The organism is Enterobacter sp. IF2SW-B1, assembly GCF_001743375.1.
GTDB lineage: Bacteria > Pseudomonadota > Gammaproteobacteria > Enterobacterales > Enterobacteriaceae > Enterobacter > Enterobacter bugandensis.
The window spans coordinates 57200-113856 of record NZ_MJAA01000002.1 but is presented as its reverse complement, the minus strand read 5'-3'; the positions used below and the strand labels follow the sequence as shown (position 1 = coordinate 113856).

Here is a 56657-nt window from a genome sequence, read left to right as displayed (position 1 = left end):
GCACCTTTGCCACCGCCGCCCTGCATCTGGCGCATAAAGAAGATCCAGACGCCGATAAGAAGTAGCATCGGGAACCAGGAAATGAAGATAGAAGCCAGCAGGCTTGGTTCTTCTGGCGGCTCGCCTACCACTTTGACGTTTTTGGTCAGAAGGTTATCAAGCAGCTTAGGATCGTTCACCGGGATGTAAGTCGTGTAACGGTTACTATCTTTCTTGGTAACGTTGATCTCACGTCCGTTGATACGCGCTTCGCGAACCTGGTCCTGATTGACCTCTTGCAGGAAGGTAGAATAATCCACCTTGCGGCCATTCGACTCGCTGGGCCCAAAGCTCTGGAATACTGACATCAGCACAACGGCAATGACCAGCCAGAGTATTAGGTTTTTCGCCATGTCACTCAAGGGATTAACCTCATATTACAACTGTGTTAAAAACAGCGTCAGGATACTCTATATCCAGTTTCATTCAAACTTTCGTCTGAAATCTCCCGGTTATCATTTTCGCCCGGTCGCTACAATATACACTTCACGGGAACGGGCCCGGGAAGAGTCCGGCTTACGAACTTTGACCTTCGCAAACAGGGAGCGAATTTCCTTAAGATACTCCTCGAAACCTTCGCCCTGAAACACCTTCACAACAAAACTACCACCAGGCGCTAGTACATCACGACACATTTCTAACGCTAGCTCCACCAGATACATGGCGCGGGGGATATCCACCGCCGGTGTTCCGCACATATTTGGTGCCATATCCGACATGACAACCTGGACCTTACTGTCACCAACACGATCAAGTAACGCTTTCAGCACTAATTCATCACGAAAGTCGCCCTGAAGGAAGTCGACACCAACGATGGGATCCATTGGTAAAAGATCGCACGCGATGATTCGGCCCGTTCCGCCGATCTGCGTTACCGCATACTGGGACCATCCGCCAGGTGCCGCACCGAGGTCGACAACCGTCATCCCCGGCTTAAAAAGTTTGTCACTTTGCTGTATTTCATCAAGTTTAAACCAGGCACGGGAACGTAACCCCTTTTTCTGTGCCTGTTGAACATATTTATCGCTAAAGTGTTCCTGAAGCCAGCGGCTGGAACTGGCAGAACGCTTTTTACCTGTCATTTAACATTTCCGTCCTGGTTCATCGTTGCTTGCCTGTGACGTAAATTTCTACGCAGCTATTTGGCGATATAAGGGAGATGGCGGTAGAATGAACCGTTTTCAATCCCAACGTAAGCAAAAATATACGATGAATCTGAGTACTAAACAAAAACAGCACCTTAAAGGTCTGGCACATCCGCTCAAGCCTGTAGTCATGCTTGGCAACAATGGTTTGACCGAAGGGGTGCTTGCCGAGATTGAACAAGCGCTGGAACACCACGAGCTGATCAAGGTGAAAATCGCCTCTGAAGACAGAGACACTAAAAACCTGATCGTGGAAGCCATCGTGCGCGAAACCGGCGCCTGTAATGTACAGGTCATCGGTAAAACGCTGGTGCTCTATCGCCCATCTAAAGAGCGTAAAATCTCGCTGCCACGCTAAGGATATCCTGAATCAATCACATTTTCTGTGTGAAACGAGGGATTTCTTTCAGCAGGCTCAGCAAAATGCCATGCTCCTTGAGTTGATAAAAGGCCGCTATGCGGCCTTTTTCTTTTCTTTACAATGTATCAACATCTTAGTAGAGAAGCGAATTACAGGTATTCAACCTTGATAATTTCGTATTCCACTTCACCGCCAGGGGTGCGGATGGTGACAACATCGTCCTGCTCTTTGCCAATCAGGCCGCGAGCAATGGGTGAGTTCACCGAAATCAGGTTCTGTTTGAAGTCTGCTTCATCATCGCCCACGATGCGATAGGTTTGCTCTTCATCGTTGTCGAGGTTCAGAACGCTGACGGTAGAACCAAAGATCACGCGACCGTTGTTAGGCATTTTGGTGATATCGATAACCTGCGCATTAGACAGTTTCGCTTCGATATCTTTAATGCGCCCTTCACAGAAACCCTGCTGCTCGCGCGCCGCATGGTATTCAGCATTCTCTTTCAGGTCGCCATGCTCACGGGCTTCCGCGATAGCGGCGATGATTTCAGGGCGACGCACGGATTTCAGGAAATCCAGCTCTTCGCGCAGTTTTTCGGCACCACGTAAGGTCATCGGAATAGCTTGCATTTGTTATACCTCTTAAACATTCCTGTTGGGAGCAGTGTTCCCTGCTCCTGCCCCCCGAAGCGGGCAAGAAGCAAAAAGAAAACCGACCCGGGAGCGACGCCCCAGGTCAGCAGCAATTTTTCAATTTGATACGCATTTTACCGCGAAGTTCACTATGGGTCATCGTTTACTTTGCAGTGCCATGCACCGTAGTATGACGGTTTGTTTTCGGGTTGTTAGCGCGAGATTATGCGATTTTCCAGTTTTATCATCGGATTGACTACCAGTATAACGTTCACCGCCCAGGCCGCGAATGTTGATGAGTACATTAATCAGCTCCCCGCAGGCGCGAACCTCGCCCTGATGGTGCAGAAGGTTGGCGCACAGGCTCCCGAGATTGACTATCACAGTCAACAGATGGCGCTGCCTGCCAGTACCCAGAAGGTGATCACTGCCCTCGCCGCCCTGCTCCAACTCGGGCCTGACTTCCGTTTTACCACCACGCTTGAAACCAAAGGTAACGTCGACGGTGGCGAACTGAAAGGCGATCTTATCGCCCGTTTCGGTGGCGATCCCACCTTTAAGCGCCAGGATATCCGCAACATGGTAGCGGTGTTGAAAAAATCCGGCGTGACAAAAATCGATGGCAACGTGCTGATCGATACCTCCATTTTTGCCAGCCACGATAAAGCACCAGGCTGGCCGTGGAACGACATGACGCAGTGCTTTAGCGCCCCGCCAGCCGCCGCGATTGTTGACCGCAACTGCTTCTCGATCTCCCTTTACAGCGCGCCCAAGCCAGATGATTTAGCGTTCATTCGCGTGGCATCTTACTATCCGGTGACCATGTTTAGCCAGGTGCGAACGTTGGCTAAAGGCTCCCCGGATGCCCAGTACTGCGAACTGGACGTGGTGCCTGGCGATCTTAACCGCTACACCCTCACCGGCTGCCTGACGCAGCGCGCCGATCCCCTGCCGCTGGCCTTCGCGATTCAGGATGGCGCAAGCTATGCGGGTGCGATTCTCAAGGATGAGCTGAAGCAGGCGGGAATAACCTACTCCGGCACGCTGCTACGCCAGACGCAGGTCAACCAGCCCGGAACGGTCATTGCCAGCAAACAGTCGCCACCGCTGCACGATTTGCTGCGAATTATGCTGAAAAAGTCTGACAACATGATTGCCGACACCGTGTTCCGCATGATTGGCCACGCGCGTTTCGGCGTGCCGGGAACCTGGCGCGCGGGCTCAGACGCTGTTCGTCAGATCCTGCGCCAGCAGGCGGGAATCGATCTGGGTAACACTATCGCCGTTGATGGTTCAGGATTATCGCGTCATAACCTGATTGCCCCGGCCACCATGATGCAGGTGCTTCAGTACATTGCACAACATGACACTGAGCTAAACTTTATCTCAATGCTGCCGCTTGCCGGACACGACGGTTCGCTGCAGTACCGCGCCGGGCTTCATGCAGCGGGTGTGGATGGCAAAGTCTCCGCGAAAACAGGTTCACTGCAGGGGGTGTATAACCTGGCAGGGTTCATCACGACCGCCAGCGGACAGCGCATGGCATTCGTGCAGTATCTTTCCGGCTATGCCGTCGAACCGACCGACCAGCGCAACCGCCGTATTCCACTGGTTCGCTTCGAAAGCAGGCTTTATAAAGACATCTACCAGAATAACTAGCGATGAAACTACTTATAGTTGAAGACGATCTGTTATTACAGGAAGGACTGGCTCTGGGACTCGCCAATGAAGGCTATGCCCTGGACTGTGCCGGCACCGCGGCAGAAGCAGATGCCCTGATCCAGAGCGGCGAATACAGCCTGGTAATCCTTGACCTGGGCTTGCCAGACAAAGACGGCGCGACGCTGCTTACCCAGTGGCGTCGCCGGGGCATCGCCAATCCGGTGTTAATCCTGACGGCACGCGACGCCATTGAAGATCGTATTACCGGCCTTGATGCTGGCGCCGATGATTACCTGGTGAAGCCCTTTGCGCTTGCAGAACTTCAGGCTCGGGTGCGAGCGTTAATACGCCGTTATCAGGGCCATAGTGATAACTTACTAACCGACGGGGACATTACCCTGAATCTGCAAACCCAGCAGGTATTGCGCCAGTCCCAGCCCGTTGAAGTTACACCAAAAGAGTTCGCCTTGCTGACGCGTCTGATCATGCGAAGCGGACAAACGGTACACAGAGAAACCCTTCAGCAGGATATCTATTCCTGGCAGGACGATCCGGGGTCAAATACCCTGGAAGTCCACATCCACAACCTGCGTCGTAAGCTCGGCAAAGACCGGATTAAAACCGTCCGCGGCGTTGGCTACCGCCTGGAGAGCCAGAAATGAACAGCATGCGTCGGCGATTAATGGTGTTGCTGGCGGTCATTCTGTTATTTTTCCAGCTGATAAGCGTCATTTGGTTGTGGCACGAAAGCCGCGAGCAGATTGGCTTTCTGGTGAACGAAACGCTGTCGGCAAAATCGCGTAACAACCACGTCGAGAAAGAGATCCGCGAAGCGATTGCCTCGCTGCTGGTTCCTTCTCTGGTGATGGTTGGGTTTACGTTGTTTTTCTCGTTCTGGGCGGTTACCTGGATAACCCGACCGCTGAACAAACTGCGCGTGAGCCTGGCTAACCGTTCGGCGGATAACCTAACCCCACTTCCTATGTATTCCGACATGGAAGAAATCGGCGCCGTTACCACCTCGCTCAATCAGCTACTCGCCAGGCTGGACAGTACCATTCAGCAGGAGCGTCTCTTCACGGCTGACGCCGCCCATGAACTGCGAACGCCTCTTGCCGGAATCAGGCTCCATCTGGAGCTCATGGCCCAGTCAGGCTCTACGCAGGCCACGACGCTCATCAACCGTATTGACCAGCTAATGCACACCGTTGAGCAACTGCTGATGCTGGCCCGTGCAGGACAGGCAATGGCGAGCGGCCACTATGAAACCATCAACTGGACGGACACCATTATCACGCCTCTTGGTCTTGAGCATGAAGCCAAAGAGCATACGGTGATTTGGCCTGCTAAAAGCGCGCTCACGGTTCAGGGAGACGCGGTACTGCTGCGGCTGATGCTGCGCAACCTGCTGGAGAATGCCGGGCGCTACAGCCCGACAGGCACCACGATTACCGTGACGCTTACCGAGGTCGAAGGCGGTACGCAGCTCAGCGTTATCGATCAGGGGCCTGGTATTGACGAAGCGAATCGACAGTCGATCACGGAGCCGTTCCGTCGCCTCGATCAGCGTTACGGCGGCAGCGGCCTTGGCCTGAGTATCGTACAGCGCATCCTGCAGCTTCATCACGGTAAGCTGATGCTGGAGAATGGTGCTGAAGGCGGCCTGATAGCAAGCTGCTGGCTGCCCTCAACGCTGGAATGAAAAAAGCCCCCTGATGGGGGCTTTGGACAGACATTAGTGCTTGTAGATGAACTCGACGCCTTCTTCGTCGTCTTCATCCCAGTCATCGTCCCAGTCGTCTTCCTCTTCCGCTTCCAGCTCTTCGAGCTGCTGGCGGTGGTAGTCATCCCACATGAATTCGACTTTTTCTGGCTGTTTCGCTTCTTCAGCCTGAACGACAGGGTTCTCGATGATGAAGGTCATCACATCCCAGCAGAGATCTTTCACGCCAACCTGACTTGCCGCGGAGATAAGGTAGTATTTATCTTCCCAGCCCATTGCTTCGGCAATCGCTTTGGCTTTCGCTTCGGCTTCCGCTTTATCCATCAGGTCGATCTTGTTGAAGACCAGCCAGCGTGGCTTACTCGCCAGTTTTTCGCTGTATTTTTCCAGCTCACCGATAATGATACGGGCGTTTTCAACCGGATCGGAACCGTCGATCGGATCGATGTCGATGAGGTGCAGCAGTACGCGGCAACGCTCAAGGTGCTTCAGGAAGCGAATACCCAGACCAGCGCCTTCCGCAGCGCCTTCAATCAGGCCCGGAATATCGGCGACCACAAAGCTCTTCTCGTTATCCATACGGACAACGCCGAGGCTTGGTACCAACGTGGTAAACGGATAGTCCGCTACTTTTGGCTTGGCCGCAGAGACGGCGCGAATAAAGGTCGATTTACCTGCGTTTGGCATACCCAGCATGCCCACGTCTGCCAGCAGCATCAGTTCAAGTTGCAGGTCGCGCTTATCACCCGGGGTACCCATCGTTTTCTGACGCGGGGTACGGTTAACGGAAGATTTGAAACGGCTGTTACCCAGACCGTGCCAGCCGCCTTTCGCCACCATCAGGCGCTGACCGTGTTTAGTCATATCGCCCATGGTTTCACCGGTGCCCTGATCGATAACGCGCGTACCGACCGGAACCTTAATGGTCACGTCTTTACCGCGTTTACCGGTACAGTCTCGGCTCTGGCCGTTCTGTCCGCGTTCTGCGCGGAAGGATTTTTCAAAGCGGTAGTCGATCAGCGTGTTGAGGTTTTCATCCGCCTCCAGCCACACGTCACCACCATCGCCACCGTCACCGCCGTCAGGGCCGCCACGAGGAATATATTTTTCACGGCGGAAGCTTACACAACCGTTACCGCCATCACCTGCCACGACCAGAATCGTCGCTTCATCAACAAACTTCATTTTACTCTCCGTAACTCATTCGCCTGAGCGGGGGACTACTACGACCGCTTCATTTTTGCGCCAACGTCCCCAAAGACGATGACCAATGGCGGAATACATCGCGCCCGCAACCACGACAAACGCACCGAGATAGCCCAACAGGTTGAGCATCGGTCTGACGAAGACATCGGGCCAGGCCATTGATAACAAATCTGAAAATAACAGCGTAAACAGCGGGGTAAGCGTGATCAATGCGCTCACCTGTGCTGCCTGCCAGCGCGCCATCGCTTCCGCCAGCGCGCCATAACCGACCAGCGTGTTAAGCCCACAAAAAATGAGGCACGCCAGTTGCCAGTCGCTCAGCTGGGTAATGACGCCCGGCTTCGCTAACGGCAATAATGCCACTGTACACAAAGTGTACAGCAAAAAAAGGATCTGCTGTGAGGCCAGGCGACGCAATAACACCTTTTGCGCGACGCCATAGCTCACCCAGACCGTTGCTGCACCCACGCCGAAGATCACGCCCCAGGTGTAGTCCGTAAGCCGGGTAAAAATCTCGATCAGGCTGGTGTTGAAGAACATCACCAGGCCGCATAGCAGCATGCTTGCCCCGATAATCTGCGTCCCGCGCATCTTCTCTTTGAGGATGAACACGCTCGCGACCATCATGCCCACAGGCGAAAGCTGACCAATCACCTGAGACGCCGTAGGGCTCAAATACTGCAGGGAAGAGCTGAACAGGATAAAGTTACCGAACAGACCGCCCGTCGCAATGGCCAGTAACACCAGCCATCGAGGTTTGCGGAAGAGCCGTAGCGGTGGAAGCTTGCCTTTAACTGCAAGGATGGTCCCGAGACCAATGCTTGCCATCAGGAAGCGATAAAAGACCACCGTAGGCGGCTCCATCACTTCCAGTACCTGCTTCATTGCAATTGGCAGCGCACCCCAGCACATTGCGGTCGTGAGCGCCAAAAGAATACCAATGCCGGCCTGCTGCTTCATGCCCGTTTTCCCTACAGAAAATTTTCCGGGTTTCCAATGTAAAAAGCCCCGCAACACGTTGCGGGGCTTTAATCCGTTACCGGACCGAGAAAACCTTACTCAGCAACGATGCTGATGTATTTACGGTTGTTCGGGCCTTTAACTTCAAATTTCACTTTACCGTCTGCTTTAGCAAACAGAGTGTGGTCACGACCGCAACCTACGTTGTTGCCAGCGTGGAATTTGGTACCACGTTGACGAACGATGATGCTACCCGCCAGAACGGATTCGCCACCGAAACGCTTAACGCCCAGGCGTTTAGCTTCTGAATCGCGACCGTTACGTGTGGAGCCGCCAGCCTTTTTATGTGCCATTTAAATCTCTCCTCAGGTCTTAGGCGCTGATGCCAGTAATTTTCACATCAGTGAACCACTGACGGTGGCCCTGCTGCTTACGGTAGTGTTTACGACGACGAAACTTAACGATTTTAACTTTCTCGCCACGACCGTGTGCAACAACTTCAGCTTTGATAACGCCGCCATCAACGAAAGGAACGCCGATTTTGACTTCTTCACCGTTTGCGATCATCAGAACTTCTGCGAACTCAACAGATTCGCCAGTTGCGATGTCCAGCTTTTCCAGGCGAACGGTCTGACCTTCGCTTACTCGGTGTTGTTTACCACCACTTTGGAAAACCGCGTACATATAAACTCCGCTTCCGCGCACGTCCTCGTATGAATCAGAGTGCGCTATAAATATTCACAATAGGGCGCGAATATTACGCAAAACGCGAGCCTTTGACAAGTGCTACCGTCAATACATGAAGAAAAAAAACACAACACGTACGGTAACGTTTATCTGAGCCGTTTTTTCAGTACAATCAGCACTACTATTGATAAACCGAAACCCTTCGTTACCCCATTGAAGATGGGATCAACAGGATAAAAAGCCCGGCTTTTGCGATGAATTTAGAAAAAATCAACGAGTTAACCGCGCAAGATATGGCGGGTGTAAATGCAGCAATCCTGGAGCAACTCAACTCTGACGTTCAGCTGATCAATCAGTTGGGCTATTACATTGTCAGCGGCGGCGGTAAACGCATTCGCCCGATGATTGCCATTCTGGCTGCCAGAGCCGTTGGCTATCAGGGAAATGCCCACGTGACGATCGCCGCGCTGATCGAATTTATTCACACCGCGACGCTTCTGCATGACGATGTTGTGGATGAATCCGATATGCGTCGTGGCAAAGCCACGGCAAACGCTGCCTTCGGGAACGCCGCCAGCGTTCTGGTCGGGGACTTTATCTATACCCGCGCCTTCCAGATGATGACCAGCCTGGGCTCTCTGAAAGTGCTCGAGGTGATGTCCGAAGCCGTCAACGTCATCGCTGAAGGCGAAGTGCTGCAGCTGATGAACGTCAATGACCCTGATATCACCGAAGAAAACTACATGCGCGTTATCTACAGCAAAACAGCGCGCCTGTTTGAAGCGGCCGCCCAGTGTTCCGGCATCCTGGCTGGCTGTTCCGAGGCGCAGGAAAAAGGACTGCAGGATTATGGACGCTACCTGGGTACTGCCTTCCAGCTGATTGATGATTTGCTGGACTACAGCGCGGACGGCGAAACGCTCGGCAAAAACGTTGGCGATGACCTGAACGAAGGCAAACCGACCCTGCCGCTGCTTCACGCGATGCGTAACGGAACGGCCGACCAGGCGAAAATGATCCGTGAGGCGATCGAACAGGGAAATGGTCGCCATCTTCTGGAACCTGTACTGGAAACGATGGCCATCTGCGGCTCGCTGGAATGGACCCGCCAGCGTGCTGAAGAAGAGGCTGACAAAGCCATCGAAGCTCTCCAGGTTATTCCAGACAGCCCATGGCGCGATGCTCTGATTGGTCTTGCCCATATCGCTGTTCAACGCGACCGTTAATCTTGCCCCCACCTCCCCGTATCCATCGCGGGGAGGTTCAAAAACGCACCAGTAAATTCCGCATTCATGTAAATGAATCGGGTTAGAGCCCGCATGAATAAAGCCATGTCTTATTCTGAATATCCCTTCAAGTAACGCGAACTTTTTAGAACAAGAAGTCGAAATGAGTATAGTAAGCCAGTCGTTTCAGAAGAAACGGCGTAGGTGAATCCGAACTTAAGGACAGCGTTATGGATACGAAATTTATCGACTGGCATACGGCAGATATCATTGCGGCACTGCGCAAAAGAGGTACGTCACTTGCAGCAGAGTCCCGCCGCCATGGTCTGAGTTCTTCCACCCTGGCCAACGCCCTGACCCGCCCCTGGCCAAAGGGAGAATTGATTATCGCGACGGCGCTGGAAACGCACCCGTGGGTGATCTGGCCTTCACGTTATCACGATCCTGTTACTCATGAATTTATCGACAGAACGCGCATGATGCGCCAGAGAAAAGCAAAAACAGAACCGCAGGGATAACGGTTTTTTTGACAGGAATAGCAACCCCCCGGTCATTTCTGGCAGGGGGCTGCCGGAACGATTACTCGCCCTTCACACGCTCGATATTGGCACCCAGCGCGCGCAGTTTGTCTTCAATACGTTCATAGCCACGATCGATGTGATAAATACGATCCACCACCGTTGTGCCTTCCGCGATACAGCCCGCCAGCACCAGGCTTGCAGACGCACGCAAATCCGTTGCCATTACCTGAGCACCGGACAGTTTCTCAACGCCATGGCAAATTACGGTGTTACTTTCGATCTCAGCATGTGCACCCATACGGATCAGTTCCGGTACGTGCATAAAACGGTTCTCGAAAATCGTCTCGGTAATCACACCGGTTCCTTCGGCAACCAGGTTCAGCAGCGTGAACTGTGCCTGCATATCGGTCGGGAATGCCGGATGCGGAGCCGTACGCACTGTCACCGCTTTAGGACGCTTGCCGTGCATGTCGAGGCTGATCCAGTCTTCACCGGTTTCAACATCGGCACCCGCTTCACGCAGCTTCGCCAGAACGGCATCCAGAGTGTCTGGCTGTGCATTACGGCAGACAATCTTACCGCCAGAGATCGCCGCAGCCACCAGGAAGGTGCCTGTTTCGATACGGTCCGGCAGAACGCGATACACACCACCGCCCAGACGCTCAACGCCTTCAATGGTGATGCGGTCAGTACCCTGGCCGGAAATCTTCGCGCCCAGCGCCACGAGGAAATTGGCGGTATCCACGATCTCCGGTTCGCGCGCGGCGTTTTCGATGATGGTGGTACCTTCTGCCAGCGTTGCCGCAGACATGATGGTGACGGTAGCGCCTACGCTCACTTTGTCCATGACAATGTGCGCGCCTTTCAGACGACCGTTGACGGAGGCCTTAACGTAACCCTCTTCCAGCTTGATCTCTGCGCCCAGTTTCTCCAGGCCAAAGATATGCAGGTCAACCGGACGCGCGCCGATGGCGCAACCACCCGGCAGCGAAACCTGACCCTGACCGAAACGTGCCACCAGCGGGCCAAGCGCCCAGATAGATGCACGCATGGTTTTCACCAGATCGTAAGGCGCAGAGAAGTTGTTCACGTTGCTGGCATCGATCCAGACGGAACCGTTGCGCTCAACTTTAGTGCCCAACTGGGTGAGCAACTTCATGGTCGTGTCGATATCTTTCAGCTTCGGTACGTTCTGAATTTCTACCGGCTCTTCCGCGAGCAGCGCAGCAAAGAGGATTGGCAGCGCGGCGTTCTTCGCGCCAGAAATTGTGACTTCGCCCTGGAGACGCGTTGGCCCCTGTACACGAAATTTATCCATTGTGTGCTCTCTTATAAATTCAACCGTGCTGCGGGCCTGTCGCCCTCAGCTCAAAAACCGTTTAGTTTGCGATCGCGTGCCCACTCTTGCGGGGTGAACGCTTTAATCGACAGGGCGTGGATGCGGTTATCCGCAATATATTCCATCAGCGGCGCGTACACAGCCTGCTGCTTCTTCACACGGCTCATACCGTCGAACATCTCACCCACAGCAATAACCTGGAAGTGACTGCCATCGCCAGTGACGTGGGCTTCCTGAAGGGAGAGTGCATTCATCAGCACTGTCTGGATTTCATGATTTTCCATGGGCTCTTAATCATCTGATAGTGAAAACAAGCCCAACATCTTAGAGCAAAGTGGCGTCGTCTTAAACAAGCAAAAAGCCCCGACGATGAAACTGTCAGGGCTTTCGGAAGTAACGCACTGAAAATATTAACGAGGCAGTACGTCCTGAGGCAGATTGTAGAGTTGCGCAAGGGTAACGACATTGTCACTCGCGCCATGAAGCATGACGCTTGTTCCCTGCTTTTTGCCCACGGCAACCAGATGGGCGAGCAGCGCAACGCCTGCCGTATCCACCCGCGTGACGTCGGTTAAGTCGATAAGCGTCACGCCCTGCATCGCCTCATGCCGTTTATCCCACAGTGGGTTCAGCAGATCCTGGTCCAGCTCACCGGACAGCCTTAACGTCTCACCTTCACGCGACCAGCGGAGTTGCTGCGACATTACTTCTTCTCGTCCAGGGTAATTTTCTGACGAGCAATGGACTGCAGCTGTGCGGTCAGGCCATCAATGCCCTTGGTGCGCAGCAGGTCGCTCCACTCGTTCTGCTTGGTGGTGATCATGCTTACGCCTTCGGCGATCATGTCATACGCCTGCCAGTGGCCGGTCTGGCTGTTTTTACGCCACTGGAAATCCAGGCGCACCGGCGGACGGCCGTTAGGATCGATGATCGTTACGCGAATAGGCACGATGGTCGCATCACCCAGCGGCTGCTCCGGGGCGATCTGATAGGTCTGACCGTGGTACATCGCCAGCGCCTGACCATACGCCTGCTTCAGGTATTCACGAAATGCGGCAAAATAGGCCTCACGCTGCGCAGGCGTTGCGTCTTTGTAATAGCGGCCCAGCACCAACGCTCCCGCATATTTGATCTGCACATACGGCAGCAGTTCCTGGTCAACCACGTCACGCAGATAGTCAGGATTCGCGCGAATTTTTGGCTGTTCGTTTTTGAGACGGTCGAAGGTTTTCTTCGCAGCTTCGTCCATCAGTTTGTACGGGTTGCTCTGATCCGCAGCATGTGCCGCAGTGAGAGGGGCAATGACCAGCATGGCAACCATTAACAGTCGTTTAAACATGAATGACTTCTCCTGAATTAATTCGCAGCACCAGGGGTCGGCGCAACGTTGGTATGGTCTTCACTCTGCGCAGGGGCATCGTCAGACTTTTTATCATCCCCTTTACTGTTGTAAAGGAACTGACCAATCATGTCCTCCAGCACCATCGCGGACTTCGTATCCTGGATAACGCTACCGTCTTTAAGGATAGTCGTTCCCAGCTCGGGGTCTTCAAAGCCGACGTTAAGTGCCAGATATTGTTCACCCAGCAGGCCGGAAGTACGGATAGAAAGGGAGCTGGTGTCCGGAATGTGGTTGTAACGTTCTTCGATATCCATCGCGACGCGCGGCAGATACGTTTTCTCATCGAGCGTAATGTCAGATACGCGGCCGATCACCACACCGCCAATGCGGACCGGTGAACGCGCCTTCAGCCCGCCGATGTTATCGAACGTGGCATAGATGCGATACGTCGGCTCGGTGCGTACTGAGGTGATATCTGCCGCTCTCAGGCAGATAAACAGCGCCGCCAGCAGCGCCAGCAGCAGGAAAACGCCGACCCAAATTTCATTTTTTCTCGTTTGCATGAACTCAATTCCCAAACATCAGTGCGGTGAGCACAAAATCCAGGCCCAGTACGGCCAGCGACGAATGTACGACAGTACGTGTAGTTGCACGGCTAATGCCCGCCGAGGTCGGGATGGCATCGTAACCATTGAACAATGCAATCCAGGTGACCGTAATGGCAAACACCACGCTTTTAATCAGGCAGTTAACCAGATCCATTCGCAGGTCGATGGCGTCCTGCATCGCAGACCAGAAGAAGCCGGCATCGATGCCTTTCCAGTGGACCCCAACCAGCGAACCGCCCCAGATCCCCACGGCGACAAACAGAATAGTCAGTAGCGGGAGCGAGATCACCCCCGCCCAGAAACGCGGCGAGATCACGCGACGCAGCGGATCGACCGCCATCATCTCCATGCTGGAGAGCTGCTCGGTCGCACGCATCAGGCCAATCTCAGCCGTTAATGCCGACCCAGCGCGTCCGGCAAATAGCAGTGCCGCCACAACCGGACCCAATTCGCGCAGCAGCGAAAGCGCCACCAGCATTCCGAGGCTGGTTTCCGCACTGTAGGTTGTCAGAACAAGGTAGCCCTGCAGCCCCAGCACCATGCCGATAAACAGACCGGAAACAATAATGATGAGCATCGACAGCACGCCGACATTATAAAGCTGACGCACCAGCAGAGGGGCGTGCTTGCTAAACTCCGGCTTGCCGACCAGCGCGTTGAATAACATCAATCCGGCACGCCCGAACGTCCTGATGGTTTTTATGCCACGGTGTCCGAGAGCGGCCAACGCATTTAACAGCATGAGTGGCTTAACTCCCTATTCCCAGTAAATCGTCACGATAATCGCCCGCCGGGTAGCGGAACGGTACGGGTCCGTCAGCAATACCGTCGAGGAACTGCCGCACGCGTGGATCGCAATTTTCCTGCAGCGCCTGGGCGCTGCCGTGTGCAACGATCTTTTTGTCCGCCACGATATAGGCGTAATCGGCAATGCTCAACACTTCCGGTACATCGTGAGACACCACGATACAGGTGACGCCGAGCGCGCTGTTCAGTTCAGAGATGAGCTTTACCAGCACGCCCATCGTGATGGGATCCTGCCCGACGAACGGTTCGTCGAACATGATTAAATCGGGCTCTAATGCAATGGCTCGCGCCAGCGCGGCGCGGCGCGCCATCCCGCCGGACAGCTCCGAAGGCATTAGCTTCGCGGCTCCCCGCAACCCCACAGCTTCAAGCTTCATCATCACCGTGCTTTTCAGCAGCTCAGGCGGCAGGCTGGTATGCTCGCGCAGCGGATAGGCCACGTTATCAAAGACGTTCATGTCGGTGAACAACGCCCCCGACTGAAAGAGCATACTCATACGTTTGCGGACAGTATACAGGCGCGAGCGCGACATCTCCGGGACGTTTTCGCCATCGAAGAGGATTTCACCGCTATCCGGTGGGATCTGACCACCAATAAGGCGCAGGAGGGTCGTTTTACCGATCCCGGACGGCCCCATGATGGCGGTGATTTTGCCACGCGGTACGGTCAACGAAATATCATCGAATATCAGTCGATTGCCGCGAGAAAAACTCACACCGCGGACATCGACGATATTCGCCATCGTTTGGCTCATTTATAGTTCCTTTCTTACCCTGCTCACGTTAAGACGTGCAGCCTGAATCAGCCCTTAACCCCGCATTTTTACAGAATATTAGCCGTTGAGGTTAGCGAAAGCTGGCATTTGTTTTACTTTTCCGGCGCATAAAGTCAAAATTAGGAATTCGTTACGCCTCAGACCGTATGCAGTCCAGCCATTCCCGCGCGATGGACCGACAAGTATACCTGAAGAAAGGACTTTTGATGCTTTTAGCAACAGCACTGTTAATCATTGGTTTACTGTTAGTGGTCTACAGTGCTGACCGTTTAGTCTTTGCTGCATCTATCCTGTGTCGCCTGACGGGTGTACCGCCTGTAGTCATCGGGATGACCGTGGTCAGCGTTGGCACGTCACTTCCTGAAATCATCGTCTCCGTCTCGGCGTCGCTGCATGGTCAGTTAGACCTGGCAATTGGCACCGCGATTGGCTCTAACATCGTCAATATATTACTGATTTTGGGCCTTGCGGCACTGCTCCATCCATTTCGCGTGCATTCTGATGTTCTGCGCCGTGAATTGCCGCTAATGTTAGTCGTAAGCCTGCTGGCAGGGTGCGTATTTTATGATGGCGTACTGAGCTATAGCGACGGCATTTTCCTGCTGGCGCTGGCCGTCATCTGGTTACTGTATAGTGTTAAAATTGCCCGCCAGGCGGAAAAACAGGGTCAGGATAGCCTGACGCGTGAACAGGTTGCCGAACTCCCGCGGGAAGGCACGCTGCCGGTCGCCCTCCTCTGGCTTGGCGTTGCGCTGATCATCATGCCGATGGCAACGCGCATGGTCGTGGATAACGCGACGGTACTGGCGAACTATTTCGCCATGAGCGAACTGACGATTGGCCTGACGGTTATTGCTATCGGCACCAGCCTGCCGGAGCTGGCCACCGCCATTGCGGGGGCGCGTAAAGGGGAAGATGACATCGCCATTGGTAATATCATCGGCTCCAACATATTTAATATCGCGATTGTCATGGGCCTGCCGGCTCTGATTACGCCGGGGCCGTTTAATCCTCTGGCGTTTTCACGCGATTACGGGGTGATGTTGCTGGTCAGCGTGATATTTGCCCTGCTCTGCTGGCGGCGGCAACGCCAGATCGGCAAAGGCGCAGGCGCGCTGCTGACGGGTGGATTTATCGTATGGATGGCGATGCTGTACTGGCTCTCGCCTCTTCTCTCTGGGTAAACGGAAACGCATTATGTCGCAAATAGAATTGCAGCCGGGTTTTGACTTTCAGAAAGCAGGCAAAGAGGTTCTGGAGATTGAACGTGAAGGTCTGGCGCAGTTAGATCAGTACATTAATCAGGATTTTAGTCTGGCATGTGAGAAGATATTCTACTGTGCCGGGAAAGTCGTGGTGATGGGGATGGGCAAGTCCGGCCACATTGGGCGCAAAATGGCGGCAACGTTTGCCAGCACCGGAACCTCGTCCTTCTTTGTACACCCGGGGGAAGCCGCGCACGGCGACCTGGGGATGGTCACGCCGCAGGATGTCGTTATCGCGCTGTCCAACTCCGGTGAGTCCAATGAAATTCTGGCATTGATCCCCGTACTGAAGCGTCTGCAGGTGCCGCTGATTTGCATGACCAGCCGTCCGGAAAGTAGCATGGCGCGTGCAGCCGATATTCATCTGTGCGTTAAAGTACCGAAAGAGGCCTGCCCGCTCGGCCTGGCACCAACGTCCAGCACCACCGCCGCGCTGGTCATGGGCGATGCGCTTGCCGTCGCGCTGCTTGAAGCTCGCGGTTTTACGCCGGAAGATTTCGCGCTCTCCCATCCGGGCGGCGCGCTGGGGCGCAAGCTGCTGCTGCGGGTAAACGATATTATGCACACCGGGGATGAGATCCCTCACGTCAGCAAAGAAGCCTCCCTGCGTGATGCGCTGCTGGAAATCACCCGTAAGAATCTGGGTATGACGGTCGTGTGCGACGATCTGATGAAAATTCAGGGGATCTTCACCGATGGCGACTTGCGTCGCGTGTTCGACATGGGTGTAGATGTCCGCACGCTCGGCATTGCCGATGTGATGACGCCCGGCGGCATTCGCGTGCGTCCGGGAACGCTGGCCGTGGATGTGCTGAACCTGATGCAGTCCCGCCATATCACCTCCGTTATGGTTGCCGATGGCGACCAGTTGCTGGGTGTGGTACATATGCATGATCTGCTGCGCGCTGGCGTAGTGTAATAAAGGATAAGACAATGAGTAATGCGGGTGCATCCCTTGCAACCTGTTATGGTCCGGTCAGTACCCAGATGATGGCAAAGGCGGAAAATATTCGTCTGCTCATTCTGGATGTGGATGGCGTACTTTCCGATGGCCTGATTTACATGGGCAATAATGGTGAAGAGCTGAAAGCGTTTAACGTTCGCGACGGCTACGGTATCCGCTGTGCGCTCACCTCGGGTATTGAGGTTGCTATCATCACCGGACGAAAAGCTAAACTGGTAGAAGACCGCTGTGAAACCTTAGGCATTACCCATCTTTACCAGGGTCAATCCGATAAGATGGCAGCGTTCAATGATTTACTGGGTAAACTGGCTATCGCACCGGAAAACGTGGCCTACGTCGGGGACGACCTGATTGACTGGCCGGTGATGGCTGAAGTCGGTCTCAGCATCGCGGTTGCTGATGCTCATCCGCTGTTGATCCCGCGCGCTGACTACGTTACCCACATCAACGGTGGCCGGGGTGCCGTCCGTGAAGTCTGCGATCTGCTTCTGCTGGCGCAGGGCAAGCTTGATGAAGCCAAAGGGCAATCGATATGAGTAAAACCAGACGTTGGGTTATCATTCTGCTTTCGCTTGTCGCACTGGTATTGATTGGCGTGAACCTTGCCGATCGCGACGATACGCAAACGGAAGTCGTCAACAATAACGATCCAACCTATAAAAGCGATCACAGTGACACCGTGGTCTATAGCCCGGAAGGTGCGCTGAATTATCGCCTGATTGCCCAGCACGTTGAATACTTTTCCGATGACGGCGTTTCGTGGTTTACCCAACCTGTCATGACCACTTTCGATAAAGACAAAGTGCCGACGTGGTCAATTAAGTCAGATCGGGCCAAACTGACAAATGACCGTATGCTTTATCTGTATGGCCACGTTGAAGTCAACGCCCTGACCGCTGACTCGCAACTGCGAAAAATTACGACGGATAATGCCCAGATCAACCTGGTAACCCAGGACGTGACGTCGCAGGATCTGGTCACACTGTATGGCACAACATTTAATTCCAGCGGTTTAAGAATGCGCGGGAACTTACGCAGCAAGAACGCCGAGCTGATTGAAAAGGTTAGAACCTCCTATGAAATTCAAAACAAACAAACTCAGCCTTAAAGTAATTATCGCCAGCGCGATGCTGGCGGCCAGTCTCCCCGCGCTTGCTGTAACGGGCGATACCGACCAGCCGATCCATATCGAGTCCGACACTCAGTCTCTCGATATGCAGGGTAACGTCGTCACCTTCACGGGTAACGTCGTCATGACTCAGGGGACTATCAAAATTAACGCCGATAAAGTGGTCGTTACCCGTCCGGGCGGCGAGCAGGGCAAAGAGATCATTGATGGTTACGGCAACCCGGCCACCTTCTACCAGATGCAGGACAACGGCAAGCCGGTGAAGGGCCACGCCTCGCATATGCACTATGAGTTGGCGAAGGACCTGGTCATCCTGACCGGAAACGCGTATCTGGAACAGCTGGACAGCAATATTACCGGTGACCAGATTACCTATCTGGTGAAAGAGCAAAAAATGCAGGCCTCCAGCGAGAAAGGCAAACGCGTAACCACCGTGCTGGTTCCGTCGCAGCTGCAGGACAAAGGCAAGGGCCAGGCCCCGGCACAGAAGAAGAGTAACTAATTCGCTATGGCAACATTAACTGCAAAAAATCTCGCGAAGGCCTATAAGGGCCGCCGTGTCGTAGAAGATGTCAGTCTGACCGTCAACTCCGGCGAAATTGTGGGCCTGCTTGGCCCGAACGGTGCGGGTAAAACCACCACCTTCTACATGGTGGTGGGTATTGTCCCGCGCGATGCCGGCAACATTATTATTGACGATGAAGATATCAGCCTGCTGCCGCTGCACGCGCGCGCGCGCCGTGGCATTGGCTATCTGCCGCAGGAAGCCTCTATTTTCCGTCGTCTGAGCGTCTTTGATAACCTGATGGCAGTCCTGCAAATTCGCGACGACCTGACCAACGAACAGCGTCAGGATCGCGCCAACGAGCTGATGGAAGAGTTTCATATCGAACACCTGCGCGACAGCCTGGGCCAGGCCTTGTCCGGGGGGGAACGCCGTCGTGTTGAGATTGCGCGCGCGCTGGCCGCCAATCCGAAGTTTATCCTTCTGGATGAACCATTTGCGGGCGTTGACCCGATCTCCGTTATCGACATTAAACGCATTATCGAGCATCTGCGTGACAGCGGACTTGGCGTGCTGATCACCGACCACAACGTTCGTGAAACGCTGGCGGTATGTGAACGCGCGTATATCGTAAGCCAGGGCAATCTGATCGCTCACGGTACGCCGCAGCAGATCCTCGAAGACGATCATGTTAAGCGCGTCTATCTTGGGGAAGACTTCAGACTCTGATAGGGTAGAGGTAACGTAACGCCGAACCGGAGAAAAATGCTCTGAACATGAAGCAAGGTTTGCAATTAAGGCTCAGCCAACAGCTGGCGATGACGCCGCAGTTACAGCAGGCAATTCGTCTGTTGCAACTGTCCACCTTAGAACTCCAGCAGGAGCTCCAGCAGGCGCTGGACAGCAATCCCCTGCTGGAGCAAGCCGATCTTCATGACGAGGTAGATACCCAGCAGTCACAGGACACAGAAGCGCTCGACACCGCGGATGCACTCGAACAAAAAGAGATGCCGGACGAGCTTCCGCTGGATGCCAGCTGGGATGAAATCTATACCGCCGGGACCCCTTCCGGCACGCGTGCAGACTACCAGGACGACGAGCTACCGGTCTACCAGGGCGAAACCACCCAGTCGCTGCAGGATTACCTGATGTGGCAGGTAGAGCTTACCCCCTTCTCCGATACCGACCGCGCCATTGCCACCTCGATTGTCGACGCCGTTGATGACACCGGTTATTTGACCGTCACGCTGGACGACATTCTGGAAAGCATGGGCGATGAAGAGATTGAGATTGAGGAGATTGAAGCGGTACTGAAACGCATTCAGCGCTTCGATCCGGTCGGGGTGGCCGCTAAAGACCTGCGCGACTGTCTGCTGATCCAGCTTTCTCAGTTCAGCAAAGAGACGCCGTGGCTCGACGAGGCACGCTTAATCATCAGCGATCATCTGGATCTTCTGGCTAACCACGATTTCCGCACCCTGATGCGCGTGACGCGCCTGAAGGAAGAGGTGCTGAAAGAGGCGGTAAATCTGATCCAGTCCCTCGATCCGCGTCCCGGTCAGTCGATCCAGACCAGCGAACCCGAGTACGTTATCCCGGACGTGCTGGTCAGAAAACACAATGACCGCTGGGTCGTTGAACTGAACTCTGACAGCATCCCTCGCCTGCAAATCAACCAGCAGTACGCCTCCATGTGTACTAGCGCGCGCAACGACTCTGACAATCAATATATTCGCAGCAATCTTCAGGAAGCGCGATGGCTGATCAAGAGCCTGGAGAGCCGGAATGATACCCTGCTTCGCGTGAGCCGCTGCATCGTCGAACAGCAGCAGGCCTTCTTTGAGCAGGGCGAAGAGTATATGAAACCGATGGTGCTGGCGGATATCGCCCAGGCCGTCGAGATGCATGAATCCACTATTTCCCGCGTTACTACGCAGAAGTATCTGCACAGTCCGCGCGGTATTTTTGAGCTTAAGTATTTCTTCTCCAGCCACGTGAACACCGAGGGTGGCGGCGAAGCCTCCTCAACGGCGATTCGCGCCCTGGTGAAGAAGTTGATCGCCGCGGAGAATCCCGCGAAGCCACTAAGTGACAGTAAGTTGACCACCATGCTGTCCGATCAGGGTATTATGGTGGCACGTCGTACTGTTGCGAAGTATCGAGAGTCTTTATCCATTCCGCCGTCTAACCAGCGTAAACAGCTGGTCTGACACAACCGATAAGGAAGACACTATGCAGCTCAATATCACAGGACATAACGTCGAGATTACTGAGGCTTTACGTGACTTCGTGAACGCTAAGTTCGCGAAACTCGAGCAGTATTTCGAAAGGATCAATCAGGTCTACGTTGTGTTAAAAGTGGAGAAAGTGACTCATATCTCGGATGCAACCCTGCATGTTAACGGGGGTGAACTCCATGCCAGTGCGGAAGGGCAAGACATGTACGCGGCTATCGACGGCTTGATTGACAAGCTTGCGCGACAGCTCAATAAACATAAAGATAAACTGAAACAACACTAATTGTCCGGGCAGTTAACGGGTGCAGGACGGCCTGTTGTGAAACACAACGGGCCATTTGTACAGTTAGCGCTTAGGTGAAATTATGATGAACAACGATTCCGCTCTTCAACTGAGCAATGTCCTTAACCAGGAATGTACCCGCAGTGCCGTTCACTGCCAGAGCAAAAAACGTGCGCTGGAGATCATCAGTGAATTAGCTGCAAAACAGCTGGGCCTGCCGCCGCAGGTGGTGTTCGAAGCCATTCTGACCCGTGAAAAGATGGGCAGTACCGGTATCGGCAACGGCATCGCGATCCCGCACGGCAAGCTGGAAGAGGACACCCTGCGTGCCGTCGGTGTGTTTGTGCAGCTGGAAACACCAATCGCTTTTGACGCCATTGATAACCAGCCTGTCGATCTCCTCTTCGCGCTGTTGGTGCCTGCCGACCAGACCAAGACCCACCTGCATACGCTTTCGCTGGTTGCTAAACGTCTGGCGGATAAAACCATCTGCCGTCGACTGCGCTCAGCCCAAAGTGATGAAGAGCTTTATCAAATTATCACTGAAGCAGAAGGCAATCAGGATGACGCATAACCAGGTGATGGCCTTCACATCTGTTGTCCTGAGGAGAAACGGAACATGGTGCTGATGATTGTCAGCGGTCGTTCAGGGTCGGGGAAATCCGTTGCCCTGCGCGCGCTGGAAGACATGGGTTTTTACTGCGTCGATAACCTGCCGGTCGTGTTATTGCCCGATCTGGCACGCACGTTAGCGGAGAGACAAACCTCCGCCGCCGTCAGTATCGACGTTCGTAACATGCCGGAATCGCCAGAGATCTTCGAACAGGCAATGAGTAACCTGCCTGACGCGTTCTCGCCTCAGCTGCTGTTCCTTGATGCCGACCGCAATACCCTGATCCGCCGCTACAGCGACACCCGTCGTCTGCACCCGCTTTCCAGCAAGAATCTCTCGCTGGAGAGCGCCATCGACGAAGAGAGCGATCTGCTTGAGCCGCTGCGCTCTCGTGCCGATCTGATTGTCGACACCTCAGAGATGTCCGTTCACGAGCTGGCGGAAATGCTGCGAACCCGGCTGCTGGGTAAACGCGAGCGCGAGCTGACGATGGTGTTCGAATCCTTCGGCTTTAAGCACGGTATTCCGATTGATGCGGACTATGTTTTCGACGTGCGCTTCCTGCCGAACCCGCACTGGGATCCCAAACTGCGTCCAATGACCGGTCTGGATAAGCCCGTGGCGGCGTTCCTCGACCGACACACAGAAGTTCACAATTTTATCTACCAGACGCGAAGCTACCTTGAGCTATGGTTACCTATGCTGGAGACAAACAATCGTAGCTACCTGACGGTGGCGATTGGCTGTACCGGCGGTAAACATCGTTCGGTCTACATCGCCGAACAGCTGGCCGACTATTTCCGCTCGCGCGGTAAGAACGTTCAGTCCCGTCATCGCACGCTGGAAAAACGTAAAACATGACCGTAAAACAAACCGTTGAGATCACCAATAAGCTGGGCATGCATGCACGCCCGGCGATGAAGCTGTTTGAGCTGATGCAGGGTTTCGATGCAGAAGTGCTGCTGCGTAATGACGAAGGCACCGAAGCGGAAGCCAACAGCGTAATTGCGCTGCTGATGCTGGACTCCGCCAAAGGGCGTCAGATTGAGGTTGAAGCCACCGGTCCTCAGGAAGAGGAGGCTCTGGCAGCGGTAGTTGCGCTGTTTAACGCCGGGTTCGACGAAGATTAGGCCTGCTATTCTGGCGGGTGGCGCTGCGCTTACCCGCCCTACATTAACGCATTTCTCTCCATAAACCCTTCCCCACCCAGCTGGCGCATCTGGCGCATAATCCACGCCTGACGGCTTCGCACATACCCTGACGGGGCGCTGGCCTTGAAGCGGACAGGATTAGGCAGAACAGCCGCGAGCAGCGCCGCCTCCGACATGCTCAGCCTGCTGGCAGGTTTATTAAAATAGCGTTGTGATGCAGCTTCGACACCAAATACCCCGTCGCCGAACTCGGCGATATTAAGGTAAACGGTCAGAATACGCTTTTTGCTCCAGACCGTTTCCATTCCCAGGGTCAGGCCCGCTTCCAGCCCTTTTCGCACCCAGCTTCGCCCATCCCACAGGAACAGGTTTTTAGCCGTCTGCTGCGACAGCGTTGACGCACCGCGCACGCGGTTTTCGTGACGTTCGTTATGGGCCAGCGCCTTTTCAATCGCAGCCACATCGAACCCCCAGTGCTCCGGGAATTTCTGGTCTTCCGCCGCGATAACCGCCAGCCCCATGAACGGAGAAATTTCATCCATGCTCACCCAGTCAGAATGGGCAACATAGCCGAAATCACCGGAGAACCACGCGCTAAGCTGGCGCTCAACCATGACCGCTGAAAACGGTACCGGCAAAATGCTGAACACGGCCAGGCCGCCTCCCCAGAACACCGCCAGGACGAGAACGATGCGGAAAAGAAGGCGTTTCACCCATGCGCCTGCGGAAAACTGACGCCTCATTCCGTCAGCACCAGCACCCGGGCGACCAGCTTTTCAATGCCCACGGCGGCTTCCGCAATATTCTTCGCCAGCATATACGCGGGCGTGGTGACAACTTTGTTGTCCTCATCCACCACAATGTCATCGACCGGGCACGGAACGTGTTCGCCCCCCATATCCTCGACGACCTCTGCGGTATCAATATCGGTTCCGATCGTCAGCCGTAACGGAAAATCGAAAATATTTGGCAGCATGGCCGGTGCAATACAGATAAAGCCCAGCGGCTTGCCCGCGGCATGCATCGCCAGCGTCAGCGCTTTTAGATCAGGGTCCACCGTGCATGCGGCACCTTCGGCAGCAAAGGTGCTGAGATTTTTCGCGGCGCCGAAGCCGCCCGGCACAATGAGCGCATCCAGTTCAGCGGCATCTGCCTGCGCCAGCGGATGAATCTCTCCCCGGGCAATACGCGCGGCTTCAATCAGCACGTTACGCGTTTCGGCCATCGGCTCGCCGGTCAGATGGTTAATCACATCCGACTGATTTTTGTCGGGCGCAAAACAGATAACCTCTGCTCCCTGTTTTGTCAGGGCCAGCAGCGTGATTACGGCTTCATGTATTTCTGAACCATCAAAAACACCGCATCCGCTCAGGACAACACCAATTTTTTTCATCTTGACGATCCTTCTTTGCAACTCGCTGAAGCACATTAATAATTTTGATTAAAACGCTATGCTTCACACATTTCACTGATTCATGTAACAAACCATTTAAGATTTGCTATCTTATCTGCGTGCGGCCTAAATTTTTACGGCGGCGCCCATTAGAAAATTACTTTAAAAAACAGGCGCAGCCACGATTTCCCTGGTGTTGGCGCAGTATTCGCGCACCCCGGTCTAGCCGGGGTCATTTTTTTCTGGCATCCACCCAGGCTTTAAGCACCGCAACATCGTTCTGCCACTCTTGTTTCATCTCTTCAACCCAATCACCAACGTTATCTTCCCAGGCTGGTAAATCAGGCGACTGAATCTGTTGACCCAGCTGCTGCAGGTGGCGTAACCCGACCGAGCCGGCTGCGCCTTTGATTTTATGCCCTTCTTCCACGATGCCCTTCTGGTCACGCGCCGTCAGGTTTGACTCCAGCACGCTCAGATAACCCGGCATCATTTTTTCAAACACCGCCAGGCCGTCGGTAATCAGTTTCGGGCCGACCAGATCGATATACTGCTCCAGCATCGCGGTATCGAGTATCGTTTGGGCTTTTGCGCTATCAACAGACGTCATGGTGCTCTCCTCTTCATCGTGGGTATCCCAGAACTTCTTGATCATGGCGGTCAGAGCAGGCACCGCCAGAGGCTTGCTGAGTACATCGTCCATACCGGCGTCGAGGTACTCTTTTTTATCTTTCAGCACGTTCGCCGTCAGCGCCACCAGCGGCGGCAGTTCATCAGCCGCGTACTGACGCGTCAGTTCACGCGAGATATCCAGCCCGGTCATATCCGGCAACTGGATATCCAGCAGAACGAGGTCATATTCACCCGGTGTAAACATCTCCAGCGCGGCTTTACCGGTCATCGCGACATCCACGCTGTTGCCCAGTTTTTCCAGCACCGAGCGCGCTACAATCACGTTAAGCTCAATATCCTCCACCAGCAGGACGTGCAGCGCAGGCAGCGGCATATCGTCGTTTTCAAAGGTATCCTCTACCTCTTCCGCCACCGCCGGCGCATGCACCGTCAGCGTGAAGGTTGACCCTTTGCCCGCCTGGCTGGCAACGGTGATGTCACCGCCCATGCTCTTCGCCAGCCGCTTAGACACCGCCAGGCCGATTCCGGTACCAGTGGCCGGTTTTCCACCGTTGCTGTCCTTCACCTGGTAGTACATCGCGAAAATCTTGTCCTGCTCCTCCTGCGGAATACCAATCCCGGAGTCCTCCACCTCGAAGTGCAGCATGTCGCCGTCGTCATAGCGAATACGCACCGCCACCTGCCCCTTCTGGGTAAATTTCACCGCGTTGCTGATGAGGTTCCATAGGATCTGACGCAGGCGCGTGCCGTCGGTAATCACTTTGTGCGGCAGCGGCAGGGTGGGATCCATGACAAAATTAAGCCCCTTCTGCTGCGCCTGCAGACCAGACAAGTTTTCCAGATCGGCAAGGAAGCTGGTGAAATCAACCGGCTGGTTATCAAGCTGAACCTTTCGGCGCTCCATCTTATCCATGTCAATAATATCGTTGAAGATATTACCCAGCGTGACCGCCGAGACATGAATCGTTTTGAGGTATTTTTCCTGCTCTGCGGTCAGGTCGGTATCCAGCAGAATGCGGCTCAGCCCCACAATGCCGTTAAGCGGCGTACGAAGCTCATGGCTGATGGTGGAGATGAAGGTGGTCTTGTCGCGGCTGGCGCGCTCCAGCGCATCCTGATAGCGCTTACGCTCGGTAATATCACGGCCGAAGCCCATCAGGCCGTGGCGCTTCCCGACGCGGTCATAGTACGGCACCTTACGGATCTCAAAGCAGGCTTTACGCCCGTCCGGGTAATCCAGCCACTGTTCGTAGGTCAGCGAGACGTTATGGCGGAACACTTTTTCGTCCGTCTCCATGACCTTGGCGGCCGCCTCTTCGGAGTAAACGTCCTGCGGCTTGAGGTGAATCAGCTGCTTCTCGCTTTTCCCGGTCAGGAGCTCCATCGCCCGGTTACAGCCTGAAAATTCTTTATCTTCGTTACGGTAGAATACCAGATCCGGCGAAGCGTCCAGGAACGAACGCAGGAAGGAGGATTGCTGCTCAAGCTGGATTTGCGTCACCTCGCGCTCTTTCATTTCGATTTTCAGCTGTTCCAGCGTGGCCTGACGCTCTGCCTCCGCCTTCTCACGATCTGAAATTTCCTGATTCAACTGAGCAATGTTGTCTTTAAGCTGAACGTTGAGCTTCAGGTCGCGCTCGCGCATCTCCTCCAGCTTATCGACCAGTTTTGATAAGCGCTGACGGGACTCCTCAAGCTGTTCGACCACCACGGAAAGGAAATAGACCGCCCAGGGGGTAATGAGCAGGCCGAAGAAGATAGAGCGGATAACGTCGATACTCTCGACCTGACCATGCAGAACCATCGTAACGGCCATCTGCACGACAATCGCCAGAACGACCAGCGCCAGCGCCAGCAGCATGGAGAAACGCACCAGTCCAAGCTTCATCATCAGGTCGACGTAGTACTGGGCTAGCATTCGAATTTGCTTCATAGAGGATCCCTTCACGACTTTATCGCTCAATAATACTCAAATTCGAGGCGGGACGTTGAAGGTTGTGAGAAAAAGTGCGGGGTGAAACAGGAGATTAGCCTCGCCTCCGGTTCACCGGAAGCGAGGAGAGGTCAATCAGGAGCGTTTCAGCAGCAGCCAGAGGCTGATCAGGAAGAAGCTAGCGCTCGGCAGCAGCGCACCGATAATCGGTGGGATGCCATAAACCAGCGTCAGCGGACCGAAGATCTGATCGAGTACATAGAAGACAAAGCCGAAGCTAATACCGGTCACGACGCGCACGCCCATCGGCACGCTACGCAGCGGGCCGAAGATAAACGACAGCGCCATCAGCATCATCACCGCCACGGACATCGGCTGGAAGATTTTGCTCCACATGTTGAGCTGATAGCGTCCGGCATCCTGCCCGCTCGACTTCAGGTACTTCACATAGTTGTGCAAGCCGCTGATAGAGAGCGCGTCAGGATCCAGCGCAACAACCCCGAGCTTATCCGGCGTGAGGTTGGTCTTCCAGGTGCCGGTCACCGTCTGTGACCCGGTAATCTGTTTTGGATCGGTCAGGTCAGATTCATCAACCTGCGACAAACGCCACTGCTTATGTTCAGCGTCAAACTTCGCGGAAGAGGCGTGTCGGACAGACTCCAGACGGCGCTGGTCGTTGAACGCGTAGATGCTCACCCCGCCCAGTTCATCATCACCCTTTACCCGTTCGATGTAGACGAAGTTTTTCCCGTCTTTCGCCCATAAACCTTGCTGAGTCGAGAGCAGTGAACCACCGTACATTGCCTGAGCACGATAGTTACGCGCCATCTGCTCGCCCTGCGGTGCCACCCACTCGCCAATCGCCATGGTCAACAGCACCAGCGGGATTGCGGTTTTCATTACCGACAGCGCAACCTGCATACGGGTAAAGCCTGAGGCCTGCATTACCACCAGCTCGCTGCGCTGAGCCAGCATCCCCAGCCCCAGCAGCGCGCCCAGCAGGGCCGCCATCGGGAAGAAGATCTGCACATCTTTTGGCACGCTGAGCAGGGTGTACATCCCCGCACCCATCGCGTCATAGCTGCCCTGCCCGGCTTTTTTCAGCTGATCGACAAATTTGATAATGCCGGAGAGCGACACCAGCATGAACAACGTCATCATGATGGTGGTGAAAATGGTTTTACCGATATAGCGATCAAGAACGCCAAACGCCTGCATTAGATGGCTCCTTTACGCGAGAATCGGGCACGTATGCGGCGCACAGGCACCGTATCCCACAGGTTTAATCCCAGCGCCAGTAAGATGTACAGGCTGTTAACGAACCATGTCCAGACCATCGGATCCAGCTTACCCTTCGCGCCGTTAGAGCGAATCGAGGTTTGCAGCAGGAAGTAGATCAGGTAAAGCAGCATCGCTGGCAGCATAGAGAGCACGCGGCCCTGGCGCGGGTTCACCACGCTCAGCGGCACGACAATCAGTGCCATCATAAACACGGTGAATACGAGCGTAATACGCCAGTGGAACTCAGCCCGCGCTCTGTCGGTATCGGTATTCCACAGCGTGCGCATATCCATTTGCTCGGTATCCGTCGGATCGAGCGCCACCGCCTGATGACCAATAATGGCCTGATAGTTCTGGAAATCCGTAATACGGAAGTCACGCAGCATCGCGGTGCCTTCGAAACGGGTGCCTTTATTCAGCGTGACGACCTGAGAACCGTCTTTGCGCTGAGAAAGCTGGCCAGAATCGGCAACCACCACTGACGGACGCGCGTTACCTTTAGGACGCAGCTGCGCCAGAAATACATCGTTGAATTTACTGCCGTCAACGCTCTCAATAAACAGCACGGAGTTTCCGTCAGTCGCCTGCTGGAACTGCCCCTGCGCGAGCGCCGCCATGCCGGGGTTTGCTTTCGCCTCGGCCAGTACTTCGTCCTGATGACGGGAAGACATAGGGCCCGCCCACATCACATTCACCGCCGCAACAATGCCCGTGAAAAGCGCCAGTATCATCGCCGCTTTCACCAGTACGGCTTTACTCAGGCCGCAGGCATGCATCACCGTAATTTCACTCTCGGTGTACAGCTTACCGAGGGTCATCAGCAGGCCGAGGAATAGACTCAGCGGCAGAATAAGCTGCGCCATTTCCGGGATCCCCAGCCCAAGCAGGGAAAGCACCAGATTCGTTGGAATTTCGCCGTCAACGGCCGCACCGAGGATCTTCACCAGCTTCTGACAGAAAAAAATCAGCAGCAGGATGAAGAGGATCGCCAGTTGGCTTTTGAGCGTCTCCCGCACCAGATATCTTATGATTATCACTTTAAATACGCCCGTAAAAACCCGTCTCTTTGCTGGAAAATCGCTTGTTTCATGGCTTAAACGTCATTTATTCTCTTGAGTCGTCGAAATCGTCGCTAAGATTAAAACATCCGGCGGATTCACGCTTCAGGACTTTTTCTGACGTGTCGAAACCGTAGTAACGTAAGATTAACACGAAGTCACCACAACAGCGGACATGAGTTACGAAAGGTTTCAATTCTATCCGTAGCAGCCGCCGTTGTCTTTAAGATTCAGGAGCGTAGTGCATGGAGTTCAGTGTAAAAAGCGGTAGCCCGGAGAAACAGCGGAGTGCCTGCATCGTTGTGGGCGTCTTTGAACCGCGCCGACTCTCCCCGATCGCCGAGCAACTCGATAAAATCAGTGACGGCTATATCAGCGCCCTGCTGCGCCGTGGCGAACTGGAAGGCAAACCTGGGCAGACGCTGTTACTGCACCATGTTCCGAACGTCCTGTCAGAGCGTATTCTGCTGATTGGCTGCGGCAAAGAGCGCGAGCTGGATGAACGTCAGTATAAGCAGGTTATTCAGAAAACCATTAATACGCTGAATGACACCGGTTCAATGGAAGCCGTCTGCTTCCTGACCGAGCTGCACGTCAAAGGCCGTAACACCTACTGGAAAGTGCGTCAGGCCGTCGAAACGGCAAAAGAGAGCCTTTACAGCTTCGATCAGCTTAAGACCAACAAAAGCGAGCCGCGTCGCCCGCTGCGCAAAATGGTCTTTAACGTGCCAACCCGTCGCGAACTGACCAGCGGCGAGCGCGCCATCCAGCATGGTCTGGCGATTGCCGCCGGTATCAAAGCGGCAAAAGATCTCGGCAACATGCCGCCAAACATCTGTAACGCCGCCTACCTCGCCTCTCAGGCGCGTCAGCTGGCTGACTCCTACAGCAAAAACGTCATCACCCGCGTCATCGGCGAACAGCAGATGAAAGAGCTGGGGATGCACTCTTATCTGGCGGTGGGTAACGGCTCGCAGAACGAATCCCTGATGTCGGTCATCGAATACAAAGGCAATCCGTCTGAAGACGCGCGTCCGATCGTGCTCGTCGGTAAAGGGCTGACCTTTGACTCCGGCGGTATCTCCATCAAGCCTTCAGAAGGCATGGACGAGATGAAGTACGACATGTGCGGCGCGGCGGCGGTTTACGGCGTCATGCGCATGGTTGCGGAGCTTCAGCTGCCCATCAACGTAATCGGCGTGCTGGCAGGCTGCGAAAACATGCCTGGCGGTCGCGCGTATCGTCCGGGCGACGTCCTGACCACCATGTCCGGCCAGACCGTTGAGGTGCTTAATACCGACGCCGAAGGCCGTCTGGTACTCTGTGACGTGTTGACCTACGTTGAGCGCTTCGAACCTGAAGCGGTTATCGACGTGGCTACCCTGACCGGTGCCTGCGTGATTGCCCTGGGCCATCACATCACCGGCCTGATGTCGAACCACAACCCGCTGGCGCACGAGCTTATCGGCGCGTCCGAGCAGGCAGGTGACCGCGCATGGCGTCTGCCGCTGGGTGACGAGTATCAGGAACAGCTGGAGTCTAACTTTGCGGACATGGCTAACATCGGCGGTCGTCCTGGCGGCGCAATTACCGCAGGCTGCTTCCTGGCGCGCTTCACCCGTAAATATAACTGGGCGCACCTGGATATCGCGGGTACCGCATGGCGCTCCGGTAAAGCCAAAGGCGCTACCGGACGTCCGGTGGCCCTGCTGTCGCAGTTCCTGCTTAATCGTGCGGGTTTTAACGGCGACGAGTGATGTAATGTGCCGGGTGGCGGCTTCGCCTTACCCGGCCTACACGCCGCTCAACCGTAGGCCGGGTAAGCGAAGCGCCACCCGGCTTTGCATTTAAATCCACGACAAGAAGCCCCATATATGAAGAATGCAACGTTCTACCTTCTGGACAACGACACCCATCAGGATGGCCTCAGCGCCGTTGAACAGCTGGTGTGTGAAATTGCCGCAGAACGTTGGCGCGCAGGTAAACGCGTACTGATTGCCTGTGAAGATGAGCAGCAGGCGATTCGCCTGGATGAAGCGCTATGGGCGCGCCCGCCGGAAAGTTTTGTTCCGCATAACCTGTCGGGCGAAGGTCCACGCGGCGGGGCACCGGTCGAAATAGCCTGGCCGCAAAAGCGCAACAGCAGCGCGCGCGATATTCTCATTAGCCTGCGGACAGACTTTGCAGATTTTGCCACCGCTTTCACAGAAGTGGTAGACTTTGTCCCTTACGAAGAATCCTTGAAACAACTGGCGCGCGAACGCTATAAAGCGTACCGCCTGGCCGGTTTTAACCTGAATACGGCAACCTGGAAATAATGGAAAAGACATATAACCCACGCGATATCGAACAGCCGCTTTACGAGCACTGGGAACAGCAGGGCTATTTCAAGCCTAACGGCGACGAAAGCAAAGAGTCCTTCTGCATCATGATCCCGCCGCCGAACGTCACCGGCAGTTTGCATATGGGGCATGCTTTCCAGCAGACCATCATGGACACCATGATCCGCTACCAGCGCATGCAGGGCAAAAACACCCTGTGGCAGGCGGGGACTGACCACGCGGGTATCGCGACCCAGATGGTGGTTGAGCGTAAAATTGCCGCTGAAGAAGGTAAAACTCGTCACGACTACGGTCGCGATGCGTTCATCGACAAAATCTGGCAGTGGAAGGCAGAATCCGGCGGCACCATTACCCGTCAGATGCGCCGTCTCGGCAACTCCGTGGACTGGGAGCGCGAACGCTTCACCATGGACGAAGGCCTGTCCAACGCCGTAAAAGAAGTGTTCGTCCGTCTGTACAAAGAAGACCTGATTTACCGCGGCAAACGCCTGGTAAACTGGGACCCGAAACTGCGCACCGCAATTTCTGACCTGGAAGTGGAAAACCGCGAGTCCAAAGGCTCCATGTGGCACATCCGCTATCCGCTGGCCGACGGCGCAAAAACCGCAGACGGTAAAGATTACCTGGTGGTGGCGACCACCCGTCCCGAAACCCTGCTGGGCGATACCGGCGTGGCCGTTAACCCGGAAGATCCGCGTTATAAAGATCTGATCGGCAAATTTGTGGTGCTGCCGCTGGTGAACCGCCGCATTCCGATTGTTGGCGACGAACACGCCGACATGGAAAAAGGCACCGGCTGCGTGAAAATCACCCCGGCGCACGACTTCAACGACTATGAAGTGGGTCGTCGTCACGCCCTGCCGATGATCAACATTCTGACCTTCGACGGCGATATCCGCGAAAGCGCAGAGGTGTACGATACCAAAGGCAACGAATCCGACGTTTACTCCAGCGAGATCCCGGCTGAGTTCCAGAAGCTGGAGCGCTTTGCCGCACGTAAAGCCATCGTAGCCGCCGTTGATGCCCTCGGCCTGCTGGAAGAGATTAAGCCTCACGATCTGACCGTGCCGTACGGCGACCGTGGCGGCGTGGTTATTGAGCCAATGCTGACCGACCAGTGGTACGTCCGTGCCGACGTGCTGGCGAAACCGGCTGTGGAAGCGGTTGAGAACGGCAGCATCCAGTTCGTGCCGAAGCAGTACGAAAACATGTACTTCTCCTGGATGCGCGACATTCAGGACTGGTGTATCTCCCGTCAGCTGTGGTGGGGTCATCGCATCCCGGCATGGTACGACAACGAAGGCAACGTCTACGTTGGCCGTAGCGAAGACGAAGTGCGTCAGGAAAATAACCTGAGCGCTGACGTGGCCCTGCGCCAGGACGAAGACGTGCTGGATACCTGGTTCTCCTCCGCGCTGTGGACCTTCTCTACCCTCGGCTGGCCGGAAAACACCGACGCGCTGCGTCAGTTCCATCCTACCAGCGTAATGGTGTCCGGCTTCGACATCATCTTCTTCTGGATTGCCCGCATGATCATGATGACCATGCACTTCATCAAAGACGAAGACGGCAAGCCGCAGGTTCCGTTCCATACCGTCTACATGACCGGCCTTATCCGCGACGACGAAGGGCAGAAGATGTCCAAGTCCAAGGGCAACGTGATTGACCCGCTGGACATGGTTGACGGGATCTCCCTGGAAGACCTGCTGGAAAAACGTACCGGCAACATGATGCAGCCGCAGCTGGCTGAGAAAATCCGCAAGCGTACCGAGAAGCAGTTCCCGAACGGGATCGAATCTCACGGTACCGACGCCCTGCGCTTCACCCTGGCGGCGCTGGCCTCTACCGGCCGCGACATCAACTGGGACATGAAGCGTCTTGAAGGTTACCGTAACTTCTGTAACAAGCTGTGGAACGCCAGCCGCTTCGTGCTGATGAACACCGAAGATCAGGACTGCGGCTTCAACGGCGGCGAGATGACCCTGTCTCTGGCGGACCGCTGGATCCTGGCGGAATTTAACCAGACGGTGAAAGCCTTCCGCGAGGCGCTGGACAGCTACCGCTTCGATATCGCAGCGGGCATTCTGTATGAATTCACCTGGAACCAGTTCTGTGACTGGTATCTGGAGCTGGCGAAGCCAGTCATGAACGGCGGTTCTGAAGCAGAGCTGCGCGGCACGCGCAACACGCTGATTACCGTTCTGGAAGGCCTGCTGCGCCTGGCGCATCCGGTCATTCCATTCATCACCGAAACCATCTGGCAGCGCGTGAAGGTCATTGCGGGCATCAACGCCGATACCATCATGCTGCAGCCGTTCCCGGAATTCGATGCGGCTAAGGTTGATGAAGCCGCGTCAGCGGATACCGAGTGGCTGAAGCAGGCGATCGTTGCGGTACGTAACATCCGTGCCGAAATGAACATAGCCCCGGGTAAACCACTGGAGCTGCTGCTGCGCGGCTGCAGCGACGCTGCCGTTCGTCGCGTCACCGAGAACAACACCTTCCTGAAAACCATGGCGCGTCTGGAAAGCATCACCGTGCTGCCTGCCGATGACAAAGGTCCGGTTTCCGTGACTAAAATCATCGACGGTGCGGAGCTGCTGATCCCGATGGCAGGCCTGGTCGACAAAGATGCAGAGCTGGCGCGTCTGGCGAAAGAAGTGGCGAAAGTCGACGTGGAAATTGGCAAAATCGAAAGCAAGCTGGCGAACGAAGGCTTTGTTGCCCGCGCGCCGGAAGCTGTCATTGCCAAAGAGCGTGAGCGTCTGGTTGCCTTCGCCGATGCGAAGACCAAACTGATCGAGCAGCAGGCCGTTATTGCGGCCCTGTAATGCTTTTACCCCTTACGCTTCAGGGCGTAAGGGGTAACCTTCCTGAAAACTCCTCGCTTGCACTCCCTTTTCTGCGGTGCTATTAACAGCAACTGTGTGTCAATTTTTGTAATGAGTAATGCTATGAGCGTGATTACCCCCGTCGCGACGACGATGCGTCGGATCACTGAGCAGGACAATCCGGCTATCGCCGCCGTTATCCGCACCGTTTCTGCAGAGTTTGGGCTGACGGCGGATAAAGGTTATACCGTTGCCGACCCGAATCTTGACGAACTGTTTAAGCTGTACAGCCAGCCGGGCCACGCCTACTGGGTCATTGAGCAGGACGGCCAGGTTGTGGGCGGCGGCGGCGTTGCACCGCTGAGCTGCAGCGAGCCGGATATCTGTGAGCTGCAGAAAATGTATTTCCTGCCGTCGGTTCGTGGACAGGGTCTGGCGAAGAAGCTGGCGCTGGTCGCCCTGGAGCACGCGCGCAATCAGGGTTTTAAACGCTGCTACCTCGAAACCACCGCCTTCCTCAAAGAGGCCATCGGCCTGTATGAACATCTGGGCTTTGAGCATATCGATGCGCCGCTGGGCTGCACGGGCCACGTTGACTGCGAAGTCAGAATGCTGAAAAGTCTGTAAGTTTCGTTCCTGCCCCCTTCTGTTAAGCGGCTGTAAACTGAATGCTCTACACTCTCAGTTCACACCACAACGGGGGAAACACGATGTCGAAGATAAAAAGCTACGCCGCACCGCAGGCGGGTGCAGAACTTGAGCTGTACGAGTACGATGCGGGCGAACTAAAAGCAGAAGACGTCGAAGTACAGGTTGATTACTGCGGGGTCTGCCACTCAGATCTCTCGATGATCGACAACGAATGGGGCTTCTCCAGCTATCCGCTGGTTGCCGGGCACGAAGTGATTGGCCGCGTCGTCGCGCTCGGCAGCGCCGCGCAGGACAAAGGGCTGAAGGTTGGCCAGCGCGTGGGCATTGGCTGGACAGCACGGAGCTGCGGCCACTGCGACGCCTGTATCAGCGGCAACCAGATCAACTGCCTTGAAGGCGCAGTGCCCACCATCCTGAACAAGGGCGGTTTCGCCGATAAGCTGCGCGCCGACTGGCAATGGGTCATCCCGCTGCCGGACAGCATTGATATTGAATCTGCTGGTCCACTGCTGTGCGGCGGGATCACCGTCTTTAAACCGCTGCTGATGCACCACGTCACCGCCACCAGCCGCGTGGGCGTGATCGGTATCGGCGGTCTGGGCCACATCGCCATCAAGCTGCTGCACGCGATGGGCTGTGAAGTGACGGCGTTTAGCTCGAATCCGGCGAAGGAGAAAGAAGTGCTGGCAATGGGCGCGGACAAAGTCGTGAACAGCCGCGATCCGGACGCGCTGAACGCGCTGGCTGGGCAGTTTGACCTGATCATCAACACCGTGAACGTCGATCTCAACTGGCAGCCGTACTTTGAAGCGCTGGCCTACGGCGGTAACTTCCACACCGTGGGTGCGGTGATGAAGCCGCTGCCGGTTCCGGCCTTTACCCTGATCGGTGGGGATCGCAGCGTGTCAGGCTCCGCAACCGGTACGCCATACGAGCTGCGCAAGCTGATGAAGTTTGCCGGCCGCACCAAAGTGACGCCGACCACCGAGCTGTATCCAATGTCGAAAATTAACGAAGCCATCCAGCACGTGCGCGACGGCAAAGCCCGTTATCGCGTGGTGTTGAAAGCGGATTTCTGATGTGAGTTTGCCGGGTGGCGGCTTCGCCTGACCCGGCCTACTTTTGCTACTGCGCCAATGTATTAAACACTTCCGCCACCGCGACCGCCCCCGGGTCCATTACCCCATCCAGATTCTCTTTATTCACATACGATGAGCGCCCTGCTCCGGCTTTCGCCATTTTCGCCGTTGCCTCCGCTCCCTGCTGCGCAGCCTGCGCTGCCGCCTGAAGATCTTTTTTCTTCAAGGCTTCCAGCGCCGGTTGCAACGCATCGATCAGCGTACGATCGCCGAGATCTGCCCCGCCATACTGCTTCATCTGCGCCAGTCCGCTCAGCAATGCTTCAGGTAGCGGCTGTCCATCGTGAAGCTTTTGCCCCGCCGCCGTGAAGAAGATCGACATGAGTACACCGCTCGATCCGCCCATCACCGTGGCCAGTCGTTCCCCCACCAGCAACAGCAGCTTAGGCACGTCATTCAGCGGGAGAGTGTTTTCTTCCAGGCGCTGCGCAATATCCCGTGCACCTTGCGCAAACGTAGAGCCGGTATCGCCATCGCCCACTTTGGCATCCAGCGCATTCAGGCGGTTTTCAAGCTGTATGAGCGTCTTCGTCACCTGTGAAACAGACTCCTTCACCTGCGGATTGTCGGACGCGGCATATTCCACGCTATCGTGAATAGCGCTTTGCGGAACGGTACGCAGAGGGGCAAACGCCACAGGCTTCTGCCAGCCCAGCGTCTCGACCTCGGCGTGAATCGCCTTTTCAAAGTAATCGTTGAGCTTTAGCAGCGTCAGAGAAAAGCCCTTCATATCCAGCGCGCTCACCAGCGGCGCAGGGCCAATCAGGTACGCAATATTCTCTTTCAGCGCTGAATGTGCCAGCTCTTTGGTGAGCAGAGCCATCTCCAGCGCGGACACGCCGCCGAGGTTGTTGATCAGCACCGCGAAACGCCCCTCGCCCGCCTGCGCTTTGAGCGGCGTCACCAGGGTGTCGATAATCGCTTTGCTGTTTTGCGTATCAACCACCGAGGCACCCGGCTCCCCGTGGATCCCCAGCCCCAGCTCGACATGGCCCTGCTTGATGCGCCCCTCTTCATCGTCGCTGCCCGGCAGGTTGCAGGTTTGCATCGCAACGCCCAGGCTCCAGAGGTTATCGCAGGCCTGCTGCGCAATATCCCGCACCTCGCTCAGCGATTTTCCTTGCTCCGCTGCATAGCCCGCAATCTTGTGCACCAGCGCCGTGCCGGCAATGCCGCGCGGCTGCTTGTTGTCGGGCAGCGCGATATCGTCTGCCACAATCACCATCTCGACCTTCAGGCCGTAGCGTTTGGCCTTTTCTGCCGCCAGGCCAAAGTTAAGCCGGTCACCGGTATAGTTTTTGACGATCAGCAGGCAGCCGCGATCGCCCGTCACCGCCACAATAGCGTTCAGCACCGCATCCACGCTCGGGGAGGCGAACAGATCGCCACACACAGCCGCCGTCAGCATGCCTTTACCGACAAATCCGGCGTGCGCCGGTTCGTGCCCGGAGCCACCGCCGGAGATCACCGCCACGCGGCTTTTATCCCAGTCGCCGCGGGCGACAACCCTGATAGCTGGATCGATATCAAGTTTGACGAGATTCGCATGTGGCGCAGAAAGCAGTATGCCTTCAATGGCGTCATTGACCAGCTGTTTGCGATCGTTAAAGAAGAATCTGGACATTGTTTTCCACTATTTTATGAACCGTATGCAAAAGCATAGTCCGCGCTGGACAATGCGCCGCAAAGCCAGCAATTTACTCAACCATTTTGCCTTCAGGTTGCCTATACTCCACCCAGGACTAAGAGAGGAAGCGCATCATGAGTACACCATTGTTAATTGCCCGGACGCTGGAAAAAGAGCTGTATTTACTGCCCGCGATGGCGAACCGCCACGGTCTGATTACCGGCGCCACCGGCACAGGGAAAACAGTCACTCTCCAGAAGCTGGCGGAGTCACTTTCAGAGATTGGCGTGCCGGTCTTTATGGCTGACGTAAAAGGCGATTTAACCGGTGTGGCTCAAGAGGGTACCGCTTCTGAAAAACTGCTCGAACGACTGAAGAATATTGGCATTACGGACTGGACGCCGCACGGCAACCCGGTGGTGGTCTGGGACATCTTCGGTGAGAAAGGCCACCCGGTACGCGCCACCGTTTCCGATCTCGGCCCGCTGCTGCTGGCCCGCCTGCTCAACCTCAACGACGTGCAGTCCGGCGTGCTGAACATCATCTTCCGTATCGCCGACGATCAGGGGCTGCTGCTGCTCGATTTCAAAGATCTGCGCGCCATTACCCAGTACATCGGCGATAACGCCAAATCTTTCCAGAACCAGTACGGCAATATCAGCAGCGCCTCTGTCGGTGCCATTCAGCGTGGGCTACTGACGCTGGAGCAGCAGGGCGCCGAACACTTCTTCGGCGAGCCGATGCTGGATATTAAAGACTGGATGCGCACCGACAGCAGCGGCAAAGGCATCATCAACATTCTGAGTTCAGAGAAGCTCTACCAGATGCCAAAGCTTTACGCCGCCAGCCTGCTGTGGATGCTCTCCGAACTGTACGAGCAGTTACCGGAAGCGGGCGATCTGGAAAAACCCAAACTGGTCTTCTTCTTTGACGAAGCACACCTGCTGTTTAACGACGCGCCGCAGGTACTGCTGGATAAAATTGAACAGGTTATCCGCCTGATCCGCTCCAAAGGGGTCGGCGTCTGGTTTGTGTCGCAAAACCCGTCGGATATTCCTGACAATGTGCTGGGCCAGCTTGGTAACCGCGTGCAGCACGCCCTGCGCGCCTTTACGCCGAAGGATCAGAAAGCGGTGAAAGCCGCCGCGCAAACCATGCGTGCCAATCCGGCCTTTGATACCGAAGCCGCGATTCAGGCGCTGGGCACCGGTGAAGCGCTGATCTCGTTCCTGGATGCCAAGGGCAGCCCGTCCGTGGTGGAACGCGCAATGGTGATCGCGCCCTGCTCGCGCATGGGGCCGGTTACCGACGATGAACGTAACAGCCTGATTAATCACTCCCCGGTGTACGGCAAGTATGAAGACGAGGTGGATCGAGAGTCTGCGTTCGAGATGCTGCAAAAAGGGGTACAGGCAACCACCGAATCGCAGGATGCTCCACCCGCTAAGGGCCAGTCAGTCGCAGTGGATGACGGGATTCTCGGCGGGCTAAAAGACATTTTGTTTGGCACAACCGGACCGCGCGGCGGCAAGCGCGACGGCGTGGTACAGACTATGGCGAAAAGCGCCGCGCGGCAGGTCACCAATCAGATTGTGCGCGGCATGCTGGGGAGTCTGCTAGGCGGCCGCCGTCGATAGGCGGGGAACCCACGGGCGGCCCAGCGCCGAACCCTGTACGCCGTTTTCCTGAAGATAGCGGTCGATTTCCACCATCCCCGTCCACCGGTTCTCGCACCAGAGCGGTGCCAGAAGCGTTGGACGGCGGGCGCTGGCGGAGATGCGGTGGTAGACAATCTCCGGCGGCGTGTGGCGAATCATCTCTCCCGCCGTCACCGTATAGTCGTCGAGCTCGATACTGCTTAACCGCCCGGCTTCCCAGGCTTTCGCCATTATGCTTCCCTTCACGATATGCAGCGGGTGCAGCTTAATGCCGTCTACGCCGGTTTCCACGACTTTTTCCAGCGTCTCCAGGCCATGCTGCTGCCCTTCTCCGGGCAAGCCGACAATCAAATGCGAACAGACTTTCAGGCCACGCTCGCGGGCGAGACGCGTGGTGCGCTGGTAGCAGGCGAAATCATGCCCGCGATTGATACGGTGCAGGGTTTTGTCGTGCGCGGTCTGCAGGCCCAGCTCCAGCCAGATCTCATAGCCCTTCTCTCTGTACTCGCTAAGTAAATCCAGCACCGCCTCCGGTACGCAGTCAGGGCGCGTACCCACGCACAGCCCGACAATGTTCGCCTGAGCAACCGCCTGCTGATACATGGAACGCAGCACCTGCACCTCCGCCCACGTGCTGGTGTAGGCCTGGAAATAGGCCAGATACTGCTTCGCGCGGTTCACCAGGCTGGCCTGATGGGCGAGCTGTTCCGCGATGGATTTATGCTGCTGGGCTTCGTCAGCAAACGACGCAACGTTACAGAAGGTGCAGCCGCCGCGCCCGATGGTGCCGTCGCGGTTCGGGCAGCTAAAGCCGCCGTGCAGCGTCAGCTTATGCACCTTTTGACCGTACCGCTGCAAAAGATCCCCACCAAACATATTGACTAATTTCTGTAACTGCATAATCTGATAGACCGTCCCGAAGAAAGGGGACAAGCCTGCCATTTTTAGCCTCTGTCGGCGATGACCTGGATCAATCGCCCTGGACGGCCTTTATCTATTTGAATAAATAATCACGATTACCGAGATTTCATTCACCCGCCACGTAATTACTTTTCCTTATGTTCTGATGGTTTTTTTCATTTATAGCGCCAGGACTGAAAAACAGTGATTTTATGCGGGTTCGAACACTGCACCAGATTATTATTCTGCCATAAATCCGCATTTCAGCACGCTGCATCAATAATACCGCTTTCATATAGTGAGTCAGATCACACTCCCCTGCACCTTCCTGGCGCTTTCAGCGGTTGTAAAATTAGTAAAATAACCAATAAAAACAAAACGATAATTACTCTTTAGCACATTTTTGTATAAATAAGATTGCCATTTGACCTGTGTACCAATTCCCGATAAGTTGGAAATCCGCTGGAAGCTTTCTGGATGAGCGGCCTGCTCATCATATTTATGCAGTAATTGAGATTCCCTCTGAAGCAAGTCCTCAAACTTGTTTACCTGCGCGAAAGGATGAAAAAGAGGGCGAATGCGAGGTCCGCGTATGAAACGCTAACCCCGTCGCCATGCTCTTTCTGCGCCTGTGCGCCACGGTAAAGTTCAGTGGGAAGCCCGACGAGCCTGGGGAGGTTCACTGATATGTTGTACGATAAATCCCTTGAGAAGGATAACTGTGGTTTCGGCCTGATCGCCCACATAGAAGGCGAACCTAGCCACAAGGTAGTGCGTACCGCTATTCACGCACTGGCCCGTATGCAGCACCGTGGCGCCATCCTGGCCGATGGTAAAACCGGCGACGGTTGCGGCCTGCTGCTGCAAAAACCGGATCGTTTCTTCCGCATCGTGGCGGAAGAGCGCGGCTGGCGTTTAGCCAAAAACTACGCTGTCGGCATGCTGTTCCTGAATCAGGATCCTGAAAAGGCTGCCGCCTCACGCCGCATCGTTGAAGAAGAACTTCAGCGCGAAACCCTGTCGATTGTCGGCTGGCGCGATGTGCCAACCAACGAAGGGGTACTCGGTGAAATCGCCCTCTCCTCGCTGCCTCGTATTGAGCAGATTTTCGTTAACGCGCCTGCGGGCTGGCGTCCGCGCGATATGGAACGCCGTCTGTTTATCGCCCGTCGCCGCATTGAAAAACGTCTCCAGGACGATAAAGAGTTCTACGTCTGTAGCCTCTCTAACCTGGTGAACATCTATAAAGGTCTGTGTATGCCGGCTGACCTGCCGCGCTTCTACCTGGACCTGGCGGACCTGCGTCTGGAATCGGCCATTTGCCTGTTCCACCAGCGCTTCTCCACCAACACCGTACCACGCTGGCCGCTGGCTCAGCCGTTCCGCTACCTGGCGCACAACGGCGAGATCAACACCATCACCGGTAACCGCCAGTGGGCGCGTGCTCGTACCTATAAGTTCCAGACCCCGCTGATCCCTGACCTGCACGATGCCGCGCCGTTCGTGAACGAAACCGGCTCTGACTCCAGCTCCATGGACAACATGCTGGAACTGCTGCTGGCGGGCGGGATGGATATCGTGCGCGCCATGCGTCTGCTCGTGCCGCCGGCCTGGCAGAACAACCCGGATATGGATCCGGAGCTGCGCGCTTTCTTCGACTTTAACTCCATGCACATGGAGCCGTGGGACGGTCCGGCAGGCATCGTGATGTCCGACGGTCGCTTCGCTGCCTGTAACCTGGACCGTAACGGTCTGCGTCCGGCGCGCTACGTCATCACCAAAGACAAGCTCATCACCTGCGCCTCTGAAGTGGGGATCTGGGATTACCAGCCTGACGAAGTGGTCGAGAAAGGCCGCGTCGGTCCGGGCGAGCTGATGGTGATCGATACCCGCGGCGGCCGTATTCTGCACTCTGCGGAAACAGATAACGATCTGAAAAGCCGCCATCCGTATAAAGAGTGGATGGCGAAAAACGTCCGTCGCCTGGTGCCGTTCGAAGATCTGTCTGACGACGAAGTGGGCAGCCGCGAGATGGACGACGATACCCTCGCAAGCTTCCAGAAGCAGTTTAACTACAGCGCGGAAGAGCTGGACTCGGTTATTCGCGTGCTCGGCGAAAACGGCCAGGAAGCGGTCGGCTCGATGGGTGACGATACCCCGTTCGCCGTGCTCTCCAGCCAGCCGCGCATAATTTACGACTATTTCCGTCAGCAGTTTGCGCAGGTGACCAACCCGCCAATCGACCCGCTGCGTGAAGCCCACGTGATGTCGCTGGCCACCAGCATCGGCCGTGAGATGAACGTCTTCTGCGAAGCCGAAGGCCAGGCGCACCGTCTGACCTTTAAATCGCCGATCCTGCTGTACTCTGATTTTAAACAGCTCACCACCATGACCGAGGAGCACTACCGCGCCGACACGCTCGATATCACCTTCGACGTGACCGAAACGAGCCTCGAAGAGACGGTGAATGCGCTGTGCGACAAAGCCGAGCAGATGGTGCGTAACGGCACCGTTCTGCTGGTGCTGTCTGACCGTAACATTGCGAAAAACCGTCTGCCGGTGCCTGCGCCAATGGCGGTGGGGGCTATCCAGACGCGTCTGGTCGACAAGAGCCTGCGCTGCGATGCCAACATCATTGTGGAAACCGCCAGCGCCCGCGATCCGCACCACTTTGCCGTGCTGTTAGGCTTTGGTGCGACGGCGATCTATCCATACCTGGCCTACGAAACGCTGGCTCGCCTGGTAGACACCCGCGCCATCGACAAAGATTACCGCACGGTGATGCTGAACTACCGTAACGGCATCAACAAAGGTCTGTACAAGATCATGTCCAAAATGGGCATCTCGACCATTGCCTCTTACCGCTGCTCGAAGCTGTTTGAAGCGGTCGGCCTGCACGACGATGTCGCCAACCTCTGCTTCCAGGGCGTGGTCAGCCGCATCGGCGGGGCCGGTTTTGCTGACTTCCAGCAGGATCTGGTGAACCTGTCGAAGCGCGCCTGGCTGGCACGTAAGCCGCTGGAACAGGGCGGCCTGCTGAAATACGTTCACGGCGGCGAATATCACGCCTACAACCCGGACGTGGTGCGCACGCTGCAACAGGCGGTACAGAGCGGCGAATACAGCGATTATCAGCAGTATGCCGAGCTGGTGAACAACCGTCCGGCAGCGACGCTGCGCGACCTTATTGCCCTCAATCCGGGCGATGAAGCGGTCAGCGTTGACGAAGTTGAGCCTGCATCCGAACTGTTCAAACGCTTCGATACCGCGGCGATGTCCATCGGCGCGCTGAGCCCGGAAGCGCACGAAGCGCTGGCGGAAGCCATGAACAGCATCGGCGGCAACTCCAACTCCGGCGAGGGCGGTGAAGATCCGGCCCGTTACGGCACCAACAAAGTGTCGCGCATCAAGCAGGTGGCGTCCGGCCGCTTTGGCGTAACCCCTGCCTACCTGGTTAACGCCGATGTGATCCAGATCAAGGTCGCTCAGGGTGCAAAACCGGGCGAAGGCGGTCAGCTGCCGGGCGATAAAGTCACCCCGTACATCGCCAAACTGCGCTACTCGGTGCCGGGCGTGACGCTGATTTCCCCGCCGCCGCACCACGATATCTACTCTATCGAGGATCTGGCGCAGCTCATTTTCGACCTGAAGCAGGTCAACCCGAAAGCGATGATCTCCGTGAAGCTGGTTTCCGAGCCGGGCGTCGGCACCATCGCCACCGGCGTGGCGAAAGCCTATGCGGATCTGATCACCATTGCCGGCTACGACGGCGGTACCGGCGCAAGCCCGCTCTCCTCCGTGAAATACGCGGGCTGCCCGTGGGAGCTTGGCCTGGTGGAAACCCAGCAGGCGCTGGTGGCTAACGGTCTGCGTCACAAGATCCGTTTGCAGGTAGACGGAGGTCTGAAAACCGGCCTCGACATCATCAAAGCGGCGATTCTGGGTGCGGAAAGCTTCGGCTTCGGTACCGGCCCGATGGTGGCGCTCGGCTGTAAATACCTGCGTATTTGCCACCTGAACAACTGCGCAACCGGCGTTGCAACCCAGGACGAGAAGCTGCGTAAGAATCACTATCACGGCCTGCCGTTCAAGGTGACTAACTACTTTGACTTCATCGCCCGTGAAACCCGCGAGCTGATGGCGCAGCTGGGCGTGAAGCGTCTGGTGGATCTGATTGGCCGTACCGACCTGCTGAAAGAGCTGGAAGGCTTCACCGCCAAGCAGCAGAAGCTAGAGCTGTCTAAGCTGCTGGAAACGGCTGAGCCGCATCCTGGCAAAGCGGTTTACTGCACCGAGAACAACCCGCCGTTCGACAACGGCGTGCTGAACGCGCAGCTGCTGCAACAGGCGAAGCCGTATGTGGACGAGAAGCAGAGCAAAACGTTCTGGTTTGATATCCGCAACACCGACCGTTCTGTCGGCGCGTCCCTCTCCGGTTACATCGCGCAAACGCACGGTGACCAGGGGCTGGCATCGGATCCGATTACCGCGCACTTCAGCGGTACCGCGGGCCAGAGCTTCGGCGTGTGGAACGCCGGCGGCGTTGAGTTATACCTGACCGGCGATGCCAACGACTACGTCGGCAAAGGCATGGCGGGCGGTCTGCTGGCGGTGCGTCCTCCGGTCGGTTCAGCCTTCCGCAGCCATGAAGCCAGCATCATCGGCAACACCTGTCTGTACGGTGCGACCGGCGGTCGTCTGTTTGCCGCGGGCCGTGCGGGCGAGCGTTTTGCGGTGCGTAACTCCGGTGCCATCACCGTGGTGGAAGGCATCGGCGATAACGGCTGCGAATACATGACGGGCGGAATTGTGTGCGTCCTGGGTAAAACCGGCGTGAACTTTGGCGCCGGTATGACGGGCGGTTTTGCCTACGTGCTGGATGAAGACGGTGAGTTCCGCAAGCGCGTGAACCCGGAACTGGTGGAAGTGCTGGACGTTGATTCGCTGGCCATTCATGAAGAACACCTGCGCGGTTTGATTACCGAGCACGTGCAGCATACCGGTTCTTCGCGAGGCGAAGAGATCCTGGCGAACTGGCCAGCGTTCTCTGCGAAATTCGCGCTGGTTAAGCCGAAGTCCAGCGATGTTAAAGCCCTGTTGGGTCACCGTAGTCGTAGCGCAGCAGAGCTGCGCGTGCAGGCGCAGTAAGGAATTCAGATGAGCCAGAACGTTTACCAGTTTATCGACCTTCAGCGTGTTGATCCGCCAAAGAAACCGCTGAAGATCCGTAAAATTGAATTTGTTGAAATCTATGAGCCGTTTTCAGAAGGCCAGGCCAAAGCACAGGCAGACCGCTGCCTGTCCTGCGGTAACCCTTACTGCGAATGGAAATGTCCGGTCCATAACTACATTCCGAACTGGCTGAAGCTGGCCAACGAAGGGCGTATTTTTGAAGCCGCCGAGCTCTCTCACCAGACCAATACCCTGCCGGAAGTGTGCGGCCGCGTGTGTCCTCAGGATCGCCTGTGCGAAGGCTCCTGTACGCTGAACGACGATTTTGGCGCGGTGACAATCGGCAACATCGAACGCTATATCAACGATAAAGCGTTCGAGATGGGCTGGCGTCCGGATATGACCGGCGTGAAGCAAACCGACAAGCGCGTGGCGATCGTCGGTGCGGGTCCGGCAGGCCTCGCCTGTGCCGACGTGCTGACACGCAACGGCGTGAAGGCGGTGGTTTTTGACCGTCATCCGGAAATCGGCGGTCTGCTGACCTTCGGCATCCCGGCCTTCAAACTGGAAAAAGAGGTGATGACCCGCCGCCGTGAAATCTTCACCGGCATGGGCATTGAGTTCAAACTCAACACCGAAGTGGGCCGCGACGTGCAGCTCGACGATCTGCTGAAGGATTACGACGCCGTGTTCCTGGGCGTGGGTACCTATCAGTCCATGCGCGGTGGTCTTGAGAACGAAGATGCGCCAGGCGTGTACGACGCGCTGCCGTTCCTGATTGCTAACACCAAACAGCTGATGGGCTACGGCGAAACTGCCGACGAGCCGTTTGTCAGCATGGAAGGTAAACGCGTTGTCGTGCTGGGCGGCGGTGATACCGCGATGGACTGCGTGCGTACCTCCATTCGTCAGAACGCGGCGCACGTCATCTGTGCTTACCGTCGTGACGAAGAGAACATGCCGGGCTCTAAGCGCGAAGTGAAAAACGCGCGTGAAGAGGGCGTGGAGTTCCAGTTCAACATCCAGCCTCTGGGCATTGAAGTGAACGCCAACGGAAAGGTGAGCGGCGTGAAGATGGCGCGCACGGAGATGGGTGCGCCGGATGCAAAAGGCCGTCGTCGCGCGGAGATCGTGGCAGGCTCTGAGCACGTGATCCCGGCCGACGCCGTGGTGATGGCGTTTGGTTTCCGCCCTCACAGCATGGAGTGGCTGGCGAAGCACAGCGTAGAGCTGGACTCACAGGGCCGCGTGATTGCGCCGGAAGGCAGCGACAACGCCTTCCAGACCAGCAACCCGAAAATCTTCGCCGGTGGCGATATTGTTCGCGGTTCAGACCTGGTGGTTACCGCGATTGCCGAAGGGCGTAAAGCGGCTGACGGGATCATGAATTTCCTGGAAGTGTAATACCGGTTGAACATGCGGTTTATCATCACCGCATGTTCGCCCCCCCTTCTTTCCCCCCTTCAATTCCAGGCTTATTCCTTCTGCCTGAGATTTATTACGAACCATGACATGACGAACCTTTATCAACGGTCCGTAACTCTCTTTAAATCGTGAACGCAATCGTATATCCACAACAAATAAATGGTTAAGAGTTGAAGCAGAAGTTCATATAACGCAGTAATAGAAGAGCGGCGTAATATCTGCGCCGTAAACAAAAGGGATTTGAAATAATGGTCAAAAAACATGCCTATGTAGAATATCGCCCTAAATCAACGAGTGAGGATGAAGACGTTATCCATCATGTGGTGATTGTTGACGGCAAAGAGATACATACAGAGAAAACGCAGGAAAAGGCTGCTGATTGGGCTTTGGAACAGGGTTATGCGGTTCATGTCGCCCGCGAGCGCCATCTTAAGGACTTAGATCAACCGCCTTTGTTCCGTGTATACCCCTAGGGCAATTAGATGTTCCTTGTAATACACCAAGGGATTAAAGCCTAAATATGCGCTATTTAAAAGCCCTTCGGGGCTTTTTATTATGTCTTTAACCGGAGTGATTCTTAGGGCAAACACAATCGAAAATGTGACATTTATGTCCGGACATTTCGATAATAACATTCACTAACAGCATAGATATCTGAATTAACATTCACAGCTAATATCATTGCATTCTCAAATATGAAACGACAACTAGTGTCATCTAAATAACTTGTCTGATCCTGGGCCGGCACCTCTTTGCCGCTGATATATTGCTACTACATACGGAAATGAAGATATGAAATTCGATAAAATCGTCACCGGGCTACTCTTTGCCATTTTGTTTTTCAGCGTCGGTAATGCTGTCGCCAAAGCCAACGCGCTCTCCGATACTCAGGTTAAAAACGAAATTATTGCGGAGTCTATCGCTGATTATCCCGGCGTATGTGCTTGCCCTTTTAATCAGGCCCGAAATGGCAGTTCATGCGGGCGTCGCAGTGCATGGAGTAAGGCTGGTGGCTATTCCCCAATTTGTTACCAGAATGAAGTCACCGCTGAAATGATAAAAGAGTGGCGGGAACGTAACAGCTAACCGCTATAAGCAGAAAGCAAAACAGGCCCGTCGGGCCTGTTTGTTTATTTCACAACGCGCAGTGCGGGACGACCACCGCGCGGTGGCGGTTCATCATCGGGACCCTCGTCGTCGTCCTGACGATCGGGCTTGTCGCCATCAATCACAGACATTACCGGGTCGCTTTCGCGTTCATCGGATGCCTCATCGTCATTCAGGCTGGCAACCTCTTCATCATACGCCGCTTCCGGCTCGAACATGGTGCCTGCACCGTTTTCACGGGCGTAGATAGCCAGAACCGCAGCCAGCGGAACGGAAACCTGACGCGGCACGCCGCCGAAACGCGCATTAAAGCGCACTTCGTCGTTTGCCAGCTCCAGGTTACCCACTGCACGTGGCGCAATATTCAGTACAATCTGTCCGTCGCGTGCGTATTCCATTGGAACCTGCACGCCCGGCAACGTCACATCCACAACCAGGTGCGGCGTGAGCTGGTTATCCAGCAGCCATTCATAGAAGGCGCGCAGCAGATACGGACGGCGTGGGGTAAGTTGTGACATTTCCACAGTCATTAGCCTCGGCCGAGACGCATTTCACGTTCCGGTTCAGTTAAAGATGCCAGGAAAGAGTCGCGCTCAAATACGCGAGTCATATAGCCTTTCAGCTCTTTTGCGCCAGGGCCGCTGAACTCAACGCCCAGAATTGGCAGACGCCACAGCAGCGGGGCCAGATAGCAATCCACCAGGCTGAACTCGTCGCTCAGGAAGAACGGTTTCTGACCAAACACAGGGGCAATTGCCAGCAGCTCTTCACGCAGTTGCTTACGCGCAGCGTCGGCTTCTGAAGCGGAGCCGCTGGTAATGACGTTCATCAGCGAGTACCAGTCTTTTTCGATACGCTGCATGTACAGGCGGCTTTCACCACGTGCAACAGGGTAAACAGGCATCAGCGGCGGATGCGGGAAACGCTCATCCAGATATTCCATAATGATACGGGATTCCCACAGGGTCAGCTCGCGATCCACCAGCGTCGGTACGCTTTGGCTCGGGTTGAGATCGATCAGATCCTGAGGCGGGTTATCCTTTTCCACATGCTCGATCTCAAAACTGACACCCTTCTCGGCCAGCACGATACGAACCTGATGGCTATAAATGTCAGTAGGACCAGAAAACAGCGTCATTACCGAACGTTTGTTGGCAGCGACAGCCATGAAAACCTCCAGGTATATTCAGAATTTTTACTGCTACCGGCCCAACGGGGCCAGCCAGATGAAGTATCGCCCATCCCAGAGAAGACACATTGTTCAAGAATCGAACAAAAATCGAGTATTCACCGATATTTGGGCAGAAAATTGGATGATAGTTTACCAGATTTTGATGGCTTTGTGGTGAGGGGATGCCGGAAATGTGGAAAAAGAGAAGATATATGAAATGTTACTGTGGATAACCTGCGCATTATCCATAAAAAAACCCGCCGAAGCGGGTTTTTCGCCAATCGTTCTGCGTAAGCAGAATGGATTAACGTTTGGAGAACTGTGGACGACGACGTGCTTTACGCAGACCCACTTTCTTACGTTCAACCTGACGCGCGTCACGAGTAACGAAGCCAGCTTTACGCAGTTCAGAACGCAGGGATTCGTCGTACTCCATCAGAGCGCGGGTGATACCGTGACGGATCGCACCTGCCTGACCGGAGATACCACCACCTTTAACGGTGATGTACAGATCCAGTTTTTCTACCATATCAACCAGTTCCAGCGGCTGGCGAACTACCATGCGGGCAGTTTCGCGACCGAAGTATTGTTCCAGAGAACGCTGGTTGATTACGATTTTACCACTGCCCGGTTTGATGAAAACGCGAGCTGCGGAACTTTTGCGGCGACCAGTGCCGTAGTATTGATTTTCAGCCATTGCCTATAATCCCGATTAGATGTCAAGAACTTGCGGTTGCTGTGCCGCGTGGTTGTGCTCGTTGCCTGCGTAAACTTTCAGTTTACGGAACATAGCACGACCCAGCGGGCCTTTTGGCAGCATGCCTTTAACCGCGATTTCAATCACACGCTCAGGACGGCGGGCAATCATCTCTTCAAAGGTCGCTTCTTTGATACCACCGATGTGGCCGGTGTGGTGGTAGTACACTTTGTCAGTACGCTTGTTGCCGGTAACAGCAACTTTGTCAGCGTTCAGAACGATGATGTAATCACCGGTATCAACGTGCGGAGTGTATTCCGCTTTATGCTTACCGCGCAGGCGACGAGCCAGTTCAGTAGCCAGACGGCCCAGAGTTTTACCGGTCGCGTCAACAACATACCAGTCGCGCTGTACGGTTTCTGGTTTAGCTGTAAAAGTTTTCATTAAAAGCTTACCCAAATAATAAGTTACACGTTGGTGAACACCCAAACGTTTAGTCAGTTGAGGTTCACACGACAAAGTCCGGCAAACCTACCCCTTCGAATAGCACATGCCGACACATAGAAAGTTTCGGGAAAAAAACCTTCTCGTAACGTGGGGTCGCAAGATTATAGAGAAGTTGAGGTCAAAGATCGACCCTTAAATGTGATTTGGAATGGGTTTTTCGGGGGGCGCGTTTGTGCGGTCTGGTGCCCTCACTCCCAGCCCCTCTCCCTGTGGGAGAGGGGAGCATTGATTAGGGCATATGCTCACGCTTGAGATACTCTTCGCTCTGCATCTCTTGCAGGCGCGAGAGGCAGCGCTGGAACTCAAACTTCAGCCGCTCGCCCTGGTAGATCTCATATAAAGGCACCTCGGCGCTGACGACAAGCTTGACGTGGCGCTCGTAAAACTCGTCCACCAGCGCAATGAAGCGCCGCGCTTCGCTCTCCATCAGCCGCGTCATCACCGGCACATCCAGCATCATCACGGTGTGGAACAGGCGCGAAAGCGCAATATAGTCATGCTGGCTGCGGGCATCCACGCAGAGCGTCGCAAAAGAGACCGCCAGCGTCTGGTTTTCTACGCCAAGGGTAGGTAACGGGCGATGGTTAATCTCCAGCGTCGGTGCGTTTTCGCGTTTTGCGCCCGCCAGCGCCAGCCAGAGTTTATCCATCTCGCGAGCGGTATCGGCGTTTAACGGCGAAAGCCACAGGTGCGCCTGCGTTAACGTGCGCAGACGATAATCGACACCGGCATCGACATTCATGATGTCGCAATGCTGTTTGATAGCATCAATGGCCGGCAGGAAACGCGCCCGCTGCAGGCCGTTGCGATAGAGTTCATCCGGCGGGATATTCGACGTGGCAACGAGCGTGATCCCGCGGGCAAACAGCGCTTTCATCAGCCCGCCTAACAGCATGGCGTCGGTAATGTCAGAAACAAAAAACTCATCGAAGCAGAGCACGTCCGTTTCCGCCTTGAACCTGTCAGCCACAATCTCCAGCGGATCGCTTTTGCCCTGCAGCGCTGTCAGCTCTTCATGCACCCGCAGCATAAAGCGATGGAAGTGGAGGCGCTGTTTACGCTCCCCCGGCAGGCTGAGATAAAACAGATCCATCAGCCAGGTTTTTCCGCGACCGACGCCGCCCCACATATATAAACCGCGCACCGGAGCCTGAGCCTGCGGCGCTTTTTTGCCGAGCAGTCGGCCAAACGCCGCTTTGAGCCCACCACTCTGTTCTACTTCAGCAGGTTTTGCCGTGAGCGCCTGATAAATCATCTCCAGACGGTTTACCGCCTCACATTGAACGTCATCAGGCTGATGAGTACCCTCATTCAGGGCCAGTTGATATCGCGATGCAGGGGACAGGATTTGCATAATCTTATTGTTATTCCTTCAATTAATGCTCATCAGCAGGCGTGACTGATGAAAAAAAGGCCGTTCTACACTACGCGATGATACGTCAGGATTCCACTTCTGCGGAAATAGCGGTTATAGTGGCATTATCAGGCACAGGCAGGAGCCGAGCCAACACCCTACGGAACAACAAGACAACGGGAGAAGTTCATGACCTGGGAATATGCGCTAATCGGTTTAGTCGTCGGCATCGTGATCGGTGCTGTGGCCATGCGTTTCGGTAACCGCAAATTGCGTCAGCAGCAGTCACTGCAGTACGAACTGGAAAAGAATAAAGCAGAGCTGGAAGAGTATCGCGAAGAGCTGGTCAGCCACTTTGCCCGTAGCGCCGAGCTGCTGGACAACATGGCGACCGACTACCGTCAGCTGTATCAGCATATGGCGAAAAGCTCCAGCAGCCTGCTGCCGGAAATGACCGCGGAGACTAACCCGTTCCGCAACCGTCTGGCCGACTCAGAAGCGGGTAACGATCAGGCTCCGGTTCAGATGCCACGCGACTACTCTGACGGAGCGTCCGGCCTGCTGCGCGGTGGCGCAAAACGCGATTAATCGCACAACATAAATATATTTTACGGGCGCATCTCTTGCGCCCGTCCTTTCTTCCCGTCCCCAGCTATTATTTAGTCAAACACCTCATTGTTCAGCGGTATAAAATTCAATAACATCATCATGATTTTGGGCCGTTCTTCTTTCATTCCAGGATACGAGAGTCAGCATCAATGAAGAAAAAAAACCAGCTGTTGAGCGCTATAGCGTTAAGTGTCGGGTTATCTCTCTCGGCGTCCTTCCCTGCCGGTGCGGCGCTGCCTTCGCAGGTGCCGGGACAGGCAGCCACTCCCAGCCTCGCGCCAATGCTGGAAAAAGTGTTGCCCGCGGTCGTGAGCGTTCAGGTAGAAGGCACGGCGGTTCAAAGCCAGCGCGTACCGGAAGAACTGAAAAAATATTTTGGCGATGAGTCCCCCAACCAGCAGGCTCAGCCTTTTGAAGGCCTGGGCTCCGGTGTCATCATTGATGCGGCTAAAGGCTATATCCTGACCAACAATCATGTCATCAGCCAGGCCGATAAAATCAGCGTCCAGCTGAACGATGGTCGTGAATTTGATGCCAAACTGATTGGCGGCGATGATCAGAGCGACATCGCGCTATTGCAGATGCAGAACCCGAGCAACCTGACCCAGATTGCCATTGCGGATTCCGACAAGCTGCGCGTCGGTGATTTTGCCGTCGCCGTGGGCAACCCCTTTGGTTTAGGTCAAACCGCCACCTCCGGCATAATCTCTGCGCTGGGACGCAGTGGCCTGAATCTGGAAGGTTTGGAAAACTTCATCCAGACCGATGCCTCAATCAACCGGGGCAACTCCGGCGGGGCATTACTCAACCTTAACGGCGAGCTGATTGGCATTAACACGGCAATTCTGGCTCCGGGCGGCGGCAGCATTGGGATTGGCTTTGCGATCCCGAGCAATATGGCTAAAACGCTGGCGCAGCAGCTAATCCAGTTCGGCGAAGTCAAACGTGGACTGCTGGGTATTAAAGGCATGGAGATGAGCGCGGATATCGCGAAAGCGTTCAATATCAACGTGCAGCGCGGTGCGTTTGTCAGTGAAGTGCTGCCAAACTCCGGCTCGGCAAAAGCAGGCATCAAATCGGGCGATGTGATCGTCAGCCTTAACGACAAGCCGCTGAGCAGCTTTGCTGAACTGCGTTCGCGTATTGCCACTACCGAACCGGGGGCCAAAGTGAAGCTGGGCCTGATCCGTGACGGTAAGCCGCTGAATGTCGAAGTGACGCTGGATAAAAGCACCTCGTCCTCTGCCAGCGCGGAGCTTATCGCCCCGGCGCTGCAGGGAGCAACTTTAAGCGATGGGCAGTTGAAAGACGGTACGAAAGGCATTCGCCTGGACACCGTCGAGAAGAGCAGCCCTGCCGCGCAGGCCGGATTGCATCAGGAAGATGTCATCATTGGCGTGAACCGCAATCGCGTGCAGTCCATTGCCGAACTGCGCAAGGTGCTGGAGAGCAAACCGGCGGTCATTGCCCTGCAGGTCATGCGTGGTAATGAGTCTATCTACATTCTGTTGCGCTAAGCATTTGCGATCCCGGACATCACCGCTGCGTGTGATGTCCGGATAACTCATGTTATGCTGCAAATCGTTCCTTTTTTCACGACACGCGCATCATGCTTTTAAAGCTCTTACGTTCCATTGTCATCGGTTTGATTGTCGCTGGCCTGCTGCTGCTGGCGATGCCGTCTTTGCGTCAGTTTAATAAGCTGTCTGCCCCCCAGTTCGACAGCACGGATGAAACGCCGGCGACCTATAACCAGGCCGTTCGCCGTGCCGCCCCTGCCGTGGTTAACGTTTATAACCGCGGCCTCAACAGCTCAGCACATAACCAGCTTGAGATCCGCACCCTTGGCTCCGGGGTGATTATGGACGAGCGCGGCTACATTATTACGAACAAACACGTGATCAACGATGCCGACCAGATCATCGTCGCCCTGCAGGATGGCCGCGTGTTTGAGGCGTTGCTTGTGGGTTCAGACAGCCTGACCGATCTGGCCGTGCTGAAGATTAACGCCACGGGCGGATTGCCGGTCATTCCGATCAACCGTAAACGTACGCCGCACATCGGCGATGTGGTGCTGGCGATCGGTAACCCGTACAACCTGGGCCAGACCATCACGCAGGGAATTATCAGCGCGACCGGTCGAATCGGCCTCAACCCGTCAGGACGGCAGAACTTCCTGCAGACGGATGCGTCAATCAACCACGGCAACTCCGGCGGCGCGCTGGTCAACTCGCTGGGCGAACTGATGGGCATCAACACCCTCTCGTTCGATAAAAGTAACGACGGCGAGACGCCGGAAGGGATCGGCTTTGCTATTCCGTTCCAGCTGGCGACCAAGATTATGGATAAGCTGATCCGCGACGGACGCGTGATCCGCGGCTATATCGGTATCGGCGGGCGCGAAATTGCGCCAATGCATACTCAGGGCGGCGGTATCGATCAGATTCAGGGCATCGTCGTCAACGAGGTGGCACCGGGTGGCCCGGCGGCTAACGCGGGGATTCAGGTTAATGATGTCATCGTGTCGGTCAACGGCACGCCGGCAGTCTCGGCCCTGGAGACGATGGACCAGGTGGCCGAAATTCGCCCTGGCTCGATCATCCCTGTCGAAATCATGCGCAACGATAAGAAAATGACGTTGCACGTGACGATTCAGGAATACCCGGCAACAAATTAGCCCCATAAAAAAACCGAAGCACTTACTGGCTTCGGTTTTTTTGCCGGGTGGCGCTAACGCTTACCCGGCCTACGGGAGACACTTCGTTTTACTTGTTAACGAACTCTTCACCCAGAGTGATATCTTTCTTCAGCGTGTCCAGCATGCCTTCCATCGCGTTTTGCTCAAACGCGCTCAGCGTACCGATAGGCTTACGCTCTTCAATACCGTTTTTGCCCAGCAGCAGCGGCTGAGAGAAGAAGCGGGCATGTTCGCCGTCGCCTTCAACGTAAGCACATTCAACAACGCCTTTCTCGCCCTGCAGGGCGCGAACCAGTGACAGACCGAAACGTGCAGCCGCCTGGCCCATAGACAGGGTTGCAGAACCGCCACCCGCCTTCGCTTCCACCACTTCGGTGCCCGCGTTCTGGATTCGTTTGGTCAGGTCAGCCACTTCCTGCTCGGTGAAGCTCACGCCCGGGATCTGCGACAGCAGAGGCAGAATAGTCACGCCAGAGTGGCCGCCGATAACCGGCACTTCCACTTCTGTTGGCTGTTTGCCTTTCAGTTCAGCAACGAAGGTGTTGGAACGGATGATATCCAGCGTGGTCACGCCGAACAGTTTGTTTTTGTCGTACACCCCCGCTTTCTTCAGCACTTCGGCTGCGATAGCAACGGTGGTGTTCACCGGGTTAGTGATGATACCGATGCATGCTTTCGGGCACACTTCAGCGATCTGCTGCACCAGGTTTTTCACGATGCCCGCGTTGACGTTGAACAGGTCTGAACGATCCATGCCTGGCTTACGCGCCACGCCTGCAGAAATCAGGACCACGTCAGCACCCTGCAGCGCAGGACGCGCATCTTCACCGGAGAAGCCTTTGATTTTTACAGCGGTCGGGATGTGGCTCAGGTCAACCGCCACGCCTGGGGTTACCGGAGCAATATCGTACAGGGAGAGTTCTGAGCCTGAAGGCAGTTGGGTTTTCAGTAGTAGGGCAAGCGCCTGGCCGATACCACCAGCAGCGCCGAGGACTGCGACTTTCATCCTAAACTCCTTATTATGGTTAACTTAAGTATCTGTAAATCCGTTGCCGCGACCTTAAATCAGCATGTCTTTAATTACAATTTTCGAAGCTAAAGAATTTGAGGTCACACGACTTTATCTCTCACCAGAAAGCTATCTGACGACAGATGGCAACGAATTAAGAGGTGGTTACAATACACCCTGCCACGCCACCAAAACAACATCATTTTGATAACATTTAATTTACTTTTAAGCTTATTTGCGCGGCGTGACCCAGGCATGTTTTCTGATAACGAAATCTGATAAAA

58 protein-coding genes (1 of these 58 cut by a window edge) are annotated in these 56657 nt (G+C 55.3%); 30 read left to right on the top strand and 28 right to left on the bottom strand.

The annotated features are described in order from the left end of the window. Both ftsH and rlmE read right to left on the bottom strand, forming a co-directional pair. Window positions 1-392, bottom strand: the beginning of a protein-coding gene (gene ftsH, locus A6013_RS04885; RefSeq protein WP_013098921.1) for an ATP-dependent zinc metalloprotease FtsH. It extends 1543 nt beyond the left edge of the window; only the first 392 of its 1935 coding nucleotides appear in the window; the start codon lies at window positions 390-392; its stop codon lies off the left edge, out of view. A 102-nt stretch (window positions 393-494) separates the two neighbouring features. After that, window positions 495-1121: a 23S rRNA (uridine(2552)-2'-O)-methyltransferase RlmE gene (gene rlmE, locus A6013_RS04880; RefSeq protein WP_003861812.1), complete on the bottom strand. Its 627-nt coding sequence runs from the start codon at window positions 1119-1121 to the stop codon at window positions 495-497. 127 nt (window positions 1122-1248) lie between these two features. Between rlmE and yhbY the strand changes: the two genes are divergently transcribed. After that, the gene (yhbY, locus tag A6013_RS04875; protein WP_003861814.1) at window positions 1249-1542 is read left to right on the top strand and encodes a ribosome assembly RNA-binding protein YhbY; all 294 of its coding nucleotides are present in this window, start codon (window positions 1249-1251) and stop codon (window positions 1540-1542) included. Window positions 1543-1694: 152 nt separating this feature from the next. Here yhbY and greA read toward each other — a convergent pair whose 3' ends face one another. Beyond that, a complete protein-coding gene (gene greA, locus A6013_RS04870) occupies window positions 1695-2171 on the bottom strand; it encodes a transcription elongation factor GreA (protein ID WP_006812122.1) in 477 nt (158 codons plus the stop codon). Window positions 2172-2399: 228 nt separating this feature from the next. Here greA and dacB point away from each other — a divergent pair, with 228 nt between their 5' ends. The 3 genes from dacB to pmrB are packed head-to-tail and all read left to right on the top strand — an operon-like array spanning window position 2400 to window position 5538. Next, window positions 2400-3833, top strand: coding sequence for a serine-type D-Ala-D-Ala carboxypeptidase (gene dacB / locus A6013_RS04865; protein WP_028014554.1), 1434 nt, complete (start codon window positions 2400-2402; stop codon window positions 3831-3833). A gap of 2 nt (window positions 3834-3835) precedes the next feature. After that, window positions 3836-4498, top strand: coding sequence for a two-component system response regulator PmrA (pmrA, locus tag A6013_RS04860; protein WP_028014555.1), 663 nt, complete (start codon window positions 3836-3838; stop codon window positions 4496-4498). Further along, entirely contained in the window at window positions 4495-5538 is a 1044-nt protein-coding gene (gene pmrB / locus A6013_RS04855) for a two-component system sensor histidine kinase PmrB (RefSeq protein ID WP_063943733.1), read from the top strand. The genes pmrA and pmrB overlap by 4 nt, the downstream gene beginning before the upstream one ends. A gap of 33 nt (window positions 5539-5571) precedes the next feature. Here the strand turns inward: pmrB and cgtA are convergent, their stop codons facing one another. The 4 genes from cgtA to rplU form a co-directional block, all read right to left on the bottom strand. Beyond that, a complete protein-coding gene (gene cgtA, locus A6013_RS04850) occupies window positions 5572-6744 on the bottom strand; it encodes an Obg family GTPase CgtA (RefSeq protein WP_014885381.1) in 1173 nt (390 codons plus the stop codon). Window positions 6745-6759: 15 nt separating this feature from the next. Next, window positions 6760-7725 (bottom strand): DMT family transporter, encoded by a 966-nt coding sequence (locus A6013_RS04845; protein WP_028014557.1) that lies wholly within the window; start codon window positions 7723-7725, stop codon window positions 6760-6762. A 95-nt stretch (window positions 7726-7820) separates the two neighbouring features. Beyond that, entirely contained in the window at window positions 7821-8078 is a 258-nt protein-coding gene (gene rpmA, locus A6013_RS04840) for a 50S ribosomal protein L27 (RefSeq protein ID WP_004385076.1), read from the bottom strand. A gap of 19 nt (window positions 8079-8097) precedes the next feature. After that, complete coding sequence (rplU, locus tag A6013_RS04835) at window positions 8098-8409, bottom strand: 50S ribosomal protein L21 (protein ID WP_003025032.1); 312 nt, start codon at window positions 8407-8409, stop codon at window positions 8098-8100. Between the two features lie 257 nt (window positions 8410-8666). On the opposite strand from rplU, the gene ispB reads away from it, so the two are divergent. Both ispB and sfsB read left to right on the top strand, forming a co-directional pair. Then, window positions 8667-9638 (top strand): octaprenyl diphosphate synthase, encoded by a 972-nt coding sequence (gene ispB, locus A6013_RS04830; protein ID WP_028014558.1) that lies wholly within the window; start codon window positions 8667-8669, stop codon window positions 9636-9638. A gap of 230 nt (window positions 9639-9868) precedes the next feature. Further along, window positions 9869-10156: a DNA-binding transcriptional regulator SfsB gene (sfsB, locus tag A6013_RS04825; protein WP_028014559.1), complete on the top strand. Its 288-nt coding sequence runs from the start codon at window positions 9869-9871 to the stop codon at window positions 10154-10156. 61 nt (window positions 10157-10217) lie between these two features. Here the strand turns inward: sfsB and murA are convergent, their stop codons facing one another. From murA to mlaF, 7 genes are all read right to left on the bottom strand, one after another. After that, window positions 10218-11477 carry a UDP-N-acetylglucosamine 1-carboxyvinyltransferase gene (gene murA / locus A6013_RS04820; protein WP_028014560.1) on the bottom strand — a complete coding sequence of 420 codons (1260 nt, stop codon included), beginning with the start codon at window positions 11475-11477 and terminating at the stop codon, window positions 10218-10220. Window positions 11478-11527: 50 nt separating this feature from the next. Then, on the bottom strand, window positions 11528-11782 hold the full coding sequence (gene ibaG / locus A6013_RS04815) for a BolA family iron metabolism protein IbaG (RefSeq protein WP_008501458.1): 255 nt from the start codon (window positions 11780-11782) through the stop codon (window positions 11528-11530). A gap of 126 nt (window positions 11783-11908) precedes the next feature. Beyond that, on the bottom strand, window positions 11909-12202 hold the full coding sequence (gene mlaB, locus A6013_RS04810) for a lipid asymmetry maintenance protein MlaB (RefSeq protein WP_045630728.1): 294 nt from the start codon (window positions 12200-12202) through the stop codon (window positions 11909-11911). Next, complete coding sequence (gene mlaC, locus A6013_RS04805; protein ID WP_028014562.1) at window positions 12202-12837, bottom strand: phospholipid-binding protein MlaC; 636 nt, start codon at window positions 12835-12837, stop codon at window positions 12202-12204. The genes mlaB and mlaC overlap by 1 nt, the downstream gene beginning before the upstream one ends. A gap of 17 nt (window positions 12838-12854) precedes the next feature. After that, window positions 12855-13403, bottom strand: coding sequence for an outer membrane lipid asymmetry maintenance protein MlaD (mlaD, locus tag A6013_RS04800; protein WP_041911946.1), 549 nt, complete (start codon window positions 13401-13403; stop codon window positions 12855-12857). A 4-nt stretch (window positions 13404-13407) separates the two neighbouring features. Beyond that, window positions 13408-14190: a lipid asymmetry maintenance ABC transporter permease subunit MlaE gene (mlaE, locus tag A6013_RS04795; protein ID WP_028014564.1), complete on the bottom strand. Its 783-nt coding sequence runs from the start codon at window positions 14188-14190 to the stop codon at window positions 13408-13410. A 7-nt stretch (window positions 14191-14197) separates the two neighbouring features. Further along, entirely contained in the window at window positions 14198-15010 is an 813-nt protein-coding gene (mlaF, locus tag A6013_RS04790; RefSeq protein ID WP_028014565.1) for a phospholipid ABC transporter ATP-binding protein MlaF, read from the bottom strand. A 227-nt stretch (window positions 15011-15237) separates the two neighbouring features. Between mlaF and A6013_RS04785 the strand changes: the two genes are divergently transcribed. The 11 genes from A6013_RS04785 (at window position 15238) to npr (ending at window position 23157) form a co-directional block, all read left to right on the top strand. Next, window positions 15238-16215 (top strand): calcium/sodium antiporter, encoded by a 978-nt coding sequence (locus A6013_RS04785; protein WP_028014566.1) that lies wholly within the window; start codon window positions 15238-15240, stop codon window positions 16213-16215. 13 nt (window positions 16216-16228) lie between these two features. Beyond that, window positions 16229-17215, top strand: coding sequence for an arabinose-5-phosphate isomerase KdsD (kdsD, locus tag A6013_RS04780; protein WP_028014567.1), 987 nt, complete (start codon window positions 16229-16231; stop codon window positions 17213-17215). A gap of 14 nt (window positions 17216-17229) precedes the next feature. Further along, the gene (gene kdsC, locus A6013_RS04775; RefSeq protein WP_025756695.1) at window positions 17230-17796 is read left to right on the top strand and encodes a 3-deoxy-manno-octulosonate-8-phosphatase KdsC; all 567 of its coding nucleotides are present in this window, start codon (window positions 17230-17232) and stop codon (window positions 17794-17796) included. Next, complete coding sequence (lptC, locus tag A6013_RS04770) at window positions 17793-18368, top strand: LPS export ABC transporter periplasmic protein LptC (protein ID WP_028014568.1); 576 nt, start codon at window positions 17793-17795, stop codon at window positions 18366-18368. The genes kdsC and lptC overlap by 4 nt, the downstream gene beginning before the upstream one ends. Beyond that, window positions 18337-18891 carry a lipopolysaccharide ABC transporter substrate-binding protein LptA gene (gene lptA / locus A6013_RS04765; protein ID WP_028014569.1) on the top strand — a complete coding sequence of 185 codons (555 nt, stop codon included), beginning with the start codon at window positions 18337-18339 and terminating at the stop codon, window positions 18889-18891. The genes lptC and lptA overlap by 32 nt, the downstream gene beginning before the upstream one ends. Before the next feature lie 6 nt (window positions 18892-18897). Next, window positions 18898-19623: an LPS export ABC transporter ATP-binding protein gene (gene lptB, locus A6013_RS04760; protein WP_028014570.1), complete on the top strand. Its 726-nt coding sequence runs from the start codon at window positions 18898-18900 to the stop codon at window positions 19621-19623. A 47-nt stretch (window positions 19624-19670) separates the two neighbouring features. Further along, the gene (gene rpoN / locus A6013_RS04755; protein WP_028014571.1) at window positions 19671-21104 is read left to right on the top strand and encodes an RNA polymerase factor sigma-54; all 1434 of its coding nucleotides are present in this window, start codon (window positions 19671-19673) and stop codon (window positions 21102-21104) included. A gap of 22 nt (window positions 21105-21126) precedes the next feature. Beyond that, window positions 21127-21414 (top strand): ribosome hibernation promoting factor, encoded by a 288-nt coding sequence (gene hpf / locus A6013_RS04750; RefSeq protein WP_014171818.1) that lies wholly within the window; start codon window positions 21127-21129, stop codon window positions 21412-21414. Between the two features lie 82 nt (window positions 21415-21496). After that, window positions 21497-21988 (top strand): PTS IIA-like nitrogen regulatory protein PtsN, encoded by a 492-nt coding sequence (gene ptsN / locus A6013_RS04745; RefSeq protein WP_008501443.1) that lies wholly within the window; start codon window positions 21497-21499, stop codon window positions 21986-21988. Between the two features lie 45 nt (window positions 21989-22033). Then, window positions 22034-22888, top strand: a complete 855-nt coding sequence (gene rapZ, locus A6013_RS04740; RefSeq protein WP_014885397.1) for an RNase adapter RapZ — start codon at window positions 22034-22036, stop codon at window positions 22886-22888. Then, window positions 22885-23157 carry a PTS phosphocarrier protein NPr gene (gene npr, locus A6013_RS04735; RefSeq protein WP_025756690.1) on the top strand — a complete coding sequence of 91 codons (273 nt, stop codon included), beginning with the start codon at window positions 22885-22887 and terminating at the stop codon, window positions 23155-23157. Before rapZ ends, npr begins: the two co-directional genes overlap by 4 nt. 38 nt (window positions 23158-23195) lie before the next feature. On the opposite strand, the gene mtgA is transcribed toward npr, so the two are convergent. The 6 genes from mtgA to A6013_RS27360 all read right to left on the bottom strand — a co-directional run bounded on the left by mtgA (window position 23196) and on the right by A6013_RS27360 (window position 29578). Continuing rightward, on the bottom strand, window positions 23196-23921 hold the full coding sequence (gene mtgA, locus A6013_RS04730; RefSeq protein ID WP_028014572.1) for a monofunctional biosynthetic peptidoglycan transglycosylase: 726 nt from the start codon (window positions 23919-23921) through the stop codon (window positions 23196-23198). Beyond that, window positions 23918-24571: an isoprenoid biosynthesis glyoxalase ElbB gene (gene elbB / locus A6013_RS04725; protein WP_048960849.1), complete on the bottom strand. Its 654-nt coding sequence runs from the start codon at window positions 24569-24571 to the stop codon at window positions 23918-23920. The genes mtgA and elbB overlap by 4 nt, the downstream gene beginning before the upstream one ends. A 232-nt stretch (window positions 24572-24803) precedes the next feature. Further along, window positions 24804-27137, bottom strand: a complete 2334-nt coding sequence (gene arcB / locus A6013_RS04720; RefSeq protein ID WP_045260464.1) for an aerobic respiration two-component sensor histidine kinase ArcB — start codon at window positions 27135-27137, stop codon at window positions 24804-24806. 135 nt (window positions 27138-27272) lie between these two features. Further along, the gene (gene lptG / locus A6013_RS04715) at window positions 27273-28355 is read right to left on the bottom strand and encodes an LPS export ABC transporter permease LptG (RefSeq protein WP_047367047.1); all 1083 of its coding nucleotides are present in this window, start codon (window positions 28353-28355) and stop codon (window positions 27273-27275) included. Further along, window positions 28355-29455 carry an LPS export ABC transporter permease LptF gene (gene lptF, locus A6013_RS04710; protein WP_028014576.1) on the bottom strand — a complete coding sequence of 367 codons (1101 nt, stop codon included), beginning with the start codon at window positions 29453-29455 and terminating at the stop codon, window positions 28355-28357. The genes lptG and lptF overlap by 1 nt, the downstream gene beginning before the upstream one ends. Before the next feature lie 63 nt (window positions 29456-29518). Further along, window positions 29519-29578, bottom strand: a complete 60-nt coding sequence (locus A6013_RS27360) for a hypothetical protein (protein ID WP_213743486.1) — start codon at window positions 29576-29578, stop codon at window positions 29519-29521. A 143-nt stretch (window positions 29579-29721) separates the two neighbouring features. Here A6013_RS27360 and pepA point away from each other — a divergent pair, with 143 nt between their 5' ends. The 5 genes from pepA to A6013_RS04685 all read left to right on the top strand — a co-directional run bounded on the left by pepA (window position 29722) and on the right by A6013_RS04685 (window position 36379). After that, the gene (gene pepA / locus A6013_RS04705) at window positions 29722-31233 is read left to right on the top strand and encodes a leucyl aminopeptidase (protein ID WP_028014577.1); all 1512 of its coding nucleotides are present in this window, start codon (window positions 29722-29724) and stop codon (window positions 31231-31233) included. Between the two features lie 117 nt (window positions 31234-31350). Further along, window positions 31351-31794 (top strand): DNA polymerase III subunit chi, encoded by a 444-nt coding sequence (gene holC / locus A6013_RS04700; protein ID WP_003861884.1) that lies wholly within the window; start codon window positions 31351-31353, stop codon window positions 31792-31794. Further along, window positions 31794-34649 (top strand): valine--tRNA ligase, encoded by a 2856-nt coding sequence (locus A6013_RS04695; RefSeq protein ID WP_045630735.1) that lies wholly within the window; start codon window positions 31794-31796, stop codon window positions 34647-34649. The genes holC and A6013_RS04695 overlap by 1 nt, the downstream gene beginning before the upstream one ends. A gap of 123 nt (window positions 34650-34772) precedes the next feature. Then, window positions 34773-35276 (top strand): GNAT family N-acetyltransferase, encoded by a 504-nt coding sequence (locus A6013_RS04690; protein WP_028014579.1) that lies wholly within the window; start codon window positions 34773-34775, stop codon window positions 35274-35276. A gap of 83 nt (window positions 35277-35359) precedes the next feature. Further along, window positions 35360-36379 (top strand): NAD(P)-dependent alcohol dehydrogenase, encoded by a 1020-nt coding sequence (locus A6013_RS04685; protein ID WP_028014580.1) that lies wholly within the window; start codon window positions 35360-35362, stop codon window positions 36377-36379. A gap of 46 nt (window positions 36380-36425) precedes the next feature. Here the strand turns inward: A6013_RS04685 and A6013_RS04680 are convergent, their stop codons facing one another. Further along, the gene (locus tag A6013_RS04680) at window positions 36426-38063 is read right to left on the bottom strand and encodes a dihydroxyacetone kinase subunit DhaK (RefSeq protein WP_028014581.1); all 1638 of its coding nucleotides are present in this window, start codon (window positions 38061-38063) and stop codon (window positions 36426-36428) included. Between the two features lie 137 nt (window positions 38064-38200). On the opposite strand from A6013_RS04680, the gene A6013_RS04675 reads away from it, so the two are divergent. Continuing rightward, complete coding sequence (locus tag A6013_RS04675) at window positions 38201-39703, top strand: helicase HerA-like C-terminal domain-containing protein (RefSeq protein WP_041907858.1); 1503 nt, start codon at window positions 38201-38203, stop codon at window positions 39701-39703. Here the strand turns inward: A6013_RS04675 and A6013_RS04670 are convergent. Beyond that, the gene (locus tag A6013_RS04670) at window positions 39683-40624 is read right to left on the bottom strand and encodes a TIGR01212 family radical SAM protein (RefSeq protein ID WP_102863688.1); all 942 of its coding nucleotides are present in this window, start codon (window positions 40622-40624) and stop codon (window positions 39683-39685) included. The two genes, A6013_RS04675 and A6013_RS04670, sit on opposite strands and share 21 nt — an antisense overlap. A gap of 687 nt (window positions 40625-41311) precedes the next feature. Here A6013_RS04670 and gltB point away from each other — a divergent pair. From gltB to A6013_RS04650, 4 genes are all read left to right on the top strand, one after another. After that, a complete protein-coding gene (gene gltB / locus A6013_RS04665; protein ID WP_047367043.1) occupies window positions 41312-45772 on the top strand; it encodes a glutamate synthase large subunit in 4461 nt (1486 codons plus the stop codon). Between the two features lie 9 nt (window positions 45773-45781). Further along, window positions 45782-47200 (top strand): glutamate synthase subunit GltD, encoded by a 1419-nt coding sequence (gene gltD / locus A6013_RS04660; protein ID WP_069732648.1) that lies wholly within the window; start codon window positions 45782-45784, stop codon window positions 47198-47200. Window positions 47201-47469: 269 nt separating this feature from the next. Continuing rightward, a complete protein-coding gene (locus tag A6013_RS04655; protein ID WP_032644922.1) occupies window positions 47470-47694 on the top strand; it encodes a hypothetical protein in 225 nt (74 codons plus the stop codon). Window positions 47695-48013: 319 nt separating this feature from the next. After that, a complete protein-coding gene (locus tag A6013_RS04650) occupies window positions 48014-48307 on the top strand; it encodes a hypothetical protein (RefSeq protein ID WP_063438551.1) in 294 nt (97 codons plus the stop codon). Window positions 48308-48351: 44 nt separating this feature from the next. On the opposite strand, the gene sspB is transcribed toward A6013_RS04650, so the two are convergent. The 5 genes from sspB to zapE all read right to left on the bottom strand — a co-directional run bounded on the left by sspB (window position 48352) and on the right by zapE (window position 52057). Next, a complete protein-coding gene (gene sspB / locus A6013_RS04645; protein WP_028014588.1) occupies window positions 48352-48852 on the bottom strand; it encodes a ClpXP protease specificity-enhancing factor in 501 nt (166 codons plus the stop codon). 5 nt (window positions 48853-48857) lie between these two features. Then, window positions 48858-49496: a stringent starvation protein SspA gene (sspA, locus tag A6013_RS04640; protein ID WP_028014589.1), complete on the bottom strand. Its 639-nt coding sequence runs from the start codon at window positions 49494-49496 to the stop codon at window positions 48858-48860. A gap of 307 nt (window positions 49497-49803) precedes the next feature. After that, a complete protein-coding gene (gene rpsI, locus A6013_RS04635; protein WP_003860436.1) occupies window positions 49804-50196 on the bottom strand; it encodes a 30S ribosomal protein S9 in 393 nt (130 codons plus the stop codon). Between the two features lie 15 nt (window positions 50197-50211). Next, a complete protein-coding gene (gene rplM / locus A6013_RS04630; protein ID WP_006178824.1) occupies window positions 50212-50640 on the bottom strand; it encodes a 50S ribosomal protein L13 in 429 nt (142 codons plus the stop codon). Window positions 50641-50932: 292 nt separating this feature from the next. Then, window positions 50933-52057: a cell division protein ZapE gene (zapE, locus tag A6013_RS04625; protein WP_069732647.1), complete on the bottom strand. Its 1125-nt coding sequence runs from the start codon at window positions 52055-52057 to the stop codon at window positions 50933-50935. A 189-nt stretch (window positions 52058-52246) separates the two neighbouring features. Here zapE and zapG point away from each other — a divergent pair, with 189 nt between their 5' ends. The 3 genes from zapG (at window position 52247) to degS (ending at window position 55343) form a co-directional block, all read left to right on the top strand. After that, entirely contained in the window at window positions 52247-52645 is a 399-nt protein-coding gene (gene zapG / locus A6013_RS04620; protein ID WP_010436126.1) for a Z-ring associated protein ZapG, read from the top strand. Between the two features lie 170 nt (window positions 52646-52815). Then, window positions 52816-54183, top strand: coding sequence for a serine endoprotease DegQ (degQ, locus tag A6013_RS04615; protein WP_069732646.1), 1368 nt, complete (start codon window positions 52816-52818; stop codon window positions 54181-54183). Window positions 54184-54275: 92 nt separating this feature from the next. Next, window positions 54276-55343 carry an outer membrane-stress sensor serine endopeptidase DegS gene (gene degS, locus A6013_RS04610; RefSeq protein WP_028014593.1) on the top strand — a complete coding sequence of 356 codons (1068 nt, stop codon included), beginning with the start codon at window positions 54276-54278 and terminating at the stop codon, window positions 55341-55343. Window positions 55344-55431: 88 nt separating this feature from the next. Here degS and mdh read toward each other — a convergent pair whose 3' ends face one another. Then, the gene (gene mdh / locus A6013_RS04605; RefSeq protein WP_028014594.1) at window positions 55432-56370 is read right to left on the bottom strand and encodes a malate dehydrogenase; all 939 of its coding nucleotides are present in this window, start codon (window positions 56368-56370) and stop codon (window positions 55432-55434) included. Window positions 56371-56657 lie beyond the last annotated feature (287 nt).

Coding starts and splice junctions, on each gene's coding strand:
- rlmE (WP_003861812.1), bottom strand. CDS start 1,121: ATGACAGGTAAAAAGCGTTCTGCCAGTTCCAGCCGCTGGCTTCAGGAA.
- yhbY (WP_003861814.1), top strand. CDS start 1,249: ATGAATCTGAGTACTAAACAAAAACAGCACCTTAAAGGTCTGGCACAT.
- greA (WP_006812122.1), bottom strand. CDS start 2,171: ATGCAAGCTATTCCGATGACCTTACGTGGTGCCGAAAAACTGCGCGAA.
- dacB (WP_028014554.1), top strand. CDS start 2,400: ATGCGATTTTCCAGTTTTATCATCGGATTGACTACCAGTATAACGTTC.
- pmrA (WP_028014555.1), top strand. CDS start 3,836: ATGAAACTACTTATAGTTGAAGACGATCTGTTATTACAGGAAGGACTG.
- pmrB (WP_063943733.1), top strand. CDS start 4,495: ATGAACAGCATGCGTCGGCGATTAATGGTGTTGCTGGCGGTCATTCTG.
- cgtA (WP_014885381.1), bottom strand. CDS start 6,744: ATGAAGTTTGTTGATGAAGCGACGATTCTGGTCGTGGCAGGTGATGGC.
- A6013_RS04845 (WP_028014557.1), bottom strand. CDS start 7,725: ATGAAGCAGCAGGCCGGCATTGGTATTCTTTTGGCGCTCACGACCGCA.
- rpmA (WP_004385076.1), bottom strand. CDS start 8,078: ATGGCACATAAAAAGGCTGGCGGCTCCACACGTAACGGTCGCGATTCA.
- rplU (WP_003025032.1), bottom strand. CDS start 8,409: ATGTACGCGGTTTTCCAAAGTGGTGGTAAACAACACCGAGTAAGCGAA.
- ispB (WP_028014558.1), top strand. CDS start 8,667: ATGAATTTAGAAAAAATCAACGAGTTAACCGCGCAAGATATGGCGGGT.
- sfsB (WP_028014559.1), top strand. CDS start 9,869: ATGGATACGAAATTTATCGACTGGCATACGGCAGATATCATTGCGGCA.
- murA (WP_028014560.1), bottom strand. CDS start 11,477: ATGGATAAATTTCGTGTACAGGGGCCAACGCGTCTCCAGGGCGAAGTC.
- ibaG (WP_008501458.1), bottom strand. CDS start 11,782: ATGGAAAATCATGAAATCCAGACAGTGCTGATGAATGCACTCTCCCTT.
- mlaB (WP_045630728.1), bottom strand. CDS start 12,202: ATGTCGCAGCAACTCCGCTGGTCGCGTGAAGGTGAGACGTTAAGGCTG.
- mlaC (WP_028014562.1), bottom strand. CDS start 12,837: ATGTTTAAACGACTGTTAATGGTTGCCATGCTGGTCATTGCCCCTCTC.
- mlaD (WP_041911946.1), bottom strand. CDS start 13,403: ATGCAAACGAGAAAAAATGAAATTTGGGTCGGCGTTTTCCTGCTGCTG.
- mlaE (WP_028014564.1), bottom strand. CDS start 14,190: ATGCTGTTAAATGCGTTGGCCGCTCTCGGACACCGTGGCATAAAAACC.
- mlaF (WP_028014565.1), bottom strand. CDS start 15,010: ATGAGCCAAACGATGGCGAATATCGTCGATGTCCGCGGTGTGAGTTTT.
- A6013_RS04785 (WP_028014566.1), top strand. CDS start 15,238: ATGCTTTTAGCAACAGCACTGTTAATCATTGGTTTACTGTTAGTGGTC.
- kdsD (WP_028014567.1), top strand. CDS start 16,229: ATGTCGCAAATAGAATTGCAGCCGGGTTTTGACTTTCAGAAAGCAGGC.
- kdsC (WP_025756695.1), top strand. CDS start 17,230: ATGAGTAATGCGGGTGCATCCCTTGCAACCTGTTATGGTCCGGTCAGT.
- lptC (WP_028014568.1), top strand. CDS start 17,793: ATGAGTAAAACCAGACGTTGGGTTATCATTCTGCTTTCGCTTGTCGCA.
- lptA (WP_028014569.1), top strand. CDS start 18,337: ATGAAATTCAAAACAAACAAACTCAGCCTTAAAGTAATTATCGCCAGC.
- lptB (WP_028014570.1), top strand. CDS start 18,898: ATGGCAACATTAACTGCAAAAAATCTCGCGAAGGCCTATAAGGGCCGC.
- rpoN (WP_028014571.1), top strand. CDS start 19,671: ATGAAGCAAGGTTTGCAATTAAGGCTCAGCCAACAGCTGGCGATGACG.
- hpf (WP_014171818.1), top strand. CDS start 21,127: ATGCAGCTCAATATCACAGGACATAACGTCGAGATTACTGAGGCTTTA.
- ptsN (WP_008501443.1), top strand. CDS start 21,497: ATGATGAACAACGATTCCGCTCTTCAACTGAGCAATGTCCTTAACCAG.
- rapZ (WP_014885397.1), top strand. CDS start 22,034: ATGGTGCTGATGATTGTCAGCGGTCGTTCAGGGTCGGGGAAATCCGTT.
- npr (WP_025756690.1), top strand. CDS start 22,885: ATGACCGTAAAACAAACCGTTGAGATCACCAATAAGCTGGGCATGCAT.
- mtgA (WP_028014572.1), bottom strand. CDS start 23,921: ATGAGGCGTCAGTTTTCCGCAGGCGCATGGGTGAAACGCCTTCTTTTC.
- elbB (WP_048960849.1), bottom strand. CDS start 24,571: ATGAAAAAAATTGGTGTTGTCCTGAGCGGATGCGGTGTTTTTGATGGT.
- arcB (WP_045260464.1), bottom strand. CDS start 27,137: ATGAAGCAAATTCGAATGCTAGCCCAGTACTACGTCGACCTGATGATG.
- lptG (WP_047367047.1), bottom strand. CDS start 28,355: ATGCAGGCGTTTGGCGTTCTTGATCGCTATATCGGTAAAACCATTTTC.
- pepA (WP_028014577.1), top strand. CDS start 29,722: ATGGAGTTCAGTGTAAAAAGCGGTAGCCCGGAGAAACAGCGGAGTGCC.
- holC (WP_003861884.1), top strand. CDS start 31,351: ATGAAGAATGCAACGTTCTACCTTCTGGACAACGACACCCATCAGGAT.
- A6013_RS04695 (WP_045630735.1), top strand. CDS start 31,794: ATGGAAAAGACATATAACCCACGCGATATCGAACAGCCGCTTTACGAG.
- A6013_RS04690 (WP_028014579.1), top strand. CDS start 34,773: ATGAGCGTGATTACCCCCGTCGCGACGACGATGCGTCGGATCACTGAG.
- A6013_RS04685 (WP_028014580.1), top strand. CDS start 35,360: ATGTCGAAGATAAAAAGCTACGCCGCACCGCAGGCGGGTGCAGAACTT.
- A6013_RS04680 (WP_028014581.1), bottom strand. CDS start 38,063: ATGTCCAGATTCTTCTTTAACGATCGCAAACAGCTGGTCAATGACGCC.
- A6013_RS04675 (WP_041907858.1), top strand. CDS start 38,201: ATGAGTACACCATTGTTAATTGCCCGGACGCTGGAAAAAGAGCTGTAT.
- A6013_RS04670 (WP_102863688.1), bottom strand. CDS start 40,624: ATGCAGTTACAGAAATTAGTCAATATGTTTGGTGGGGATCTTTTGCAG.
- gltB (WP_047367043.1), top strand. CDS start 41,312: ATGTTGTACGATAAATCCCTTGAGAAGGATAACTGTGGTTTCGGCCTG.
- gltD (WP_069732648.1), top strand. CDS start 45,782: ATGAGCCAGAACGTTTACCAGTTTATCGACCTTCAGCGTGTTGATCCG.
- A6013_RS04655 (WP_032644922.1), top strand. CDS start 47,470: ATGGTCAAAAAACATGCCTATGTAGAATATCGCCCTAAATCAACGAGT.
- A6013_RS04650 (WP_063438551.1), top strand. CDS start 48,014: ATGAAATTCGATAAAATCGTCACCGGGCTACTCTTTGCCATTTTGTTT.
- sspA (WP_028014589.1), bottom strand. CDS start 49,496: ATGGCTGTCGCTGCCAACAAACGTTCGGTAATGACGCTGTTTTCTGGT.
- rpsI (WP_003860436.1), bottom strand. CDS start 50,196: ATGGCTGAAAATCAATACTACGGCACTGGTCGCCGCAAAAGTTCCGCA.
- rplM (WP_006178824.1), bottom strand. CDS start 50,640: ATGAAAACTTTTACAGCTAAACCAGAAACCGTACAGCGCGACTGGTAT.
- zapE (WP_069732647.1), bottom strand. CDS start 52,057: ATGCAAATCCTGTCCCCTGCATCGCGATATCAACTGGCCCTGAATGAG.
- zapG (WP_010436126.1), top strand. CDS start 52,247: ATGACCTGGGAATATGCGCTAATCGGTTTAGTCGTCGGCATCGTGATC.
- degQ (WP_069732646.1), top strand. CDS start 52,816: ATGAAGAAAAAAAACCAGCTGTTGAGCGCTATAGCGTTAAGTGTCGGG.
- degS (WP_028014593.1), top strand. CDS start 54,276: ATGCTTTTAAAGCTCTTACGTTCCATTGTCATCGGTTTGATTGTCGCT.
- mdh (WP_028014594.1), bottom strand. CDS start 56,370: ATGAAAGTCGCAGTCCTCGGCGCTGCTGGTGGTATCGGCCAGGCGCTT.